This is a genomic window from Collinsella sp. HCP28S3_B9 (assembly GCF_052066095.1).
Lineage (GTDB): Bacteria > Actinomycetota > Coriobacteriia > Coriobacteriales > Coriobacteriaceae > Collinsella.
In genome coordinates, this window is record NZ_JBQHST010000020.1 from 1 (window position 1) to 42403 (window position 42403).

The 42403-nt window shown below is 58.4% G+C and carries 33 protein-coding genes and 1 rRNA gene; 29 read left to right on the forward strand and 5 right to left on the reverse strand.

The features are described from left to right. The 4 genes from rrf to uvrB form a co-directional block, all read left to right on the forward strand. Positions 1-79: ribosomal RNA gene (gene rrf, locus ACTNBB_RS06025) — 5S ribosomal RNA — on the forward strand; the annotation flags it as partial. A gap of 192 nt (positions 80-271) precedes the next feature. Then, entirely contained in the window at positions 272-913 is a 642-nt protein-coding gene (coaE, locus tag ACTNBB_RS06030) for a dephospho-CoA kinase (RefSeq protein WP_441057254.1), read from the forward strand. Continuing rightward, the gene (locus tag ACTNBB_RS06035) at positions 906-1487 is read left to right on the forward strand and encodes a lytic transglycosylase domain-containing protein (RefSeq protein WP_441057256.1); all 582 of its coding nucleotides are present in this window, start codon (positions 906-908) and stop codon (positions 1485-1487) included. Before coaE ends, ACTNBB_RS06035 begins: the two co-directional genes overlap by 8 nt. Positions 1488-1538: 51 nt before the next feature. After that, the gene (gene uvrB, locus ACTNBB_RS06040; RefSeq protein WP_441057258.1) at positions 1539-3779 is read left to right on the forward strand and encodes an excinuclease ABC subunit UvrB; all 2241 of its coding nucleotides are present in this window, start codon (positions 1539-1541) and stop codon (positions 3777-3779) included. Between the two features lie 65 nt (positions 3780-3844). On the opposite strand, the gene ACTNBB_RS06045 is transcribed toward uvrB, so the two are convergent. From ACTNBB_RS06045 to ACTNBB_RS06065, 5 genes are all read right to left on the reverse strand, one after another. Beyond that, on the reverse strand, positions 3845-5485 hold the full coding sequence (locus ACTNBB_RS06045; RefSeq protein WP_441057260.1) for an NAD(P)/FAD-dependent oxidoreductase: 1641 nt from the start codon (positions 5483-5485) through the stop codon (positions 3845-3847). An 80-nt stretch (positions 5486-5565) separates the two neighbouring features. Continuing rightward, positions 5566-6837, reverse strand: coding sequence for an NAD(P)/FAD-dependent oxidoreductase (locus ACTNBB_RS06050; protein ID WP_441057262.1), 1272 nt, complete (start codon positions 6835-6837; stop codon positions 5566-5568). Next, the gene (locus tag ACTNBB_RS06055; RefSeq protein ID WP_441057264.1) at positions 6838-7668 is read right to left on the reverse strand and encodes an Mrp/NBP35 family ATP-binding protein; all 831 of its coding nucleotides are present in this window, start codon (positions 7666-7668) and stop codon (positions 6838-6840) included. Between the two features lie 145 nt (positions 7669-7813). Beyond that, the gene (locus ACTNBB_RS06060; RefSeq protein WP_441057266.1) at positions 7814-9448 is read right to left on the reverse strand and encodes an LTA synthase family protein; all 1635 of its coding nucleotides are present in this window, start codon (positions 9446-9448) and stop codon (positions 7814-7816) included. Beyond that, positions 9384-9956, reverse strand: coding sequence for a hypothetical protein (locus ACTNBB_RS06065; RefSeq protein WP_441057268.1), 573 nt, complete (start codon positions 9954-9956; stop codon positions 9384-9386). The genes ACTNBB_RS06060 and ACTNBB_RS06065 overlap by 65 nt, the downstream gene beginning before the upstream one ends. A gap of 193 nt (positions 9957-10149) precedes the next feature. Here ACTNBB_RS06065 and uvrA point away from each other — a divergent pair, with 193 nt between their 5' ends. The 25 genes from uvrA to ACTNBB_RS06190 all read left to right on the forward strand — a co-directional run bounded on the left by uvrA (position 10150) and on the right by ACTNBB_RS06190 (position 42109). Further along, positions 10150-13029, forward strand: coding sequence for an excinuclease ABC subunit UvrA (uvrA, locus tag ACTNBB_RS06070; RefSeq protein ID WP_441057270.1), 2880 nt, complete (start codon positions 10150-10152; stop codon positions 13027-13029). 134 nt (positions 13030-13163) lie between these two features. After that, complete coding sequence (gene ybaK, locus ACTNBB_RS06075) at positions 13164-13664, forward strand: Cys-tRNA(Pro) deacylase (RefSeq protein WP_427718664.1); 501 nt, start codon at positions 13164-13166, stop codon at positions 13662-13664. A 3-nt stretch (positions 13665-13667) separates the two neighbouring features. Further along, on the forward strand, positions 13668-15965 hold the full coding sequence (murJ, locus tag ACTNBB_RS06080) for a murein biosynthesis integral membrane protein MurJ (RefSeq protein ID WP_441057272.1): 2298 nt from the start codon (positions 13668-13670) through the stop codon (positions 15963-15965). Between the two features lie 60 nt (positions 15966-16025). Then, positions 16026-17912 carry an excinuclease ABC subunit UvrC gene (uvrC, locus tag ACTNBB_RS06085; RefSeq protein WP_154517564.1) on the forward strand — a complete coding sequence of 629 codons (1887 nt, stop codon included), beginning with the start codon at positions 16026-16028 and terminating at the stop codon, positions 17910-17912. 364 nt (positions 17913-18276) lie between these two features. Further along, the gene (locus ACTNBB_RS06090; RefSeq protein WP_427718660.1) at positions 18277-19884 is read left to right on the forward strand and encodes an ABC transporter substrate-binding protein; all 1608 of its coding nucleotides are present in this window, start codon (positions 18277-18279) and stop codon (positions 19882-19884) included. A 157-nt stretch (positions 19885-20041) separates the two neighbouring features. Continuing rightward, positions 20042-20998, forward strand: a complete 957-nt coding sequence (locus ACTNBB_RS06095) for an ABC transporter permease (RefSeq protein WP_441057274.1) — start codon at positions 20042-20044, stop codon at positions 20996-20998. A gap of 3 nt (positions 20999-21001) precedes the next feature. Next, positions 21002-23017: a dipeptide/oligopeptide/nickel ABC transporter permease/ATP-binding protein gene (locus tag ACTNBB_RS06100; protein WP_154517511.1), complete on the forward strand. Its 2016-nt coding sequence runs from the start codon at positions 21002-21004 to the stop codon at positions 23015-23017. Further along, positions 23018-23845 (forward strand): ABC transporter ATP-binding protein, encoded by an 828-nt coding sequence (locus ACTNBB_RS06105; protein ID WP_154517508.1) that lies wholly within the window; start codon positions 23018-23020, stop codon positions 23843-23845. A gap of 80 nt (positions 23846-23925) precedes the next feature. Next, the gene (locus ACTNBB_RS06110) at positions 23926-24903 is read left to right on the forward strand and encodes an acetylxylan esterase (RefSeq protein WP_441057276.1); all 978 of its coding nucleotides are present in this window, start codon (positions 23926-23928) and stop codon (positions 24901-24903) included. Beyond that, positions 24896-25747: an acetylxylan esterase gene (locus tag ACTNBB_RS06115; protein WP_441057278.1), complete on the forward strand. Its 852-nt coding sequence runs from the start codon at positions 24896-24898 to the stop codon at positions 25745-25747. The genes ACTNBB_RS06110 and ACTNBB_RS06115 overlap by 8 nt, the downstream gene beginning before the upstream one ends. A 68-nt stretch (positions 25748-25815) precedes the next feature. After that, positions 25816-26736 carry a dihydrodipicolinate synthase family protein gene (locus tag ACTNBB_RS06120; RefSeq protein WP_427718650.1) on the forward strand — a complete coding sequence of 307 codons (921 nt, stop codon included), beginning with the start codon at positions 25816-25818 and terminating at the stop codon, positions 26734-26736. A gap of 170 nt (positions 26737-26906) precedes the next feature. After that, positions 26907-27872: an ROK family protein gene (locus tag ACTNBB_RS06125; RefSeq protein ID WP_427728775.1), complete on the forward strand. Its 966-nt coding sequence runs from the start codon at positions 26907-26909 to the stop codon at positions 27870-27872. A gap of 70 nt (positions 27873-27942) precedes the next feature. Next, positions 27943-28629, forward strand: coding sequence for an N-acetylmannosamine-6-phosphate 2-epimerase (locus tag ACTNBB_RS06130; RefSeq protein WP_154517496.1), 687 nt, complete (start codon positions 27943-27945; stop codon positions 28627-28629). 99 nt (positions 28630-28728) lie between these two features. After that, the gene (rapZ, locus tag ACTNBB_RS06135; RefSeq protein WP_427718645.1) at positions 28729-29649 is read left to right on the forward strand and encodes an RNase adapter RapZ; all 921 of its coding nucleotides are present in this window, start codon (positions 28729-28731) and stop codon (positions 29647-29649) included. 6 nt (positions 29650-29655) lie between these two features. Further along, positions 29656-30585 carry a DNA-binding protein WhiA gene (gene whiA / locus ACTNBB_RS06140; protein ID WP_154517461.1) on the forward strand — a complete coding sequence of 310 codons (930 nt, stop codon included), beginning with the start codon at positions 29656-29658 and terminating at the stop codon, positions 30583-30585. Between the two features lie 193 nt (positions 30586-30778). Continuing rightward, entirely contained in the window at positions 30779-31804 is a 1026-nt protein-coding gene (gap, locus tag ACTNBB_RS06145; protein ID WP_154517458.1) for a type I glyceraldehyde-3-phosphate dehydrogenase, read from the forward strand. A gap of 140 nt (positions 31805-31944) precedes the next feature. Beyond that, entirely contained in the window at positions 31945-33135 is a 1191-nt protein-coding gene (locus tag ACTNBB_RS06150) for a phosphoglycerate kinase (RefSeq protein WP_304212190.1), read from the forward strand. Continuing rightward, the gene (gene tpiA / locus ACTNBB_RS06155; RefSeq protein ID WP_154517452.1) at positions 33128-33895 is read left to right on the forward strand and encodes a triose-phosphate isomerase; all 768 of its coding nucleotides are present in this window, start codon (positions 33128-33130) and stop codon (positions 33893-33895) included. Before ACTNBB_RS06150 ends, tpiA begins: the two co-directional genes overlap by 8 nt. A 5-nt stretch (positions 33896-33900) precedes the next feature. Beyond that, positions 33901-35454, forward strand: a complete 1554-nt coding sequence (gene gpmI, locus ACTNBB_RS06160; RefSeq protein WP_427718639.1) for a 2,3-bisphosphoglycerate-independent phosphoglycerate mutase — start codon at positions 33901-33903, stop codon at positions 35452-35454. A 164-nt stretch (positions 35455-35618) separates the two neighbouring features. Further along, positions 35619-35873 (forward strand): preprotein translocase subunit SecG, encoded by a 255-nt coding sequence (gene secG, locus ACTNBB_RS06165; RefSeq protein ID WP_006236144.1) that lies wholly within the window; start codon positions 35619-35621, stop codon positions 35871-35873. Positions 35874-36166: 293 nt separating this feature from the next. After that, positions 36167-37843, forward strand: coding sequence for a peptide ABC transporter substrate-binding protein (locus tag ACTNBB_RS06170; RefSeq protein WP_441057280.1), 1677 nt, complete (start codon positions 36167-36169; stop codon positions 37841-37843). 155 nt (positions 37844-37998) lie between these two features. Continuing rightward, complete coding sequence (locus tag ACTNBB_RS06175) at positions 37999-39036, forward strand: ABC transporter permease (RefSeq protein ID WP_441057282.1); 1038 nt, start codon at positions 37999-38001, stop codon at positions 39034-39036. A gap of 14 nt (positions 39037-39050) precedes the next feature. Continuing rightward, entirely contained in the window at positions 39051-39986 is a 936-nt protein-coding gene (locus ACTNBB_RS06180; RefSeq protein WP_427718631.1) for an ABC transporter permease, read from the forward strand. A 2-nt stretch (positions 39987-39988) separates the two neighbouring features. Further along, complete coding sequence (locus ACTNBB_RS06185; RefSeq protein ID WP_154517437.1) at positions 39989-41080, forward strand: ABC transporter ATP-binding protein; 1092 nt, start codon at positions 39989-39991, stop codon at positions 41078-41080. After that, positions 41081-42109 carry an ABC transporter ATP-binding protein gene (locus ACTNBB_RS06190; protein WP_427748182.1) on the forward strand — a complete coding sequence of 343 codons (1029 nt, stop codon included), beginning with the start codon at positions 41081-41083 and terminating at the stop codon, positions 42107-42109. The last annotated feature ends 294 nt before the right edge of the window (positions 42110-42403 follow it).

Below are 42403 nucleotides of genomic sequence, written 5' to 3' on the forward strand. Positions count from 1 at the left end.
TTCCGAACCCGGAAGCTAAGCCCCATCGCGCCGAGAGTACTGCGGGGCCAGCCCGTGGGAGGCCAGGGCGCCGCTGACCGGTGGACGGCACCGAGCCGTGCGCTTGGACTGGGAAGGGGGAGGCCTCGCGGCCTCCCCCTTTTTTGCGCTATATACAAGCTGTGTCTTGTGAACGGACTCTTCCTTTGACTCTCTTACTGTTTGGCTGTTTTTTGAACCGTCGCTTTGTATTTGCGCGATAATTACTCGCATTGACGTTAGGGAGGGCTTGATGTTTACCGTTTTCGTTTTGGGCAATATTGCTTCGGGTAAATCGACTGCCTGCCGCTTTCTGGAATCTCGCGGAGCCCTGCTTATCGATTTAGATGTTCTTGCCAAATCGCTGTACGTACCGGGGTCGGATATCGTCAATGCTCTTGCTGAAGAGTTTGGCTGGGATATTTTGGACGAGGATGGCGGTGTTCGACGTAACGTTCTCGCTTCTCGAGCTTTTGTTTCTCCCGATACGGTTGCAAGGCTCAATAGTATTGTTCACCCCGCTCTCATTGAGCAGCTTTCGCTGAGGATTCTCGATCCTGCTTGCTGTACGGTTTCGTCCCCCGGCTATCCCTTTGCGGCGGTCGAAGTATCTGCTCCGACTGGCTTTGAGGATGCCTTTGGCCTTGCGGATGAAATTATGGTTGTTATCGCTCCTTTAGCGGTCCGTCGCGAACGCGCTATTCACCGTGGTATGGAGCCATCCGATTTTGATGCTCGCTGTGCTTGCCAACCCGATGAGTCTTCGCTTTGCAGTCTCGCCACGACCGTGATTGATAACGCAGCGGGCGACAGCTCGCTCTTTGAACAACTGGACGCGTGGCTTGCTCGCCATGGCCTTATGGATGCTATGGATAAGGAGACGACAGATGCCTAAGACGCGTTTCTTTACGTGGTATCGCCTTGTGCCGCTGGTTGTCGTTTTCGTCTTTGGCCTTATCTCGCTCGTTTACTCGTGTGCTCCCGCCGCTTTCTTTAAACCGTTCTATCCGATTGACTATGAAGCGTGTGTAAAGCAGTCCAGTATTTCGCATAATCTCGATCCGTATCTGGTGTGTGCCGTCATCAAGTCGGAATCAAACTGGGATCCCGAGGCGGAATCAAATCAGGGCGCCCAAGGTCTCATGCAACTTATGCCCGAAACCGCTCAGGATATGATCGCTAAGGGCCTTGTCGACGGGGACGAGTATTCAGCCGATGACCTGAATGACCCCGCTTCGAATATCGAATTTGGGTGCGCGTACCTCTCATACCTGTTGACGTATTTCAATGGGTCGACGGATAGCGCTATTGCTGCTTACAATGCCGGAATGGGCAATGTCGATGGGTGGGCGCAGCAAAACACATCGCTCCATAACGCGATTGCCTTTCCCGAGACGCAAGCCTATTTGATTCGTGTCAATAATGCCTGGGTTCGCTATAAGACCCTCTATCCCGACCGGTTCGTATAGGACTATGCCTGCCGCCTGCGTATACTGCAGATGTATGAGTTAGGAGTATCCATGGCGGATTTTGAAGTTGAGCGTGTTGGCGGAGAGCTCAAACGTTTTGGCGTTGAGGGCTCTGAGGTACCGTTTGAGGTCGTGTCTCCCTATGAGCCTGCAGGTTCACAGCCTAAGGCCATTGAGTCGCTTGTGCAGGGTGTGAGGGACGGAGACCGCTATCAGGTTTTGCTTGGCGTGACCGGCTCGGGCAAGACCTTTACCATGGCCAAGACCATTGAAGCTCTCGGTAAGCCAACGCTGGTCATGGCCCCCAACAAAACCCTCGCCGCCCAGCTTGCGAGCGAGCTCAAAGAATTCTTTCCCAACAACGCCGTGGTCTACTTCGTCTCGTACTACGACTACTATCAGCCCGAGGCATATGTGCCGCAAAGCGATACGTATATCGAGAAGGATGCTTCGATTAACGAAGAAGTCGAGATGCTTCGACATCAGGCGACCGCCTCGTTGCTTTCTCGACGCGATGTGATCGTCGTTGCTTCGGTGTCCTGCATCTATGGCATCGGCTCTCCTGAGGACTATGCGGGGCTGGCACCGAATGTCGACAAGAAAGTACCGCTCGAGCGCGATGACTTTATCCATGCGCTCATCGACATTCAGTACGACCGGAACGACTATGACTTGGCGCGTGGCACCTTCCGCGTGCGTGGTGATGTTGTCGATGTGTATCCGCCCTATGCCGAGCATCCGTTGCGATTTGAGTTCTTTGGCGATGAGGTCGAGCTTATCGCCGAAATCGATGAGGTTACCGGTGAGATGCTTCGTGAGTATGAGGCTATTCCCGTGTGGCCGGCATCGCACTATGTGACCGAGAAGCCCAAGGTCAAGGCGGCCTTGAAGTCAATCAGTGAAGAGTGCGAGAAGCGCGTGGCGGAGCTCAAGGCTACCGACAAGTTGCTCGAGGCGCAACGTCTACAGCAACGGACCGATTATGACCTCGAGATGCTCGAGACGATGGGCTTTTGCAACGGCATCGAGAACTACTCGCGTCATCTGGACGGGCGTAAGCCGGGTGAACCGCCGTTTACCTTGATTGACTACTTCCCCAAGGACATGCTCTGCATCATAGACGAGAGCCACGTGACGGTGCCACAGATTCGCGGCATGCACGAAGGCGACCGATCGCGCAAAGTTACGCTTGTTGAACATGGTTTTCGCCTGCCCTCGGCGCTCGACAATCGTCCGCTTCGCTTCGATGAGTTTGAGGCGAGGATTCCTCAGTTCATCTACGTCTCGGCAACGCCAGGTGATTATGAGCTGCGTGTGAGTCAAAACGACGTGGAGCAGATTATTCGTCCGACCGGCCTGCTCGACCCCAAGATTGACGTGCGTCCCGTTCGCGGTCAGATTGACGATCTTGAGGACGAGATTCGCGAGCGCGTTGCCCGCAAGGAGCGCGTGCTGGTGACCACGTTGACCAAGCGCATGGCCGAGGACCTGACCGACCATCTACTTGATGCGGGCATTAAGGTCAATTACATGCACTCTGATACGGCGACAATGGACCGTGTCGAGATCCTGCGAACGCTGCGCGAGGGCAAGATCGATGTTCTCGTTGGCATCAACCTGCTTCGCGAGGGCTTGGATCTTCCCGAGGTCTCACTGGTGGCAATTCTCGATGCCGATAAGGAAGGCTTCTTGCGCAACCGCCGTTCGCTGATTCAGACGATTGGCCGTGCGGCCCGTAACGCCGATGGAGAAGTCATCATGTATGCAGACGTTGTGACCGATTCGATGAAAGCGGCCATCGAGGAGACGCAGCGCCGTCGCGAGATTCAGATGGCATATAACGAAGAACATGGCATTGTGCCCAAGACAGTGCGCAAGGCCATCAACGACATCTCAAGTTTTATTGCCGAGGCCGAAAAAACTGTGGGCTCCAAGGGACGCTCGAAGGGCGACTCTCTTGGCCATGGCGCATTCTATACGCCCGATGAGTCGGGCGAGGGCGGTGTGCCGGAAACGGCGGCGCCCGAGCAGACACTTGCGGAGCAGTTGGAAGAACTACCGCATGACGAGCTTGTGCGGATCGTCGAAACCATGGAAGAGGATATGCGTAACGCTTCTGCTGCCATGGACTTTGAGGAGGCGGCGCGCCTGCGTGATGCTGTCGTTCAGATTCGGGCGATGCTCGAGGGTGCGTCTGAGGACGAGACGATCGAGCGCTTACGTTCGCAGGCCCGCAAGGGTTCCACGTTCGCATCGGGTAGAAAACGCCAGGGTGCACGGTTTAAGAAATAGCGAACAAGCCCCGAGTTCCCTGTGGAGCTCGGGGCCTGTGTCTTTTGCGCGCTGGAATTCGTTCGCTAGAGGTCTGCGATCAGGGCTTCGGCACAACGGATACCGTCGGTGGCCGCGCTCATGATGCCTCCGGCATATCCAGCTCCCTCACCACAAGGGTAGAGGCCCGGGGTCGACACGGCATGGCACGTTCGGTCTCGGGTGACAGTGACCGGTGAGCTCGAACGAGTCTCCACGCCGGTAAGAACGGCATCGGGGCGGTCGTAGCCCCGTAGCTTTTTTCCGAGTAGGGGAAGTCCCAGGCGGAGCGACTCGACGATATGCTGCGGCAGGGCTTCGTCAATTGCCGTCCAGGTCACACCGAGCGGATAGGTGGGCTTTACCTTTCCGGGCGCCTTGCTGGCGCGTCCTGCGAGGAAATCTCCGATGAGTTGTGCCGGTGCGTTCCAGTTGGAACCGCCCAGGCGATAGGCGGCCGCCTCGCAGGCGCGCTGGAGCTCGATGCCGGCGAGCGGGTCATCGTCGGGAAGGTCCTCAGGCGTGACGTTAACGAGCAGGGCGGCATTTGCGTTACGGCCGTCGCGGGCATTGAGGCTGGCGCCGTTGACGCACAGGTGGCCCTGCTCGGAAGAGGCGGCGACAACCTGCCCGCCGGGGCACATGCAAAACGAGAACACGCTGCGGCCGTTGGGAAGATGGGCGACGAGTTTGTAGGGGGCTGCTCCGAGGGCAGGATGTCCCGCCGAGGCTCCATATTGGGCTCGGTCGATGTCGCGCTGCGGATGCTCGATGCGAACGCCCATGGCAAAGGTCTTTTGTGCGAGGGCCACGTTGTGGTCCTTAAGGAGTTCAAAAATATCGCGAGCAGAATGCCCGCAGGCGAGGATGAGGTGCTTTGTCTCAATTGGCTCGCAAGCGGCGTCTTGGGACGATTGGACATCAATACCGGTGATGGCGCCAGACGCGTCGATGCGAATGTCGACGAGTTTTGTTCGATAACGGACGACACCTCCGAGCTGCTCGATGCGCTGGGATATAGCGGTGACAACCGTGGGAAGGATGTCGGAGCCAATGTGCGGCTTGGCATCCCACAGAATATCGCGGGGCGCACCCGCCTCGACGAAGGTTTCGAGGATGAGGCGATGGGCGGGATTTTTGGTTCCCGTATTGAGCTTGCCGTCCGAGAAGGTCCCCGCGCCGCCCAGGCCAAACTGGATATTGCTCTCGGGGTCGAGGATACGCTCCTTTAGAAAGAGGTCGATCGCCTGCGAGCGGCGAAATGCCGGGTCGCCGCGCTCGATGAGCAAGGGCTTCAGACCTGCTTCGGCAAGGGTGAGTGCGGCGAAAAGGCCGGCGCATCCGGCACCGACGACGACGGGGCGCTCTTTGGGTGCGCCGGAAACGGGGGAGGGGAATGAAGGCTCATCGTCTTCTATCGCGCGTACGCGCGAGCGGTCACGCTCGGCAACGCTGTCGACCGCTTCTCGCTCGAGGTGGGGACTAGTCAGCTCAACACGAAAGCTCAGGATAAAATGGACGTATCGTTTTTTGCGAGCGTCGATTGACTTGCGGTGGAGCTCGATGGACTTGATTTCGGAGTCCTTGCAACGTAGGACGCGCTTGGCGACTCGCTTGCCAACAATGAGGCAGGCATTTTCATCGCCGGCTTCATCGAGCGACGCGTTGACTTGGGTGAGTTCGATCATCGAGGTCTCCTTAGAGGCAAGAAAGGGGCCGTCCGGTATCCCAGACGGCCCGAATGCGTTTTTGATTATAGACTGTGCGGCTACAGGCTGCTTGCAGCGCGAATGCCCGAGAGCCAGGCCCACGCAAGGTTAAAGCCTCCGCAATCGGCGTCGATGTCGAGCGCTTCGCCGCAGACGTAAAGCGGGGCGTCGACAACGCTGCGCGCGCGTAGACTGGGTGTTGAGATGCTCTCGACAGATACGCCACCCCGCGTGACCTGCGCCGAGCGCTCCTCGGCTGTTCCCTCGACGAGCAACTTAAAGTGCTTGAGGATCGAGACCAGGTGGATGACATCGTCGGAGCCTGGATGGCACTGCTCGAACGCTGTGCAGACGACGCGGGAGAGTTGCGGGGCAAGCATGCCGTCGAGCCAACGGGGATCGCGGCGCGAAAAGCCGCCGAGCAGCTTTTCGCGCCGGTTAAGCATATCGAGCAACTCGTCTTTAGAGAGGTCGGGGAAAACGTCGAGCAGGATCGTATCGCCGCGCTGGATACGACGGGAGAGGTTGAAGACAGCGACGCCCGAGATGCCGAAGGTTCGAAACAGCACTTCACCGTCTTCGTGCCAGAGCTCCCTATGGTTTCGGGTGAGCGTCAAGCGGGCGCGGACGCGCAGACCATCCAATGTCTTGAGTGCCGCCCGATCGCCAACGACCGTTGCCGATACGGGACAGAGGATGGGGCGCAACGAAGTGAGGGGGAGGCGAAACGTATCGGCGATACCGGTGGGGTTGCCACCCGTGGCGATAATTACGGCGCGCGCCTGCAGGGCCTCGTTCTCGCGAGGGACATCGGCGAGTGCCTTCCGAAGCGAGCGGAGCTCCGATTTTCGGTCGTCGTGCTTTTTTGCCTTGAGCGCCCGCGCTGGACAGTTTATTTGGAGTGCCCAGCCTTCGGAAGCTTTGCGCGCCGAGGCAACGTTGGCCCCGCAGATTAAGGTGATGCCTAGGCGGTCGCAAACGTTGAGAAGCGCGTCGCGCACCGATTCGGCGCGAAGCGAGCGCGGGTACAGCCGGCCTTCCTCGGAGGTTGTCATGATGCCCAGCGAGGAGAAGAAACCCATAAGCTCTTGTTCGGGCTGGGGGCCCATGACGGATTCGACGAATGCGGGGTGGTTATACCGCTGAGGATCAATCGATTCGTTGGAGAGGTTGCAGCGACCGTTTCCGGTCGCAAGCAACTTAAGGCCGCACGCGACATCGCGCTCAACGATGCAGACGCTTTTACCCGCGCGTGCGGCCGTAATGGCGGCGGCGAGGCCTGAAGCCCCGCCGCCGATTACCAGGACGTCATAGAAGGCGCTCGTGTTCACTTAGGCCTCGTCGGTCTCGTGCGGGGCAATGGCCTCGACGGCAGAGACGGCCTGGGGCAACATGCCGTCGGGCAACGCGGTCTCGACCTCGCCCTTATCGCAGGCCTCGGCGAGTGCCGGATTAATGGGAATCGTGCCCAAGATGTTGAGGTTATAGCGCTCTGCGACCTCGGGGAGCTTGCTCTTGCCAAAGACCTCGATCTTCTTGCCGCAGTCGGGGCACTCAATATAGCTCATGTTCTCGACAATGCCCAGAATGGGGACGTTCATCTTCTCGGCCATGTTAACCGCCTTGGCGACGATCATCGAGACCAGATCCTGCGGGCTCGTGACGATGACGATGCCGTCGACAGGCAGCGACTGGAAGACGGTGAGCGCGACGTCGCCTGTTCCCGGAGGCATGTCGACCAGCAGGTAGTCGATGGGGCCCCACGAGGTCTCGCTCCAGAACTGCCTAATGGCGCCTGCGATGACCGGACCGCGCCAAAGGACGGGGTCGGTCTCGTTTTGGAGCAGCAGGTTGGAGCTCATGACCTTGACGCCGTGCTCGGAGATTTCGGGCAGCATAAGGTTGCCAAGGGCATGGACGTGGCGTCCGCTCATACCGAACATCTTGGGGATAGAGGGACCGGTGATGTCGGCATCGAGGACGCCGACCTTGTGGCCGTGACGGGCAAGCTCGGTGGCGATGGCGCCGGTGACAAACGACTTGCCGACACCGCCCTTGCCGGAAAGCACGGCGATGACGCGTTTGACCTCGGACAGCGTGTTCTCCTCAAATTGCGACGGCGACGTTTGTCCGCCGGCGGCCTGTGCGTGCTCGCAACCCATGTATGACTCCTTTGTATATGTTGGGGCCGGGGCCCCGTGATGTGACACGAGCGTCATTGTACCCTCGTTTGCGAGCGGGAGTCATTTGTGATGCATTTGGGCCGAGCGTGCTTGCGATACGATGGGCCCAAGCGAATGAGCGGGCTTACTGAACTTTGCTGGCGAACTCGAGGTATTGGATGCGCTGCAGCTTGTCGATCGTCGAGGCGTATGGGCTGTCTTCAGATTCCAAGTCGTAGCGCAGCCCGTCGGCACCAAGATAGCCGGCGACATTGATGGTGGGCACATCTGACCTTGTTGCAAGCAGAGCCTTTTGATAGTCGGTGAGCGGGGCACCGATCTTATTAAGGGTAATGGCTGCAATCTCGTTTGCCCCGACGGTGTCGTAGACGTTGAGCTCGGTATTGCCGGCGATTTCATAGTTAGCCCAGACGAAATAGGTCGACTGATAGATACGGAAAGCGTGGCTTGCCGTATCTTCCTGAGGGTGCAGCTCGTCGTTGAGAGTCGTTGCGGCGCTCGGCTGATGGTCGCCAAAAAAGACAAGGACAACCGGTCTGCCGATATTGCGGAGCTCGTTGATAAAGTACTCGAGGTCCCGGTCGGATGCGTTGATGCAGGTAAGATAGGTATTGAGCGCGCTATTGGCGCCCTCGCTGGCTCCCTCGACCCAATAGTTTGTCAGCTCTTCGGCGGGAACGGTGCCATAGTCGTAGCCGCCGTGATTTTGCATCGTGACGTCAAAGATGAACTGCGGGGCTTCGTCGGTTCTAAGCAGGTCGAGTATCTTGTCGTAGGTGGCGTAGTCGCATACGCCGGCATGGTAACAGGGCGCACCTTCGAAATCGCCGATTGAAAGAAAGTCTCCAAAGCCCAGCTGCTGATAGATTTTATCTCGATGGTAGTTGACGGGGTTTTGCGGGTGCATAGCGGTAGCGGTATACCCAAGCTCCTTAAGGTCCTTTGCCAGGCTGTTGACGCCATTCATCTGATATAGCTGATAGGGGATTTTGCCTAATCCGACAAAGGCCGTTGTCGCTCCGGTCAAAAATTCGAATTCGGAGTTCGCCGTTCCGCCACCGGCGACCGAAGCGAGCATGGTGCCGCGAACAAGTGTGTCGGGAAGCGAGTTGTAGAATGCGGGGCCGGTGTACCCGGCCGCCTGGAGCTGCTCAAAGCACGAAAGGTCGCTAAAACTCTCGTTCATGACGGCAACAATCGTCGGCTTGATTTCATTGAACTGGGCAACGGCCGCCGCGCGCTGCTCGCTCGAGCCATACGTGCTGTCGTAGGTGGCGGCGAGCTCCTGCTCGATGCTCTGCGCCTCATCGGGCGTATAGTCTTCGGGCTTCTCAATGGGCAACTCGTTGACCATTTCGGTGAACGAAGTGATAAAACCCTGAGACGCATACGTGGTGATGGGCTGCCAACGGTCAAATCCAAAATTCAGCGCCTGCTCCAAGTCGATGCTGGAAAAGCCCGAGAGCCCCACAACGGTCACTAGCAGAAAAGCGCAGAGGTTAGCGGCGATTGCGGGGAAGACATGGGTGGGCGTACGGAGCTTTCTCGGTCGGATAAGCGAAAGAAGCCCCAGGGAAATCTCTAGCAGGGCTAGAGAGGTTACGATTCCGGCGGTAAAGGTAAACTCGTATCCCTCGCTCACTTCCATTGCGGTGCCAAGGGCCAAGATATCGCTTGGCAGGATGGCCTCGCCTTTAAACGTTATGACGAAGTGCTCGGCAATGCCAAGGATGCAACAGACGACGGGCACGAGGACCATGACGCTGTCCCAGCAAATAAAGGGAGAGCAGAACCGTCGCGAGCAGCCCGACGGAAAACCCGAATGAGTTGGCGGGAATGCGATAGAACGTTTCGTTGCAGGAAATTTCGAGTGAAACGAACGAGAGCGCTGAAACAGCGGCGATGACAAGGATGTCACGGCAAATACAGGCAACCGTTCCCGTCGCAAGATCGGTTTGGTCGATAAGTCCCGAAACCAAGGGCTCGACAAGAAGTATGACGGCGGCAGCACCGAGCGCCGAATAAGAAAGGACCCATAGGGAACTGTCCTCATTTACGAGCAATTGATTCGTAATCCATGCAGCTACCATGCCGAGCGGGATGAGGAGCGTCGCGCACCAAAAGACGCGGGCAATGGGCGGCTTTTCATTGTGTTTGATTGAAAAATACACGCGCACGACGACGGTGGGCACGATAAGGACGGCGATGAATATGGGCAGATTGGCCATGTCACTCGAAGTGATTTCAAGGGGGATATCTTCGGTCATGGACGTTCCTCTGTTACAGCAAATTAAGTTCAGTATTAGATTACTGTAACCTTTCCACGGCATTTCGAGAAACAAAGCGCCCGATACGCAAAGCTAAAGGTCTGGGAATCTTGTATTACGAACATCTGTGCGCGTCGAGTGCGCTAAACTCATCGGCAGTATGATTCGATGCAATAGGAGGCAAGGAGCTTCCATGTCTGATTCTTCTATCGTTATTCGCGGCGCTCGTGAGCACAACCTCCGTGATATCGATGTTTCCATTCCGCGTGACCAACTCGTGGTCATTACCGGTCTTTCTGGCTCGGGCAAGAGCTCGCTGGCATTTGACACTATCTATGCCGAGGGCCAGCGTCGATACGTCGAGAGCCTTTCGAGCTATGCGCGCCAGTTCTTGGGCCAGATGGACAAACCCGACTTGGATTCAATCGACGGCCTTTCGCCGGCGGTGTCGATCGACCAAAAGACGACGTCTAAAAACCCTCGCTCGACGGTTGGCACCGTAACCGAGATTTATGACTATCTGCGCCTGCTGTTCGCCCGTGTGGGCACCCCGCACTGTCCCGAATGCGGCCGCGTCATTGAGCGCCAGACGACCGACCAGGTTGCCGACAAGGTCTTGGCGGCGGGGGAGGGTCGCCGCGCGTTTGTGCTGGCGCCGGTGGTGCGCGGGCGAAAAGGCGAGTACACCAAACTGTTTGAGGACCTTCGCGCCGAGGGCTTTAGCCGCGTGCGTGTCGACGGTGAAGTGCGCTCGCTCGACGATCCAATCGATCTGGACAAGAAGTTCAAGCACGATATCGAGGTCGTGGTCGATCGCATCGTGATCCGTGAGAACTCTCTGGGCCGTATCGCCGAGTCTGTTGAGCAGGCGACCGCGCTGGCTCACGGCAATGTAAATGTGTACATGCTGCCCGATCGTGATGCTCCCGAGGGGACCGAGGGCGAGCTGCTGGAGTATTCGTTGGCCTTGGCGTGCCCGGAGCATGGACACTCCATTGACGATCTTCAGCCGCGTGATTTTTCGTTTAACGCTCCCTATGGCGCATGTCCTGAGTGCGACGGCCTGGGCTTTAAGAAAACCGTTGATGCCGAGGCGCTGATCGAGGACCCCTCGAAGTCCATTGCCGACGGAGTCTTTGGTAGCCTGTTTGGTAATTCGAACTACTACCCGCAGATTTTTGCTGCGGTCTGTAAACACTTTAAGGTAAGCGCCGATACGCCGTGGGAGGACTTGCCCCCTCGCGTGCGTCGTGCATTCTTGGATGGCCTGGGCGATACGAAGATCTCGGTTGACTACCAAAAGCTCGACGGACGTCGTAGCCAGTGGGATACCAAGTTTTCGGGCGTTCGCAACATCCTGTACGAACGCTATACCGAGACGACGAACGAGAACACCAAGGCGCGCTTGGAGAAGTACATTCGCGAGGAACCGTGCTCGAGCTGCCACGGCGCTCGTTTGCGCCCCGAGATGCTCGCCGTCACCGTGGGCGGCAAGTCCATTTACGAGGTTTGTTGCCTGTCGTGCCGTGAGTCGCTCGAGTTTTTTGAGGGCCTGGAGCTCACCGAGCGCCAACAGTTTATCGGCGGGCGTATCGTCAAGGAAATCCTGGAGCGCTTGCGTTTTCTGGTCGATGTTGGACTCGACTATCTGACGCTCGATCGTGCCTCGGCGACGCTTTCTGGTGGCGAGGCGCAGCGTATTCGCCTGGCAACGCAGATCGGCGCCGGCCTCATGGGTGTCCTGTACATTTTGGACGAGCCATCGATCGGTCTTCATCAGCGCGATAACGAGCGCCTGATTAAGACCCTTGAGCGCCTGCGCGATATCGGCAATACCGTCATCGTCGTCGAACACGACGAGGACACGATCCGTGCCGCCGACTACGTGATCGACATGGGGCCCGGCGCCGGCGTCAACGGCGGACACGTAGTCGCGGCGGGAACGCCTGCCGATATCATGGCGTGTCCTGAGTCGATGACGGGCGCTTATCTGACCGGCAAACGAATGATCCGGGTGCCTGATGAACGGCGCAAGCCCGGTCGCGGCTGCCTTAAAATTACGGGCGCTCGAGCTAACAACCTCAAAAACGTTACTGCCAAGATCGAGTTTGGTACGCTTACGGTTGTTACCGGCGTGTCGGGATCGGGCAAGAGCTCCCTGGTTACCGACACCATTGCGCCTGCCCTTACGAATGCTATTCACCGTTCGACGCGCCCTGTGGGTCCGTATAAGAAAATCGAGGGCATCGAGTGTATCGATAAGGTTATCGATATCGACCAGTCGCCGATTGGCCGCACGCCGCGTTCCAACCCCGCTACCTATATTGGCCTGTGGGATGATCTTCGCGCGCTGTTTGCGAGTACGCCGGAGTCGAAGGCGCGCGGCTACTCGCCGGGTCGTTTCTCCTTTAATGTGAGTGGCGGGCGCTGTGAGGCGTGCAAGGGCGAAGGACAGATCAAGATCGAGATGCACTTCCTTCCCGATATCTACGTTCCCTGCGAAGTTTGCGGCGGTAAACGCTACAACCGCGAGACACTCGAGGTCACCTACCGTGGCAAGACCATCTCGGACGTGCTCGACATGAGCGTCACCGAGGCGCTGGCCTTCTTTGGGAATATCCCGCAGATTAAGCGCAAGCTTCAGACTTTGTATGACGTTGGCTTGGGCTATGTGAGTTTGGGGCAGCCTGCCACGACGCTTTCGGGCGGCGAGGCGCAGCGTGTGAAACTCGCCAAGGAGCTTCATCGACGCCAGACGGGCAAGACGTTCTATATTTTGGACGAGCCGACGACCGGCCTTCATTTTGAGGACGTCCGCCAGCTGCTCGATGTGCTGCAGCGCTTGGTCGATGCGGGCAACACGGTGCTGGTGATTGAACACAACCTTGATGTCATCAAGGTTGCCGACCGCCTGATCGATATGGGTCCCGAGGGCGGCAATGGCGGCGGAACCGTCGTGGTCTCGGGTACGCCGGAGCAGGTCGCGGCATGTTCGCAGAGTTACACGGGCAAGTTCTTGGCACCGCTGCTCAAGCGCGACCGCGAGCGTCAGGCACAACTCGACGCCCAGTAAAGAGACGCCGTCGTACGAGAAGCGCCACCGATTCCTTTTGATTCGGTGGCGCTTCTGTGTGTCGAGATGACGTATGCGGCTAAATTGGACATATACTTAGGCGTTACATTCGAATGCGAGGGAAGGGACATGCCATGGCAAAGGCTGCAAAGACGCCGAAAACCAATGCGATGCGCGAGCTGGAAAACGCCGGCATCTCCTATATTCTCCATACGTATGAAGACGATGGCGATGAGTCGGTGGGTTTAGGCGTTGCAATTTTGGAACAACTTGGCGAGGAGCCTGGCCAGGGGTTTAAGACCTTGGTTTGCGTGACGCCGTCCAACGAACACGTTGTGTGCTGTATTCCCGTTGCCGACGAGCTTGACCTAAAGGCCGCCGCGCGCGCCGCTGGTGAAAAGTCGCTGACCATGATGCATGTCAAGGACTTGCTTGCCGCGACGGGGTATGTCCGGGGCGGCTGCAGTCCAGTCGGCATGAAAAAACGCTTTCGGACGCTGATCGATGAGACATGCGTCCTTTGGGATACCATTTTTATCTCAGGCGGTAAGCGTGGCTATCAACTTGAGCTTGCCCCCGACGACTTAGTTGCATTTTGCGGGGCGACGGTTGCCCCGATCACGAGAGAGGACTGAGCGATGCCGCAGGAAGAATCGAAGCGCGGAGCTCACTTTGCAAAGGGTTCGGCTTCTCAGACGCCCGCGCCTGAGGCTTCTTCGGTCGATGACCAGATTCGAAACGCTTGGTCCGTTGCTGCAGATCCAGGGGAGACGGCTGTGTATTTGCGTGCCGCCGGTGCCGGTACGGTGCCTCCCCGTACGATTCTCTCTTCGGCTCGCCCCGATGAGACGGCGGTGTTTTTGGCCGCAGCTCAATCCTGTGCCGGACGGATGCCTGCCGCTGGGGCGTCTCGTGCGCCGCGTCCCGATGAGACGGCGGTGTTTTTGATGGCGGCTCAGGGAAAGGGCGCACTGCAGGGTGTCCCAGCCGATCGTCCCGCGAGGCCTGCAACCGACGGTGATGGCGAGCAGTTGCTTTTGGATGACGAGTGGTCACCGCTCGGCTCGACCGATCCGGTCGAGGGCGTTGCTGTCGACGACGATGATTGGGATCTATTGTCGTTTTCTGGTCGAACCGCTGCCGCCAGGGAAGTTGACACGGTGTTTGGTAATAATGCCGTAGCTAACGATGACGCTTCGTTTGACAGCGATGTCACGCCTGTTGACGGAGCTTTTTCTGCCGATGATGCCGTTTTGGTCGACGACCCCTTCGCGATAATCGATGACCCTGATATCGAGGTTGATTCTCGACAACACACTGAAGTCAGCCCCCAATCACAGGACGACGTAGATGATATGGGCTCGTCGGACTACTCTACGGTTGGCCGTTCTGCCGGCCTCATGACTGCACTGACCATCGTGTCGCGCGTCACCGGGTTTATCCGTACTTGGGCTATGGCTGCCGCCATCGGCATGTCGCTGCTCTCGTCTTCCTATCAGGTCGCCAACAACCTGCCCAATATGCTCTATGAGCTCGTGATGGGCGGTATGTTGGTTACCGCCTTTTTGCCGGTGTACATGGGCGTGCGTCGTGAGCAGGGTCGCGACGCCTCAAACGAATACGTAGGTAATCTGCTCGGCATCCTGCTTTTGCTGCTGGGCGGCATTTCGGTGTTGGGCACCGTGTTTGCTCCGGGCTTTATCTGGACGCAGTCGTTCCTTTCGGGCGATGGCGGAAGCATGGATACCGCTGCATTCATGTTCCGTTTCTTTGCCATTCAGATTTTGTTCTACGGCTTGGGCTCGGTGTTCTCGGGCGTTCTTAACGCGCATCGTGATTACTTTTGGTCGACGTTCGCCCCGGTACTCAACAATGTGATTGTCATTGCGAGTTTTATGGGCTTCGCTCCCGTATCTGCCTGCTTTGGTGAGCAGACGGGCGTCGTTTTGATTTCGCTCGGCACGACGCTTGGCGTTTTTGTCCAGATGGCGTGCCAGATTCCCGCACTCGGTAAGCATGGTGTCCGGCCTCATATTCATATCGACTTCAAGGATCCTGCACTGCGACAGACGCTCGCGCTCGGCGTCCCGACGTTGCTCGCTACGGTATGCATGTTCGTGTCGACTTCCATTACCAACGCAGCCGCGCTGGTGGTGCAGCCCGAGACCGGTCCTTCTGTAATTGCCTATGCGCGCCTTTGGTACACACTGCCTTATGCCTTGATAGCCGCCTCGCTCTCGACGGCGCTTTATACCGAGCTTTCGCACGATGCCCAGGAAAAGGATTATGACAGCGTGCGCGCTGGTATCTCGCGCGGCGTGGCCCAGATGCTCTTCTTCCTGATTCCTTTCGCGCTATATCTCATTGTGTTTGCCCGTCCGCTCAACATGATTTATTGCGCCGGCAAGTTCGACGAGTCGGGTGTGGCGCTTGTGTCCGAGTTTCTGGTTTATCTGGCGCTCTCCCTGCCGCTCTACGGCGTGGTCGTGTTGATGCAGAAGAGCTTCTCGGCGCTGCTCGACATGAAGCCCTATAGCCGCTATTGCCTATACTCTGCCATCGGCCAGGCTGGTTCGGTTCTGCTGTTTGGTGTGGTGCTGGGCTATGGCATGCCTGCGATTGCGATTTCGTATGTTGTCGACTATGTGATTCTGGTCGGCTGTTCGCTGTGGTGGCTGCGTCGTCGTCTGCAGGGTCTTCAGGTTAAATCTATTCTGCACGGCTGCTTCTATGGCCTTTTGCTCGGCGGCCTGGGTGCCGCAGCGGGTGCCGGCGTTTTGTGGGCGCTCGAGAGTTTTGTCGGAGCGCTTGGCGGATCGATTCTTATTACCTTGGGCTATGTTTGCATCGCGGGCATGGTTTCACTTGCCGTGACTTTTGGCCTTGCCGTCCTTCTAAAGATGCCTGAGGTCTCCGCGCTTCTTCGCCGCAGGTAGGCAGTCGTGGCAGGTCATGACAACATTCCAACGCTTGCCGAACAGGTTTCGCATGTGCCCATGCAGCCTGGCTGCTACCTTTGGAAAGATGCCAAGGGCGATGTCATTTACGTTGGCAAGGCTAAAAATCTGCGCTCGCGCATGCGTCAATATGTGACGCTGCAGGACGAGCGCCAAAAGATTCCACTGATGATGCAGCTGGTTGCGAGCTTTGACTATATCGTTGTCGAGAACGAGCACGAGGCGCTGGTGCTCGAGCGCAACCTGATCGGTCAATACCATCCGTACTTTAATGTCGACCTTAAGGACGATAAGAGCTATCCCTTTATCGCTATCACCAAGAGCGATCTGTTCCCAGCTATTAAATATACTCGTGAGCGTCATAAGCCGGGAACGCGTTATTTTGGTCCCTATACCGACAGCCGCGCGGCGCGCGAGACCATTGATACGCTGCGCAAGGTAATCCCGATCTGCTCGGCTTCTTGTGCGGAATGGCGTCGATGCCGCCGTATCGTCGAGTCCCACAAGGGCGAAGAAGATATCGTCAATATGATTTGCGCTCAAAACGGGCGTCCCTGCTTTGACTTCCATGTTGGCCGCGGTCCGGGGGCATGCGTCGGTGCGATCTCTCCAGCCGACTATGCTAAAAACGTTAAACGTGTCGAGCGATTTTTGTCGGGCCATCGTAAAGATGTCGTTGATGAGCTTACATCCGAGATGACGGACGCCGCCGAAGCGCTCGATTTTGAGCGGGCGGCGCGCGTCAAGCGTCGCTTGGAAGTTATTAGGGGCCTGGACGACCGACAGCAGGTCGTTTTTCCGTCGAGTGTCGATCTCGATGTGATTGGTTTCTATCGAGAAGAGACCATTTCGGCCGCCTGCGTGTTTGTTGTGCGCGAGGGGCGAACGGTTCGAACCTGTGAGTTCATTCTCGATAAGGGCCTGGATGTCGATGAAGAGGAGCTTCAGTCGGGCTTTCTCAAGCGCTATTACGACGAGACGGCTGATATTCCAGCCGAGGTGAACCTTTCCGTCGAGCTTGAGGATGCGGAGGCGCTAGGGGAATGGCTTTCGGACAAGCGCGAGCGTTCCTGTCATCTCCATAGGCCTCAGCGCGGCGAAAAACACCGGTTGCTCGATATGGCATCTAAAAATGCGCGTCATGCCCTCATGCGTTATATGATGCGCACGGGATACGCCGACGATCGCACCAATCGAGCGCTCCTAGAGCTTGAGAGCGCCTTGGCGCTACCTGCGCCGCCAATGCGAATCGAGTGCTTCGATATCTCTACACTGCATGGCACCTTTACGGTTGCCTCGATGGTGGTGTTTACCAACGGCCACGCCGACAAGAGCCAATACCGCCGCTTTAAAATCCAGGCCGAATTGGACGAGGCGAACGACTTCGTTTCGATGTCCGAGGTTTTGGGGCGTCGCTATGCTCCCGAGCGGATGACCGACGAACGTTTTGGCTCGCGCCCCGATTTGCTCGTTGTCGACGGCGGCAAGCCGCAATTGACGGCTGCAATTAAGCAACTTGAGGCCCTTGGGCTCGATATACCAGTTTGTGGTTTGGCAAAGGCCGATGAGGAGGTTTTCGTGCCTTGGGACGAGACTCCTGTCGTACTTCCGACCGGGTCTGCGTCGCTCTATCTCATCAAGCAGGTGCGCGACGAATCGCACCGTTTTGCCATCACGTTCCATCGCGAATTGCGCGATAAAGCCATGACGGTCTCGGTACTCGATGACGTTCCAGGCGTGGGACCCACTAGAAAACGTGCAATTATGCGCCATTTTGGCTCGATGAAGCGGTTGCGCGCGGCGAGTGAGCAAGAGATCGCGGAAGTTCGCGGCATACCTGCCGATGTTGCCAAGGCGGTCCACGAGGCGCTCGTTGCATGGAATGCCGAGCGCGCCGAGGCCGCGGCTGGCCATTCCGATAGCTAAACACGAGCATAAACAACTGATATACATGATTGCGCGATTTTCAACCATTTATTTCGCCATGATTGCCTGCTGGTTTCGGGTTTTATTAACGCTAAAACGTTTGACTAACCCAAACGAAAACCCTGCTATCCTGCGGGTTGACGAAGACTGATATCTCACCTCGCCGATACATACTGTCTGCTGTATCGTTTGTCAACGAATTCGGTGAACGGTAGTAAATACCGTTCAAGCGTATGTATGTATCGGTCGCCGAGCGCGGCACCTCAGTTGGGTTTGTCGGTAGGTAAGGTATATATCGTCCGCAAGTTGCGCGGGGGTAAGTTTAGGTGCTCCCGGGTAAGATTCTCTATTGATAGGAGAAGACATGGCCATCATCAATAAGGGTATGTCCAGGCGTTCGTTCCTCGGCCTCACCGGCAGCGTCGCTGCTGTCGCCGGCTTTGGTCTCACTGGCTGCGGTGGCAGCTCTAGCGACGAGGGTTCCGCTCCCGCCGATTCCGCCAACCGTGGCGGCGGCGTGATCACCGCCGGTTCCGCTTACGCTCCGTCCAGCTTCGACCCCGCCAGCACCGGCTCCGCCGTGGGCCTGGGCGCTAACTGGCACGTCGTCGAGGGCCTCTACGGCATCGATTACCACGACTACAGCACTTTCAACGAGCTCGCCACCGATGATCCCAAGTCCGTGGACGACACCACCTTCGAGGTCACCATCCGCAAGGGCGCCAAATTCTCCGATGGCACCGAGGTTACCGCTGACGACGTCGTCGCCTCCTACACCGCTTGCGCCGCTTCTGCCACCTACGCTCCGTTCTTCCAGCCTTTCGAGTCCATCGAGGCCAAGGATGCCAGCACCGTGACGGTCAAGACCAAGGTCCCCAACTTCTCCCTGCTCAAGGATCGTCTGGCCATCATTCGCGTTACTCCTGCCGCCCAGAGCGAGGAGGATCGCGCCAAGCAGCCGATCGGCTCCGGCCCCTGGATGTACGATTCTATCTCCGATACCGAGATCACCCTGGTTCCCAACCCCGAGTACAACGGTGAGTATGCTGCCGAGGATAAGAAGATCCAGTACAGCATCCTGACCGACCCCACCGCTCGCGTCACCGCTCAGCAGGAAGGCTCCACGCTCGTCATGGAGCTCGTTACCGCTGATGCCGTCGACCAGCTCGAGGGCGCCGGCTGCAAGATCGACAACGTCCAGGGCTTCGGCACCCGCTTCATCATGTTCAACGTCGCCAAGGAGCCTTGGAACGACGTCAAGGTCCGTCAGGCTGTCATGTATGCGCTCGACACCGAGAAGATGATCAGCAACACCTTCGCCGGCCTTGCTACCGCTGCCAGCTGCTACCTGCCCAAGAGCTTCACCAACTATCATGAGGCCTCCACGGTGTACAAGACCGACGCCAAGAAGGCCAAGAAGCTTATCGAGGAGTCCGGTATCACCCCGGGCGCCATTACCCTGCGCACCACCGATAACGAGCAGATCAAGGGTATGGCTGCCCAGGTCAAGAACGACCTCGACGCTCTCGGCTTCGATGTGACCATCCAGACCGATACTTCGCCGGCCACCTATGCTGCCATCGACGGCGGCGAGGCCTACGATATCCTCCTTGCCCCTGGCGATCCTTCCTGCTTCGGCGCAGACCCCGACCTGCTGCTCAACTGGTGGTACGGCGACAACGTCTGGATGCAGACCCGTTGCCCGTGGAAGGAGTCCGCTGAGTGGCAGAAGCTCCACGGCCTTATGGACGAGGCTCTTGCCGCCGAGGGCGACGAGCAGCAGAAGAAGTGGAACGAGTGCTTCGACATCATCGCCGACAACGCCGTTCTGTACCCCGTTGTCCACGTTAAGACCGTCTCCGCTTCCTGGAACGACCCGTCCACTGCGCCCAACGGCGAGGCCCTCGATGGCTTCAAGGGCATCGGCACGACGAGCATGTCCTTTAAGGGTGTCGCGACCGTCAAGGCGTAAGACTCGCTTGAGTCTATATGCAGGATGTCGGCCGTTGGGACCGTATCCTCATAGTTGAAACAAAGACCCGGGCGGCAACGATGTCGCTCGGGTCTTGTAATGAGTGTCCGTACTCATATACCAGTTGGTCCTACCGACAAAAGAAAGGGGAGAGAACGTGAACAACTTTCTACGTTTGATTGGAAGGCGTCTCGTGGCGCTGCCGATCATGGCATTGGGCGTCACCGTCCTGGTGTTCTTCCTTATGTCGTTCTCCAAGACCGACCCCGCCTACACGGCGTTGGGTGACGGTGCCTCGCCCGAGGCGGTTGCCGAGTACCATGAGAAGTATGGTCTGGACGACCCCTGGCCCGTGCGCTACGTGCGCTATATGGGCAATTTGATCCATGGCGACATGGGCACCTATGGTGCTGCTCGCAACTCCGTTGCCAAGCGCATCTCCACGGCCCTACCCGTCACGATGCAGCTGACCTTCATCGGTCTTGCCATCGGTGCGGTCGTATCGTTTTTGCTCGGCGTCATCGCGGCACTGTATCGCGATAAATGGCCGGACCAAGTGATCCGCGTCTTTTCCATCGCCGGCTTGGCAACCCCGTCGTTCTGGCTTGCCGTTCTGTTGATCCTGCTGTTCTCCTCCTACCTTAAGGTACTCCCGGCATCGGGTGCCCTGCCGCACTTCACCACGAATCCGGCTGGCTATCTGGGACGCATGATCATGCCCGCCGTCGCCTTGGCATTTCCGCTGACGGGTCAGATGACTCGTATCGTGCGTACCGCCATGGTCGAGGAGCTCGACAAGGACTATGTCCGTATGGCTCGCGGCGCCGGCGTTCCCGAGAAGGTCGTCGTCGGCATCAACGTTCTTCGCAACGCGCTGATCACCCCGGTCACCACCCTCGGTCTTAAGATTGGCTATCTCATGGGCGGCGCCGTCGTCATCGAGGTCATCTTCAACCTCCCCGGCATGGGTACTGCGATCCTGCAGGGCGTTCAGGGCAACGAGGCGAACCTGGTTCAGGGCGTCGTCATCGTCGTTGCTCTTGCCTTCATCATCATCAACATCGTGGTTGACATGCTCTACCTGCTCATCAACCCGCGCATCAGGACGGTGTAGATTATGGTAAAGATTCGAGAGAAGCAAACCGAGCAGCTCGAGAAGGCTGCCTCCAAGGGGCTCAAGCTCGGTGGCTGGAAGAAGATGACGCTGTCTTCTAAGATTGCCGCCATCGTGCTGGTGCTGGTCGCCCTGACTGCGATTCTTGCCCCCCTGCTTGCCCCCTATAGCCCGGTCGAGATCTTTACGGCTCGCCAGGCTCCCGGCAACGGGTTTATCTTCGGAACCGACGACAAAGGCCGTGACATCCTTTCGCGTATGCTCTACGGTGGTCGTTACTCGCTGATCATCGGCTTTGGTGCTACCGCTATGGCTCTGGTCTGTGGCTCCGTTGTCGGTGCTCTTGCTGCGGTTTCGCGCAAGGCCGTCTCCGAGACGATTATGCGCATCCTGGACATCATCATGTCTGTCCCGGGTATCGCCCTCGCAGCCGTCTTCGTTTCCATCCTGGGCAACTCCGTGCCGTCGATTATCTTTGCGATCGGCTTTATGTACACCCCGCAGATCGCCCGTATCGTGCGCGCCAATATCGTATCCGAGTACGGTGAGGACTATGTCCGCGCGGTCATCGTCTCCGGCGCCAAGGCTCCGTGGATTCTGATCAAGCACGTTCTTCGTAACTGCATTGCCCCGATCATGGTCTTCACCGTCACCCTGGTCGCCGACGCTATCATCTTCGAGGCTTCGCTGACCTTTATCGGCGCTGGCATCCAGGAGCCCACTGCTACGTGGGGCAACATCCTCGCCGACGCCCGCGGTGGCGTGCTCGCCGGTCGTTGGTGGCAGGCGCTGTTCCCGGGTCTGGCCATCATGATCACCTGCCTGGCGCTCAACATCCTCTCCGAGGGCATTACCGACGCTATGGCCGCTGCTCCTTCCGCCGCTCTGGATCCGACCGATTCCTCCAAGCGCCGCGAGGCCGACCTGCTGGTCTCCGACCCCGTTCGCGCCTACAAGGAGCAGGCCCAGTCCCTGTCCGCCCGTCTTGGCGCCCTGCGCGATGTCGAGCTCAAGCGTAACGACCGCCATGTGCCCGATGAGTCCGTTGAGCCGATTCTTTCGGTCCGCGATTTCTGCATCCAGTTTGAGCACCACGGTGATATCAACGTGGTCGACCATGTCAACTTTGACGTCCGTCCCGGCCAGACCATGGGCCTGGTAGGCGAGTCCGGCTGCGGTAAGTCCATCACCACGCTGGCCATCATGGGCCTGACCGATGAGGACGAGCATCTTTCCGGCGAGGTCCTCTGGGAGGGTCGTGACCTGCTCAAGATGAGCAAGAAGGAGTGGTTCGGCCTGCGCGGTACCGATATCGCCATGGTCTATCAGGACGCCCTGTCCTCGCTCAACCCCTCTATGCTCATCTCCGCCCAGATGAAGCAGCTCACCAAGCGCGGCGGCACCCGCAGCGCCGAGGAGCTCCTGGAGCTCGTCGGCCTCGATCCCAAGCGCACGCTCGAGAGCTATCCGCACGAGCTTTCCGGTGGACAGCGTCAGCGCGTTCTGATCGCTATGGCCCTTACCCGCGATCCCAAGCTGGTCATCTGCGACGAGCCCACGACCGCTCTGGACGTTACCGTCCAAAAGCAGGTCATTAAGCTGCTCAACGATCTTCAGGCCAAGCTCGGCTTTGCCATGATTTTCGTTTCGCATGACCTGGCGTTGGTCGCCGAGGTTGCCCATAACATCACGGTTATGTACGCCGGTCAGGTTATCGAGCAGGCGCCCACCAAGGAGCTGCTCACCAACCCGATTCACGAGTACACCCGCGGTCTTCTGGGTTCCGTTCTGTCCATCGAGAGCGGTTCGGGCCGCCTGCACCAGGTGCCCGGCGCCGTCCCCAGCCCGCGCGATTTCCCCAAGGGCGATCGCTTCGCGCCCCGCTCAAGCCATCCGCACATCGGCCTGGACACCCGTCCGGTCTTCAAGCGCGTACCCGGCACCGAGCACTTCTATTCCGAGCTCCCCGATGAGGTGCTCAAGGCAAATGGTTTGACCCCTCATGCGGAGGTGATGTAGATGAGCGAGACTGCGGTCAACGGCGTCGAGCCGATTATCTTCCTTGACGATGTCCACGTCACCTTTAGGACCCGTACCGGTTCGATCCTGCACCCCAATCTGGTTCATGCCGTCCAAGGCGTGACCATTAAGCTCATGCCCGGTCAGACGATCGGCATCGTCGGCGAGTCCGGTTGCGGCAAGTCCACCACTGCTAACGTCATGTGCGGCCTGCAGGCCCCCACGAGTGGCAAGGTCTACTTTAAGGGCAAGGACGTGACCAAGCGTACTGCCGAGGATCGTCGTCACATGGGCCGCGTCATCTCGGTCGTGTTCCAGAACCCCGCGACGGCACTCAACCCTCGCATGGTCGTTCGTGAGCAGCTGCTCGACCCCATGCGCGTCCACAACCTGGGTACCGAGGCCGAGCAGGAGAAGCGCGTTAAGGAACTCCTGGAGCTCACCGGTCTGCCCAGCTCTGCCGCCGAGGTTCTTCCCGGCCAGCTTTCGGGCGGTCAGCGCCAGCGCGTGGCAATTGCCCGTGCCCTGTCGTTGAACCCTGACGCCATCATCGCCGACGAGCCCACCTCGGCTCTGGACGTTTCGGTCCGCGCGCAGATCCTCAACCTGTTGACCGATCTTAAGAAGGAGCTCGGCCTGGCTATGGTGTTCATTAGCCATGACATCCAGACGGTCCGCTACATCTCTGACGACATCATCGTCATGAACGGCGGCAAGATCGTCGAGCAGGGCGAGGCCAAGCAGGTCTTCCAGAACCCGCAGGACCCCTACACCAAGATGCTGCTCGGTGCTGCGCCGTCGCTGCTGCACCCCAAGCTTGGCGAGTAGGTTCGCTTTCCCTCCTGTGCGCCCGGCTCCCTTGCCGGGCGCACCCTCGTTGCGATTTCGAAAGGTTGGGTTCACGAGCCATGCCAAGCGCTCAGGAGCTACAACAGCAATTTGGTGGTTATCGGGGCGCCATGCCTCGTCCATCAGATTTCGATCTCTTTTGGAACGACCGCATGGCCGAGGCTGACGCCGTCGAGATCGACTATTCGGTCGAGACGGCATCGATTGCCGATACTGCGACCTGCCAGTTTTTTGACCTCTGGTATACCGGCATGTGTGGCGCCCGCCTGCATGCCAAGTATCTCAAGCCGGTTTCGGACGAGTCCGTGCCGCTGGTGCTGCAGTTCCACGGCTATCCGGGTGCAAGCCGCAGCTGGTTCGAGCAGGCGTCGTTTGCGGGTATGGGCATGGCACTTGTCGCCCTCGACTGCCCCGGTCAGGGTGGCCCCTCCGCGGATATTGGTGGATTTGAAGGCACAACGGTTGCCGGGCATATCGTTGCCGGTATCGACGGCGACCCGGCCAATCTCTACTACGTACGCTTGCATCAGGATATCCGCATTCTGTGCCGCATTGTTCGCGAGCTCGAGGGCATCGATCTTGCCCGTGTTTTTGTGAACGGTGCCTCGCAGGGCGGTGGCTTGGGCATTGCGACCTGCGCGCTTAACAGCGAGCTTATCAATCGTGCCGCCATTCTCTATCCTTTCCTGTCGGATTTCCGCCTGGTCTGGGATTTGGATGCCGACGACATTGCCTACGAGGGCCTGCGCTATTGGTCTCGCTGGTTTGACGAGGACTCGACTCGTATTGACGAAGCCTATGCCAAGCTGGCGTATTTCGATTCCAAGAACTTTGCCCCCATGGTCAAATGCCCCGTGCTGTTTGGCACGGGAACGGCTGATATCGTCTGTCCACCGGCGACGCAGTTTGCGGTCTACAACAACCTGACCTGTGAGAAGCGCCATGAGTTCTTTGAGGGCTTTGGCCACGAGGAGATTCAGGATTTTGACGATCTGATCATTCCGTTTTTCTGCAAGGAAGGGGAGGCTCATGTCTAAGTGCGAGAGCAATGTCAATGAGCTGATTGACCCCGAGCTTGCGGGGATCTCTGGGACGGTTTCGTCAAGGCTCTCCGATTTCCGTGATTGGCGCGGCGATGCTTTGGCGGATGTTTCCGAGTTGGAGGCAGCCGCTTCGGACCTTGAGGTTTGCGGACTGACTGTCACGGCGATTGATTTCGCCAATCCGTGCGCGCGCTACTCCGAGGTTTCCTTTGAACTTGCCGGGGAAGTCGTACACGGCCGTTTGATTGAGCCCTCAGGTTGTGCCCGGGCATCCGAGCTTGTGCCGCTATGCCTGATGTTTCACGACATCGACCGACCCGTACGTGGATGGCATCACATGACGAGGTTTGCCGCCATGGGATATGCCGCGCTTGCGCTGGACGACGATGTGATTGGGCTCAGCGAGCTGCAGCAGGGGGTTACCTCGCCCGTTTTTGTTGAACGCGTCCGCTGGGGCTGTGCAATGGCAAAGGTCGCGCGTAATCTTGATGGCATGGACCCCGACCGCATCTTTGCATGGGGCGAGGGCCTTGGCGGTGGAGTCGCGCTGGCGGTTTCTGCTCTAGACGAGCGGGGCCTTGCCTGCACGGCGGTTGCCAATCCGCTTCCCGGCGGCCTCGAAGCGCTGTCGTCTCGGGTGCGCGGATCGGTACTTATGGGTACATCGCTCATGGATACCGTGAGCGATCCCAAGGGCCAGTTTGCCGTATTCAACGGTCTTGAGTGTGACCGGAGGCATATTATCTATGCCAAATATGCTCACGAGCGCATCAATGCGTTCGAAAACGAAGTCGTCGACTTCTTTAACCAAGCGTTCTACCTGTGTTCTTTGGCCTAGACGGCCTGGACACTGCCAACAAGAGTGGGCGGCATAGGGCCACCCGCCAGACAACTAAGGAGATTCTTGTGGCAACTCAGAAATTCACCGGCGTTATTCCTCCCGTCGTTGTTCCCGATACCGAAGATCACCAGCTCGACGTTGCCTCCTTTGAGCGCAGCATCAACCGCATGATCGACGCCGGCGTCGATGGCCTGTTCTTCCTGGGCTCTTCGGGTGAGGTCGTTTTCTCCACCGACGAGCGTCGTCGACAGATCATCGCCGAGGCCGTTCGAATCGTCGACCACCGCGTTCCTGTTCTGGTCGGCATCATCGATACCGAGACCGAGCGCATGATTGAGCACGGTAAGGTTGCTCAGGAGCTGGGCGCCGATGCGCTCGTTGCCACCTGCCCGTTCTATGCCCTGCAGGGCATGACCGAGGTCGAGGAGCATTTCCGCATCCTGCACGAGGAGCTCGACCTGCCCATCTTTGCCTATGACATTCCCGTGTGCGTTCACACCAAGCTCCCCTGGAAGCTCCTTGCAAAGCTCGGCGCCGAGGGCGTCCTTGCTGGCGTCAAGGATTCCTCGGGTGACGACGTCTCGTTCCGCTACCTCGTTCAGGAGAACGAGAAGAACGGCCATCCGATGAGCATCCTCACCGGCCATGAGGTCGTCGTCGACGGTGCCTACCTTGGTGGCGCCGACGGCTCTGTCCCGGGTCTCGCCAACGTTGAGCCCGAGGGCTACGTGCGTCAGTGGAAGGCCGCCCAGGCTGGTGACTGGGCTACCGTCAAAGCCGAGCAGGATCGCCTCAATGAGATTTCGCACATCTGGGACGTCACCTCGGGCGTCCAGGGCTATGCCGGTGGCGTTGGCGCCTTCAAGACCGCTATGAACCTCATGGGCATTTTCGACAGCCCGACCATGCCGCGCCCGGTGAAGGCCATGACCGGCGAGAACGTCGAGGCGATTAGGAAGGTCCTCCAGGACAACGGTCTCCTGTAAAGCTTTCCCGGGCACCCGATCTTGGGGCTCAAGCGATCGAGCGTGACCCATGAGGTCAACGCCAGACCGCTTTCACCCCAACCTCGGGCACTCGGGAAGCCTGTAGCAAGCTGCGGCGATAACACCGCCTTTATTTCCTGTAGTTGTTTTTATCTCCTAAGGAGAGCGACATGGAGAACAAGTACATCTGCTCCGTTGATATCGGTGGCACCAAGATTGCGACCGCCATTATGGAATATCCGGCTGATGGCGGCGTGCCCCATCCCGTATTTGAGGCTGAGGTTCCCACCGAGGCCCAAGAGGGCGGTGAGGCCGTCTTCCAGCGTATCGAGGCGTCCATCAAGGCCGCTCTCGAGGCGAATCCCGATGTCGAGGTCCTTGGCGTCGGTATCGGTGCCGCTGGCGTCGTCGATCCCAAGACGGGCGCCATCGCGTATGCCAACGAGATCATGCCCGGCTGGTCCGGCGTTCAGTTGGGGCCGCGTCTGCGCGAGGACCTCGGTCTTCCCGTTGCCGTTGTAGGCGACGTGCAGGCTCATGCTCTGGGTGAGGCCCATTGGGGCGTCGGCAAGGGCAAGTTCTCCGTCTTGTGTCTGGGCATCGGTACGGGTATCGGAGGCGCATATGTCGAGAACGGTCGCGTGATGCAGGGCTTCCATGGTGCTGCCGGCCATATGGGCCACATCGAGTGCTCGGCTGCCGCCGGCATTCCCTGCGCCTGCGGGCGTTCCGGCCATCTGGAGTCGGTGGCTTCGGGTACGTCGATTGGGCGCATGTACGACGAGCGCTTCGGTCGTGTTGACCCCAGCCGTCCCTCGGTTGGCCGCGACGTGAACGACCTGTGCCGCGCGGGTGACGCAAAGGCGACCGAGGTCATCCACGATGCCGGCTTTGCATTGGGCGCTAGCTTGGGCTCGCTCGCCAACATTCTGGATCCAGAGGTCATCGTGCTTTCGGGTGGCGTAATTCACCAGGGACCCGATTGGCGTTCGCAGACGTGGAAGGATTCGGTACACGAGGGCTATGCCAGCCAAGCGCTCGATCCGCTTCAGGACACGCCGATCCTCATCGGTTCTCTGGAGGGCGACGCACCGCTTATCGGTGCCGCCGAGCATCTTCTTGCCTCGTTAAAGTAAACGTATCTGCTGTAGGAGCCTCCCGAGACGACACGCCTCGGGAGGCTGTTCTGAGAAAGGTTATAGCCTTATGACCGTCGATCCTTTAATTCAATCCCTGAAGGGTAAGCTCATCGTGAGCGTTCAGGCGTATATGGGCGAGCCGCTTCGTACGCCCGAGACCATGGCTCAAATGTCTCGCGCTTGCGAACTCGGAGGCGCCGCCGCCATTCGTTGCCAGGGCCTTGCCGACATTGCTGCCATTAAGGGTCGTTGTGAGGTTCCTGTTATCGGCCTGTGGAAGGATGGGCACGAGGGCGTTTACATCACGCCGACGCTGCGTCACGCCCGCGCCTGCGTTGCTGCCGGTGCTGACATCGTGGCGATTGATGCCACCGATCGTCCGCGCCCCGATGGCAAGTCGCTCGAGGACACTTTTCGTCCGCTGCACGAGGAGGGCGTGCTTCTGATGGCGGACTGCGCCACGATCGAGGATATCCGCCGTGCGGTCGACATGGGCTTCGATTTGGTTTCCACTACGCTTTCGCATGGCGTCGCCGCCATCGATTGCACCATGGCAGACGGCCCCGACCTACCGCTTTTGCGCCAGGCAACCGAGGAGTTCCCCGGTCTTCCCATTATTTGCGAGGGTCGTGTGCATACGCCCGAGGAGGCTCGCGCCGCGATTGACGCCGGCGCCTGGGCCGTTGTCGTTGGCACTGCCATTACGCACCCCACAAGTATTACGAGTTGGTTCAAGGCTGCGCTTGAGGCGTAAGACGGGCCTCGTATCCGCTTGGGGCGGTATACTCAACTAAGGCAATTGATCGCGCGGGATCCGCTGGCCGGGTCCTGCGCTTATTTTAGGAGGCAGCACATGCAAAAGGGAGATGCCATGGATGCGGCGGAGCGCACGGAGCGCATTCCCGATATCGTCATCATCACCGGAATGTCCGGATCGGGCCGAACGCAAGCCATGCATGTGTTTGAGGACATGGGCTATTTTTGTATCGACAACCTGCCTCCGCGCCTGATTGCGCAGCTCGCAGAGCTTGTTGGCATCAATACGGGTGTGGGTAGACATCTTGCTGTTACCTGTGACCTTCGCAGCCAAGGTCTGTTTGATGAGCTGCTTGACGCCGTTGCCGCCTTGGAAGAGCGCGAGATGAGCTGTGACATTGTGTTTCTCGATGCATCTGATGAGGTGCTGATTCGCCGCTACAGCGAAAACCGCCGCCGCCATCCCATTGCGAAGCCGGGGGAGACCACGGCCGACGCCATCCAGCGCGAGCGTTTACAACTCCAGGGCGTGCGCGACCGAGCCGATATGATCATCGATACGAGCCGCCTTCGTACCTCTGCTTTACGCAATAAGCTGCGTGCGGCTTTTTCAGAGCTGTCCGACCAGCAGCTCATGGACGTCCACGTCTTCTCATTTGGCTTTAAGCATGGTATGCCCGTCGAGGCAGACATCATGATCGATGTTCGCTTCCTGCCTAATCCATTCTACGACCCCGAGATGCGCACGTTGACCGGCCTCGATAAGAAGGTCTCCGACTTTGTCCTGGACCATCCCAAGACGCAGGAGTTCTGGAAGGTTTGGACGCAGTTGCTCGATACGGTCATGCCGGGTTATATCGCGGAGGGCAAGCCGCAGCTTTCCATTGCCATCGGCTGTACGGGCGGCCAGCACCGCAGCGTTGCCATTGCAGAGGCTACGGCCCGATACCTGGAAGGTGCTCAGTATCACGTGAGCATTTCTCACCGCGACTTGTCGCGTGCCAATACGAAAGCATAGGTTTGAATGTCGTTTACCGCCGAGGTGCGTGACGAGCTTGCGCGCTGCGAACCCGAATGTGAATATTGCGATCTGTCGACACTTGCCGCTCTTACACGTGTGAGTGGCACGCTTTCGCTGGCGGGCTCTGGTCGGTACCGTTTGACGGTTGCGACCGAGACGGGTGCCGTTGCGCGCACGATGATTACGCTGACGCACCGCATCCTCAAGCTCAAAACGGAGTTTACCGTTCGCAAGTCGGTCTTGCATAAGGTGCGAAACTATCTCATCACCTTGCCCGACCAGCCCGACCTCGATAAGGCTTTGGTTCTGCTGGGCATTCTCGACCGCAGGGGAGGGCTCGTCGCCGGTGTGCCGCGCCATATCGTCGCCCGGCCCTGCTGCAGGCTCGCCTACATTCGCGGCGCTTTGATTGCCGGCGGCTTTGTGGCAGACCCGCGTGGCGATTTTCACCTGGAGATTGCGGTGCAGGGCGAACAATACGCCAAGGGGCTTTGCGACCTGTTGGAGCAGGTCGGGGTTCATGCACGCGTCAACGCCCGGCGAGGATCATATGCCGTGTACATCAAGAGCGCCGAGGAGATTGAGCATTTGCTCAAATTGATTGGTGCCAAGCGCAGCGTTGCCGAAATCGAGGAAGCCCGTGCGGTCAAGTTGGTGAAAAACGACGTAAATCGTCGTGTGAATGCTGAGCTGGCCAACCAGACGAGAAGCGCCGGCGCTGCCCAACATCAGCTCGCGCTTATCGAGGAGCTTGAGCGACGCGGCATGCGCGATGTGCTCCCGGATGCCTTGGCGGCCTTTTGTGACTTACGTGAGCGCTATCCCGATCTCTCACTGCGAGATTTGGGGGAGATGGCCGACCCTCCTTTGTCAAAGTCGGCCCTATATCACCGCGTTTTGCGTCTTGAAAAGCTCATTGAAGCGAACAGGTAGTTTAAAGCGGCAGTTTATATAGTACTTGAACTGCTGTTTTATGCTTTAAAACGTTTTAAAGCAAATTTGATTTTCAATTTCGAGCATTCTCGTGAAATTCAAGTCAAAAAAAAGGTATATTAGGCGAGTGGTTAGTTTGTGGGCCTCAACGGCGGGCGCTGTAGCTTGCGGGGGCCTTACGAAAGGAGACACAATGGCAGTAAAGGTTGCTATTAACGGCTTCGGTCGCATCGGTCGTCTGGCCTTCCGTCAGATGTTCGGTCATGAGGGCTCCGAGATCGTCGCTATCAACGACCTCACCTCTCCCGATATGCTCGCTTACCTGCTGAAGTACGACTCCACGCAGGGCAACTATGCTCGCGATCACGAGGTCGTCGCTGGCGAGGATTCCATCACCGTTGACGGCAAGGAGATCAAGATCTACAAGGAGGCCGACGCCAACAACCTGCCTTGGGGCGACCTCGACGTCGACGTCGTTCTCGAGTGCACTGGCTTCTACACCAGCAAGGCTAAGGCTCAGGCCCACATCAACGCTGGTGCCAAGAAGGTCGTCATCTCCGCTCCGGCCGGCAGCGATCTGCCCACCATCGTGTACAACGTCAACCATGAGACGCTGACCGCTGAGGACAACATCATCTCCGCTGCTTCCTGCACCACCAACTGCCTCGCCCCGATGGCCAAGGGTCTGAACGACTTCGCTCCCATCGTGTCCGGCATCATGACCACCATTCACGCCTGGACTGGCGACCAGATGCCGCTCGACGGCCCGCAGCGCAAGGGCAACAAGCGTCGTAGCCGCGCCTGCGCCGTCAACATCGTCCCCAACACCACCGGTGCTGCCAAGGCTATCGGCTTGGTTCTCCCCGAGCTCAACGGTAAGCTCATCGGTGCCGCCCAGCGCGTCCCGACGCCGACCGGCTCCCTCACCAACCTCTACGCTGTCGTTGACAAGAAGGTTACCGCCGACGAGGTCAACGCCGCTATGAAGGCCTACGCTGCCACCATCTCCGAGACCTTCGCTTACAACGAGGACGACATCGTCTCCACCGATATCATCGGCGAGACCCATGGCTCCATCTTCGACGCCACTCAGACCATGTGCTCTGACCTCGGCAACGGCCAGACCCTCGTTCAGGTTACCTCTTGGTACGACAACGAGAACTCCTACACCTCTCAGATGGTTCGCACCATCAAGTACTTCGAGAAGTTCGTTGCTTAATTTGGCTTTTAGCGAATAGCTCGTTGAGCGTCTAAAAAAGGGCGCGGCCTTATAGGGCTTACACCCTAAGGTCGCGCCCTTTTTATAAGAAATCGTCTGCCGTAATGGGAGGCAGACACGTACGAAAGGTAGAAGCAAACATGGCCTTTACCAAGAAGACCGTCCGCGACATCGATGTCGACGGCAAGCGCGTTCTCGTCCGCGTTGACTTCAACGTGCCTATCAAGGATGGCGTCGTTGGCGACACCACCCGTATCAAGGCTGCCCTGCCCACCATCAACTATCTCGTTGAGCACAATGCTCGCGTTATCCTCATGAGCCACCTTGGCCGTCCTGAGGGCACCGGCTTCCAGCCCGAGCTTTCCCTCGAGCCCGTCGCCAAGAAGCTCGCCGAGCTCTCTGGTCTCGATGTTGCTTTTGTCGCCGACACTTATGGCGAGAAGGCCGCCGAGGCCGTCGCCGCCGTCGAGCCGGGCAAGGTCCTCGTTCTCGAGAACGTCCGTTTTGACAAGCGTGAGAAGAAGAACGATCCCGAGATCGCCAAGACCCTCGCTTCCTATGGCGACGTCTTCGTTCTCGACGCCTTCGGCACCGCTCACCGCGCCCAGGGTTCCGTCGTGGGTCCCGCCGCTTACCTGCCCGCAGTCGCTGGCTTCCTTCTGGAGAAGGAGGTCGACACGCTGACCGGTATCTTCGCCGAGCCCGAGCGTCCCTTCGTCGCCATCGTCGGCGGTTCCAAGGTTTCCTCCAAGATCGGCGTTCTCGATCACCTTATCGACTCCGCCGACACCCTGATTATCGGTGGCGGCATGGCCTATACCTTCTTCCTGGCTCAGGGCATGACCGTCGGTCAGTCCCTCAAGGAAGAGGACTGGGTCGAGCGCGCTGGCGAGATGCTCAAGAAGGCCGAGGAGAAGGGCGTCAAGATCCTGCTCCCCATCGACAACCGTGTTGCCGACCACTTTGGCGAGGACGCTGTCCCCGAGGTTGTCGCTTCCGACGCTATCCCCGACGACCGTGAGGGCATGGACATCGGCCCCAAGACCGAGGAGCTCTACGCCGAGGCCGTCAAGGGCGCCAAGACCGTATTCTGGAATGGCCCCATGGGCGTCTTTGAGTTCGACAACTTCGCTCACGGCACCCAGGCTATCGCCGAGGCTGTCGCCGAGGCTGATTGCACCTCGATCATCGGTGGTGGCGATTCCGTCGCAGCCGTCAACAAGTTTAACCTGGCCGACAAGATGAGCTGGATCTCCACCGGCGGTGGCGCTTCCATGGAGCTCGTCGAGGGTAAGGCCCTGCCCGGAGTGGAGGCGCTTCTCGATGCCTAATCGCACCCTTCTTATCGCTGGTAACTGGAAGATGAACAACGACGTCGCCGAGGCTGCCAAGCTCGCCGACGAGCTGGCCCAGGCTCTGCCCGAGGTGCCGGCTGGCGTCGAGGTGCTCGTCTGCCCTCCGACCATCGACATTACTACGGTTCATGACCGCATTCAGGCTGCCCCCATCGCCCTCGGTGCACAGAACGTGTACTGGGAGGCCAAGGGTGCCTTCACCGGTGAGTCCTCTTGCGACATGCTCAAGTCCGCTGGCTGCACCTACTGCATCATCGGCCACTCCGAGCGTCGTGACTACTTCCACGAGACCGATGAGGACCAGAACAAGAAGGCTAAGGCTCTCGTTGCCGCCGGTCTTGTTCCCGTCTTCTGCTGCGGTGAGTCCCTTGAGGTTCGCGAGGCCGGCACCTATGTCGAGCATGTCGTGAACCAGGTCAAGGCTGGTCTCGAGGGTCTTGAGATCACCTGCCCCAAGCAGGTCGTCGTCGCCTACGAGCCCATCTGGGCCATCGGCACCGGCAAGACCGCTACCGCCGAGGACGCTCAGGAGGTCTGCGGCGCTATCCGTGAGACCCTCAAGGAGATGTTTGGCGAGGAGCTCGCCAACGGCATCCGCGTTCTTTATGGTGGCTCCGCCAAGCCCGCCAACATCGCTGAGCTTGTTGCCAAGCCCGACGTTGACGGTGCCCTCGTGGGCGGCGCTTCGCTCAAGGCTGCCGACTTCGCCTCTATGGTCGTCAAGGCAGGCGAGTAGGGCATATGGCACAGCGTCATCTTCCTGCACTCCTAATCATCATGGATGGCTGCGGCTTGGCTCCGGCCGACGGCGAGAACGCCGTCGCTGCCGCCAAGACGCCCTTCCTCGATAGCCTGTATGAGAAGTATCCTCACACCACGCTCGGTGCTTCGGGCGAGGACGTGGGCCTTCCCGACGGCCAGATGGGCAACTCCGAGGTGGGTCACCTCAACATCGGTGCCGGCCGCATCGTGTTTCAGGAGCTTTCGCGCATCAATAACGCCATCAAGGACGGCTCCATCGCCAAGAACGAGGTTTTCGTCAAGGCTATGGATGACGTCAAGGCCGAGGGCAAGACCCTGCACCTCATGGGCCTCATGAGCCCCGGCGGTGTTCATTCTCACATGAACCATGTCGAGGCCCTGGTCAAGATGGCTGCCCAGTATGGCATTAAGACCGTTCGCGTTCACGCCTTTATGGATGGCCGCGACGTCGATCCGCAGTCCGGTGCCGGCTACATGAGCGAGTTCTGCGCCTTCCTGGCCAAGATCTCCGAGGAGACTGGTTGCGACGCTCGCGTTGCTACCGTCTCGGGCCGTTATTGGGCCATGGACCGCGACAACCGTTGGGAGCGCATCGAGCGCGCCTACGACGTCATGGTCAATGCGTCCGATGCCGATACCGACCCCGTTGCCGGTATCAAGGCCTACTACGAGAAGGATCCGCGCGGCGATGAGTTCGTTGAGCCGTTCGCTGCCCACAACGAGGGCATCCACGAGGGCGACGCGGCCATCTTCTTCAACTTCCGTCCCGACCGCGCTCGTCAGATGACCCGCGTGTTCACGGACAAGGAGTTCGACGGCTTTGAGCGCGAGCAGATCAAGCTCTCGCACTTTGTGACGATGACCGAATACGATCCGACGTTTGACGTCGAGGTCGCCTTCCCCAAGACGTTCCCCGAGAACGTTCTGGCTGACGTTATCGCAGCCAATGGCCTGAAGCAGCTGCACACCGCCGAGACCGAGAAGTACGCCCACGTAACGTTCTTCCTTAACGGCGGCATCGAGGAGCCCAAGGAGGGCGAGGAGCGCGTGCTCGTCGCTTCCCCCAAGGTTGCTACCTACGATTTGCAGCCCGAGATGAGCGCTCCCGAGGTTACCGAGAAGCTCGTCGCTGCCATCAACGAGGATCGCGCTGATTTCTACATCGTGAACTTCGCGAACTGCGACATGGTTGGTCACACCGGTGTCTTCGACGCGGCCGTTAAGGCCGTCGAGGCTGTTGACGATGCCCTGTCCAAGGTTGTCCCGGCGATTCTCGCTAAGGGCGGCTTTGCGCTGATTACCGCCGACCACGGCAACGCCGACCACATGTTTGACGTTGCTTCCGACGGTTCCAAGCACCCGTTTACGGCTCACACCACCAACCGCGTGCCGTTCATCATCGTTGATGAGAAGGCGCAGCTCGCCGGTATCGAGGACGGTCGACTTTCCGATATCGCCCCGACTATGCTCACCATGGCTGGTCTGGAGCCTTCCGCCGAGATGACGGGCCGCGTGCTCGCGACCGAGGCCTAAGAGAAAACGCCAAGCGTTTCTTTGCAAGGGGGTTGACCATATTCGGGCAACCCCCTTTTTTGGTATTTTTGCCATTTCTACCTCGTCCCCAAATGGCAGGTGGGGAGTGTCGGGGGTTGTGGTACAGTACTGGAGTTTGAATTGTTCTATTAAGGAGCTTCTCTATGGGTCCGTTTCAGATTCTGCTGTTTGTAGTTTGGGCTGTCTCTGCCGTGGCGCTGACGATTCTCGTCCTGATGCATTCCGGTAAGGGCACCGGCGTTTCGGATATGATCGCCAGCTCGCTGTATAACTCCAGCTCTGCCACGGGCGTTATGGAGCAGAACCTTGACCGCCTGACCGTCATCATGGCTGTCGTGTTTGCCGTGTGCGTCGTGCTGTGCATGTTCTTCTTCCCGCAGGGCATCGTGGGCTACTAAGCACGAGCCGCATAAAATAATTGAAAAGGGTTCCGCAAGTGCGGGACCCTTTTTGTTTACATATTTGTAACAGAGTCAGAATATCACCACATACTGCGCCCAACTAAAGAAATTCTCGACCGTTAACCGGAATTAGCCCCAAATCGTGCATAAGATGCGCTACTGTATTGAAAACGTTGGCCTGTTGTGCATAACCAGCCATAGCAACGGGCGGCGTTTCGATAGTTCGGATCGGATTGTCTCGACATATGCCGACTGAACATTTCTTTGTCCTATCTCATAAGGAGGATGGCATGGCTGATTCTATGTTCCACCAGCCCGTTATGGGTCGTCGCGCCTTTGTCGGCGGTACCCTTGCTGCGAGCTCCATGGCTTTTCTTGCCGCATGCGGCAAGAAGGGCGGCGACGCTTCCGGTTCTGAGTCCGGTTCGACGCTGAACTTCTACATCAATAACCCGGTCTGCATCGACCCCTACAATGTCCAGGAGGACCAGGGCACTCAGGTCGAGTACCAGCTCTTTGACGCTCTGACCTCTTATGACGCCGAGAAGGGCGAGATCGTTCCGCTGGCTTGCGAGTCCTTCGAGGCCAACGACGACGCCACCGAGTTCACCTTCAAGATCAAGAAGGCTAAGTTCCACAACGGTGACGACGTTACCTCCAAGTCCTTCAAGTTCGGTTGGGAGCGCTTGGTCAACACCAAGTCGGCTATCGCTACCGAGTATGGTCCTTCCGAGGTCGCTTATCACCTTTCTATGGTCGAGGGCTATGACGATCTGCTTGCCGGTAACGCTACCGAGCTCACCGGTGTCACCTGCCCCGACGATGAGACCCTCGTCGTCAAGCTGACTTCCGCCTACGCCGACTTCCCCTTCGTCGCCACCCACCCGGCTCTGGCCCCGGTTCCCGAGTGCGCCGAGTCCGATGCCAAGAGCTTCTACCTTGCCCCGATTGGTAACGGCCCGTTCATGATGGACGGCAAGTGGGAGGATGGTCAGGAGATCAACCTCAAGAAGTTCGACGATTACTATGGCGACAAGGCCAAGATCGATGGCATCCACTTCCAGGTCATCAAGGACATGGAGACTGCTTACAAGGAGTTCCAGGCCGGTAACCTCGACGTCTGCGACGTTCCCGTTGCTCAGATCGATGCCGCCAAGAAGGACCGTGGCGAGTCCAAGGATGGCTACACCATGAGCGACGGCGAGCGCATGCTGCTCGGTGCCGAGCCTTCCACCTACTATCTGACTTGCAACACCACGGCCGAGCCGTTCAACAACGCCGACCTGCGCAGGGGCATCTCCCTGGCCATCAACCGCGAGGCCATCTGCAAGACCATCTTCAAGGGTACCCGCACCCCCGCTGACGGCATTGTTCCTCCGGGTATCGATGGCTACAAGGAGGGCGCATGGGAGTTCTGCGCCTATGACGTCGACAAGGCTAACGAGTACCTCGACAAGGTTGCTCCTGCCGACGCCAACGGTGACCGTGGCATTAACGTGACTCTGTCCTACAACCAGGACGGTGGCCACAAGGAGATCATGGAGTCCATCATCGGCGACCTCGCCAAGGTGGGCGTCAACGCCGTCTCCGATACCCCCGAGTGGTCTGCCCTGCTCGAACAGTATCAGAACCTCAACTATCAGTTCGGTCGTCTGGGCTGGATTGCCGACTACCCGATCATGGACAACTTCCTGTATCCGCTGTTCCACTCCGACTCCCTCGGTGGCGACAACCGTTCTGGTTACAACAACCCCGAGTTCGACGCCAAGGTCGACGAGGCCCGTACCACGATTGACGACGAAGAGCGCGTCGCTAAGATGCAGGAGGCCGACGCAATCGTCGCTGCTGACTGCCCGGTCATCCCGCTGATGTTCTACACGCACACCCTCGCTGGTTCCGACCGCATCAAGCACCTCTATGTTGATCCGCAGAAGCATGCTGATCTGGGTACCGCTGAGCTCGCATAAGATTTGCAGCTTTGGTGAGGGTCAAGTTTTTACGTAGACCTCATGGGAAACATACAGTTCCCCCTAACCTGGGGTAAACTGGCTGATGGTAATTTTGGGATGCCGGTCTGGCGATCGGCATCCCATTTAGGTTAATCCCTAGATAGGGGAGTGGTATGGGTAAGTACATCGTTAAACGTGTGCTTCAGTTCATCCCGGTATTTTTGGGCGTTACGCTGATTCTGTTCGCCCTCCAGAATATCGTGCCGGGAGACCCGATCAAGCTGATCGGTGGAGACAAGGCTCTGTCCCCCGAGGTGGAGCTTCAGCTTCGCGTGCGCTATCACCTGGTCCAGTCGGACGAGGACGGCAACGCGATCCTTGACGAGAACGGCGATCCCGTTCAAACGTCGCTCGTGGACCGTTACGTGTATTACATGAACGGTCTGCTTCATGGCGATTTGGGCAATTCGTATCAGCGCAAGCTGCCGGTTACGGATATCTTTGCCCAAAAGTATCCGTATACGGTCAAACTTGCCGCGTGTGCCATCGTACTCGAGGCAATCATGGGTATCGGTGCGGGTATCATTTCGGCGGTAAAGCGTTACTCCTTCTGGGATATTTTGGTAACGCTGACCACGTCGATCCTCGTTGCCGTTCCTGCTTTCTGGCTCGGTATGCTGCTGCAGCTGTTCTTTGGCGTCATCCTCAAGGATGCCACCGGCGGCGCATTCTCCATGCCGATTTCGGGTGCCGGCGGTGCTAGCTCTCAGTATCAGGATTGGATGCACTATGTGCTTCCGACCATCACGCTTGCTTCGGTTTCGACCGCCTATGCTGCCCGCATCATGCGCTCGCAGTTGCTCGATGTCATGAACCAGGATTACATCCGTACGGCAAAGGCCAAGGGCCTCTCCAATCGCGCGATCATCATCAAGCATGCGCTTAAGAATGCACTCATCCCTGTCGTTACCTATATTGGTGTCGACTTTGGCGGTATGCTTTCGGGCGCCATCCTGACCGAGACGGTCTTTAACTGGCCCGGTATCGGCTATGAGGTCTATCGCGCCATTAGCATGCGCGACTGGCCCATCGTTATGGGCGGCGTTACGCTCATCGTCGTCGTCGTCATGGTGATCAACCTGCTCGTCGACATTAGCTATGCATTCCTCGACCCGCGCATCCGCCTTGGCGGTCCGTCGGATAAGGCCTAAGGGAGGTACGTCTCATGCAGGAAACTGATTCTCAGTCTCAGGAGCAGGCTACCGCCACCAAGGCCGCATCTGCTCCCGCCAAGTCCCGCACGCTGTGGGGCGACGCTTTTAAGCGTCTTCGTAAGAACAAGCTCGCCGTTATCGGTGTCTGCTGGATTGTCATCGTCGTTGTGGTTGCCCTGACCGCCGACCTGTGGGCTAAGCCCTGGCTCGGGTCGCCGACGGCTTCCGACTCGACTACCATGGCCGAGACGTCGCTGCTGGCTCCGTGTGCAGAGCACCCGTTTGGCACCGACTCCCTTGGCCGTGACATTCTCGTCCGCGTTATCTACGGTGCACGCGTTTCGCTGTCCGTCGGCATTATGGCCACTGCGATCTCCACGGTGATTGGTCTGGTCATGGGCGCTCTGGCTGGTTTCTACGGCGGTATCTGGGATACGATCATCATGCGCTGTGCGGACATCTTCCTTGCGTTCCCGTACGTGCTGTTCGTTGTCGCCATGATCGCCGTTATCGGCCGTGGTCTTCAGAACGTCTTTATCGCCATCGGTATTCTTGGCTGGCCTTCGATTGCGCGCGTCTTCCGATCCGCGATCTTGACGGTCAAGGAAAACGACTATGTTGACGCTGCGCGCGCGATGGGTGCATCTGATGCTCGTATCGTCGTGCGTCACATCTTCCCGAACTCCGTTGCCTCCATCGTGGTTTACGCGACTATGAACATTGGTGGCGCCATTCTGACCGAGTCCGCTCTGTCCTTCCTCGGCATGGGCGTTATTCCGCCTACGCCTTCGTGGGGCTCCATGATTCAGGACGGCCAGCAGTATCTTCTGACTGCTCCCTGGATGATGATCATGCCCGGTCTGGCAATTCTCTCGACGGTGCTCGCCTTCACCCTGCTGGGTGACGGTCTGCGCGACGCCCTCGACGTCAAGATGAAGGACGCATAAGGATGAAGAAGAACAAGAACTATGTGGACCTGAAGGACCAGCCGGTTCCCGAGGGCCAGCATCTGCTCGAGGTTGATGACCTTAAGATGTATTTCCACACCGAGGATGGCGTCGTTCGCGCTGTCGATGGTGTGTCCTACACGCTCGATCGTGGCGAGACCCTGGGTGTCGTCGGTGAGTCCGGCTCCGGTAAGTCCGTGACCGCCATGACCATCATGGGTCTTATCTCGATGCCTCCGGGAAAGATTGAGGGCGGTGACGTTCGCTATCGCGGACGTTCTATCCTCGAGATGACCGAGGAAGAGATGCAGCACATTCGTGGCAACGATATCGCGATGATCTTCCAGGATCCTATGACTTCCTTGAACCCGGTCTATAAGATCGGCAAGCAGGTGGGTGAGGGCCTTCGTCTGCACCGCGGCTACTCCAAGCAGGAGGCGCTCAAGCGCGCCACCGAGCTTTTGGACCTCGTTGGCATTCCCGAGCCCGAGAAACGCGTCAATGAGTATCCGCACCAGTTTTCTGGTGGTATGCGTCAGCGCGTCATGATTGCCATGGCCCTTGCCTGCGATCCCGATATTCTGATTGCCGACGAGCCCACGACTGCCCTGGACGTTACCATTCAGGCTCAGATTATTGAGCTTATGCAGGAAATGCAGGAGAAGAACGGCAACGCCATCATCATGATTACCCATGACCTGGGTGTTGTCGCCGATATGGCCGACAAGATCATGGTTATGTACGCCGGCCGTCCCGTCGAGTTCGGTACTGCTGAGGAAATCTTCTACGAGAGCCGTCACCCCTATACCTGGGGCCTGATTCGCTCCATCCCGGAGCAGGCCATCGATGAGAAGAAGCCGCTTACGCCGATTCACGGCAACCCGCCTTCGCTCATGAACCTGCCCGAGGGTTGCGTGTTCTCGCCTCGTTGCCCCTATGCGACCGATAAGTGCCGAAAGCAGCGCCCCGAGCGTTTTGTCACCGAGTCCGGCCACTATTCTGCGTGCCATTATTCCGGTGACCCCGAGTTCCTCAAGAACGCCCCTGAGACGTCCCGCACGCGTAAGGATTCCAAGAAGGGAGGCGAGGCGTAAATGGCAGACAATAACGAGCGCACTCCGCTACTGAAGGTCGAGCACCTCTCTAAGGAGTTCCCCGCAGAGTCCGGCATGTTCGCCAAGCGTTTTTCCAAGCGCGTCGTCTCTGCTGTAAACGACATCTCTTTTGAGATTTATCCTGGTGAGACCTTTGGTCTGGTTGGTGAGTCTGGTTGCGGTAAGTCCACTACGGGTCGCACCATCATGCGCCTGACCAGGCCGACCGCCGGTAAGGTGTTCTTCCAGGGTAAAGATGTTGCCGAAATGAGCAAGCATGAGATCAAGGATATGCGTCGCGAGATGCAGTTTATCTTCCAGGATCCTTATGCCTCGCTGAATCCTCGCATGACCATCGGCGAGATCGTCTCCGAACCCATGACCATTCACGGTGTGGGAACCAAGGAGGAGCGCATTGAGCGCGTCCGCGAGCTTCTCGACGTTGTCGGACTGAACCCCGAGCACATCAACCGCTATCCTCATGAGTTCTCGGGTGGCCAGCGTCAGCGTGTCGGCATTGCCCGCGCCTTTGCGCTGAAGCCCAAGCTGATTATCTGTGACGAGCCGGTATCCGCTCTGGATGTGTCCATTCAGGCCCAGGTTCTGAACCTGCTTAAGGAACTGCAGGACAAGTTTGGTACGGCGTATCTGTTTATCGCCCACGACCTGTCCGTCGTTCAGCACATCTCCGATCGCGTTGCCGTTATGTATCTGGGTAAGGTGGTCGAGGTTTCTGACTGGAAGACGCTCTATAGTGAGCCTCACCACCCGTATACGCAGTCGCTGCTGTCTGCCGTGCCGGTTCCCGATCCGGATATCCAAAAGTCCCGTAAGCGCATCATCCTCGCCGGCGATCCGCCGTCACCGCTGGATCCGCCGACTGGCTGCCGTTTCCACACGCGCTGCCCGATCGCGCAGGGCATCTGCTCCGAGAAGCTTCCCGAGTTTAGGGAAGTTGCTCCGGGCCACTGCTGCGCCTGCCACTTCGCCGAGCCGTTCCCGATCAAGGAATCGCACATCGACCTGTAGTCGGTTGTTTTCGTCCGGGCCCGTGCTGGACTTAGTTTTCAGAACGTCCTCGACCATGGAAACCCCCTTATCCTGCTCCTTCGGAGCTGCGGATAAGGGGGTTTCCTGGTCTGCGGAATGTTCTGAAAACTAAGTCCAGCACGGGCCCTGTGTTACCACTGCAGGGGGTTCGATTCCTTGATCGGTGACGCATAATTTCTTTCGCAAATTGACAACCGCATAGCGGAACACGGCCCGCGCCCCGTCATATGATTTCTAGCGACTAAACAACAAATCACCGACGAAGGGGGCACG

Bases quoted from the DNA above. Each gene is read 5' to 3' on its own strand.
- ACTNBB_RS06150 (WP_304212190.1), top strand. From the start codon at position 31,945: ATGGCCTTTACCAAGAAGACCGTCCGCGACATCGATGTCGACGGCAAG.
- murJ (WP_441057272.1), top strand. From the start codon at position 13,668: ATGCCGCAGGAAGAATCGAAGCGCGGAGCTCACTTTGCAAAGGGTTCG.
- ACTNBB_RS06065 (WP_441057268.1), bottom strand. From the start codon at position 9,956: ATGACCGAAGATATCCCCCTTGAAATCACTTCGAGTGACATGGCCAAT.
- ACTNBB_RS06170 (WP_441057280.1), top strand. From the start codon at position 36,167: ATGGCTGATTCTATGTTCCACCAGCCCGTTATGGGTCGTCGCGCCTTT.
- ACTNBB_RS06100 (WP_154517511.1), top strand. From the start codon at position 21,002: ATGGTAAAGATTCGAGAGAAGCAAACCGAGCAGCTCGAGAAGGCTGCC.
- ACTNBB_RS06045 (WP_441057260.1), bottom strand. From the start codon at position 5,485: ATGATCGAACTCACCCAAGTCAACGCGTCGCTCGATGAAGCCGGCGAT.
- tpiA (WP_154517452.1), top strand. From the start codon at position 33,128: ATGCCTAATCGCACCCTTCTTATCGCTGGTAACTGGAAGATGAACAAC.
- uvrB (WP_441057258.1), top strand. From the start codon at position 1,539: ATGGCGGATTTTGAAGTTGAGCGTGTTGGCGGAGAGCTCAAACGTTTT.
- ACTNBB_RS06175 (WP_441057282.1), top strand. From the start codon at position 37,999: ATGGGTAAGTACATCGTTAAACGTGTGCTTCAGTTCATCCCGGTATTT.
- gap (WP_154517458.1), top strand. From the start codon at position 30,779: ATGGCAGTAAAGGTTGCTATTAACGGCTTCGGTCGCATCGGTCGTCTG.
- ACTNBB_RS06060 (WP_441057266.1), bottom strand. From the start codon at position 9,448: ATGGTCCTCGTGCCCGTCGTCTGTTGCATCCTTGGCATTGCCGAGCAC.
- ACTNBB_RS06115 (WP_441057278.1), top strand. From the start codon at position 24,896: ATGTCTAAGTGCGAGAGCAATGTCAATGAGCTGATTGACCCCGAGCTT.
- ACTNBB_RS06110 (WP_441057276.1), top strand. From the start codon at position 23,926: ATGCCAAGCGCTCAGGAGCTACAACAGCAATTTGGTGGTTATCGGGGC.
- rapZ (WP_427718645.1), top strand. From the start codon at position 28,729: ATGCAAAAGGGAGATGCCATGGATGCGGCGGAGCGCACGGAGCGCATT.
- ybaK (WP_427718664.1), top strand. From the start codon at position 13,164: ATGGCAAAGGCTGCAAAGACGCCGAAAACCAATGCGATGCGCGAGCTG.
- ACTNBB_RS06185 (WP_154517437.1), top strand. From the start codon at position 39,989: ATGAAGAAGAACAAGAACTATGTGGACCTGAAGGACCAGCCGGTTCCC.
- gpmI (WP_427718639.1), top strand. From the start codon at position 33,901: ATGGCACAGCGTCATCTTCCTGCACTCCTAATCATCATGGATGGCTGC.
- secG (WP_006236144.1), top strand. From the start codon at position 35,619: ATGGGTCCGTTTCAGATTCTGCTGTTTGTAGTTTGGGCTGTCTCTGCC.
- uvrA (WP_441057270.1), top strand. From the start codon at position 10,150: ATGTCTGATTCTTCTATCGTTATTCGCGGCGCTCGTGAGCACAACCTC.
- ACTNBB_RS06105 (WP_154517508.1), top strand. From the start codon at position 23,018: ATGAGCGAGACTGCGGTCAACGGCGTCGAGCCGATTATCTTCCTTGAC.
- ACTNBB_RS06190 (WP_427748182.1), top strand. From the start codon at position 41,081: ATGGCAGACAATAACGAGCGCACTCCGCTACTGAAGGTCGAGCACCTC.
- uvrC (WP_154517564.1), top strand. From the start codon at position 16,026: ATGCAGCCTGGCTGCTACCTTTGGAAAGATGCCAAGGGCGATGTCATT.
- ACTNBB_RS06035 (WP_441057256.1), top strand. From the start codon at position 906: ATGCCTAAGACGCGTTTCTTTACGTGGTATCGCCTTGTGCCGCTGGTT.
- coaE (WP_441057254.1), top strand. From the start codon at position 272: ATGTTTACCGTTTTCGTTTTGGGCAATATTGCTTCGGGTAAATCGACT.
- ACTNBB_RS06125 (WP_427728775.1), top strand. From the start codon at position 26,907: ATGGAGAACAAGTACATCTGCTCCGTTGATATCGGTGGCACCAAGATT.
- ACTNBB_RS06055 (WP_441057264.1), bottom strand. From the start codon at position 7,668: ATGGGTTGCGAGCACGCACAGGCCGCCGGCGGACAAACGTCGCCGTCG.
- ACTNBB_RS06130 (WP_154517496.1), top strand. From the start codon at position 27,943: ATGACCGTCGATCCTTTAATTCAATCCCTGAAGGGTAAGCTCATCGTG.
- whiA (WP_154517461.1), top strand. From the start codon at position 29,656: ATGTCGTTTACCGCCGAGGTGCGTGACGAGCTTGCGCGCTGCGAACCC.
- ACTNBB_RS06090 (WP_427718660.1), top strand. From the start codon at position 18,277: ATGGCCATCATCAATAAGGGTATGTCCAGGCGTTCGTTCCTCGGCCTC.
- ACTNBB_RS06180 (WP_427718631.1), top strand. From the start codon at position 39,051: ATGCAGGAAACTGATTCTCAGTCTCAGGAGCAGGCTACCGCCACCAAG.